Below are 57,671 nucleotides of genomic sequence, written 5' to 3'. Positions count from 1 at the left end.
AAGAATCCGCGGTACCACCGCTATCAACGGGTTGGTGAATACGATTGGCGCCAAGGGACTCGTCGGTGCGACGAACGCCCGTATCCACGCAATAAGTCCCCAAGTTCCACCAATAATTGCCCCGTCACGTGGTCCCAAGACCACGGCGGCCAAGATAACCGTCACGTGAATTGTCGTAATACTCAATCCTGGTAATGGAATGTACCCAAAAAACGGCACGATATTCTGAATGATCACGATTGCCATTAGTACCGCTAATACACTGATATGATAGGCGTTTGAACGTCTCTGCATCATCAGCCACCTCTACTCTCTTTACCTTATGAATTATGCGCTTAATTATAGCATATCCCCAAGCCTAGTAGCCGCAAAAAAGTGGCCCTCACCCGACCGGTAAGACCCACTTTTGATTACGATTTCGATTCTTTGACACGTAGCCCCGCTCGAATACGGGAGTGCCGATAACTATAGGCAAAGTAAATCACGATACCAATAACCAGCCAAATACCAAACATATGCCACGTAAATGCCTGTAGATTAAGCATCAGGTAGATACATGCCAGAAATGAGACAACTGGTAATACCGGATAAAATGGTACTTTAAATGAACTATTGATTTGTTGTAGCGTTTCGTGTCGACGCAGGAACACCACGCCAATTGAGACCATAGCGAATGCGAATAGCGTTCCAATATTGACTAACTCCGCGATTTTATCTAATGGAATCACAGCCGCAAATACACTGGCAATAATACCAAAAATCCAAGTACTCTTAACCGGCACTTTGGTATGGGGACTGACGGTCCGAAAGACTTTCGGTAACAACCCATCCCGGCTAATCGCAAACAGTAACCGGGTCCCACCATATAACATGACAATCAAGACGGTTGTCATACCGACAACGGCACCTAGTGACACGATTCCCGCCGCCCAGTTTTGATGAATGACGGCTAAGGCATACGCCACGGGATCACCCACGTTAAGCTTGCTGTAATGGACGACCCCGACCAGAACGGCGGCCATTGCCACGTATAAAATCGATGCTACGACTAACGAACCGACAATTCCGATTGGCATATTACGCTTAGGATTTTTCACTTCTTCTGAAGCAGTCGACACCGCATCAAACCCAATATACGCGTAGAATGCTAACGACGCGCCTTTGACCAGTCCGCTAACACCATGGGGCATGAACGGATGATAATTGGCAGGTTTCACAAAGAAAATTGCCACGCCAATGAAAAGAACAATCACTAGAATCTTAACGATTACCATAATTGAATTGACCCGGGTTGACTCTTGTAACCCACCGACCAATAACAGTGAGACAGCCAAAACCACGACAAAAGCAATTAAGTTGAATCCAGCACCACTGACACCGGCAGTACCAGCGGCGGCGGTCAGAAATGTTGGTAGTTTTAGGCCAAAGCCGCTCATTAAATTCTGAAAGTACGATGACCAACTTACCGCCACCGAGGATACCGCGAATAAATATTCTGAGATCAGAGACCAACCAAGAATCCAGGCTAAGAATTCCCCAAAAACGGTATAAACGTAAGTATAGGCACTCCCCGCCAAGGGAATGGTCGAAGAAAATTCAGCGTAACATAAAGCGGCCAGTGAACAGACCACCGCAGCAATCACAAATGAGAGCATGGCAGCTGGACCGGCATACTTAGCGGCAATGATTCCGGGGGTGATAAAGATCCCAGAACCGACGATTGCCCCGACACCCATCATCGTTAGACTAAATGCACTCAACGTCTTCTCGAGGCCGCCCTTATTAAAATTAGCTGGATTGACTGATTTCTTAACCAACAATCGTTGTGATGCTTTCATCTGGTACGCCTCCTAATCAAAATCTTAATAATGCAACGTTGTTAATTCTATTAATTTTTGTGCAATTAGTCAAGTAAATCTAACAATTTCAGTTAATTCATAATCAAATCCGGTCAAGACAGCGTTTTACGTCATTAGTCATTTTAAACAAATTTATTAATAATTCATAAGATTTGTTAATTTTAATCTAACCACCCTATTACTGGCCACTGGTTATCATTGTTTTATTCATCCAGTTGCTGCCGTGTCCGGCGACCATCTCAGACTGACGTTGCACGCTAACACATTAGGCGGTCAGTCGGTTGCTAAGGGTCCTGCTCGCCAAGAACTATTCATTGACCGACCTTGAGCTTGGTTTTTGACGGTTCAACCTGCAAGCACTCCGAGTCTCACTCACCTAACTGTGCCAGTCTCGGTGCGCCATTTCTCACCACCCTAATTGCAAACAAAAAAAGAAGCATTCCGTCTCTCTCAACCGGAATGCTTCTAAATAAGCTTTAGATATATTGAATCAAGGTCATCAAGACTGGCACAACTACGATGAACAACACGGTACTCGTTGTCACGATGTTAGTGGCGTATTCCACGTCACCATGTGCTTCGTTCGCCAAGATTGGTAGCACAGCTAGCATTGGCGTTGCTGATTGAACGATCAATGTTTGCGATGCTAAGGTTGGGAAGCTAGCACCGAGGTTACCAGCAACCATCAAGACAAGAATCATGATGACTGGTGACAAGATGAAGCGACCAATCAACGCAACGATCGTATCACGGTCGAAACGAATACTCTTCAGACCAGCGTCGGCCAACACGATCCCGATGTAGATCAAGGAAAGTGGCGTTACTAGGTTCCCAACGTAAGTCAACGTTGAACTAACGAATGATACCTTCATGATTGGGATATTTAGTAGTAAGAAGATTAACGCAACTAAGAAACCAACCAATGGCATTGGAATAACTTTCTTCCAGTCAATCTTGTTATGCGTCTTTTCCTTGGACTTCGTCGGGTCGTCGTTTGAAATCAAGAAGACCCCGAATGCCCACGTCGAAACGGTGTTCACAATATAGTAAACAAGGAAATACGTCATACTCTTGTCACCGAACAGCGCAATATTCAAAGGTAACCCAATGAAAATCGTGTTGGCGTTGACGATCGCATTGATGAAAATCCCCTTACGACCTGGACGAACCCGCATAATTTTAACTAGCGCAAAGGCAATCAAGTAGCCAATAATCACGGCTAGAAAGGCATATGCCAAGTAACCTGCAAATGATCCTAGCTGCCCACGAGTAAGTCGGCTCAGCACAGATACGAAGATCGATGCTGGCAAAGCGATGTTCTTAATAAATTTGGAAATCGTTCCAGCAAACTTATCATCAAACCAACCTGCTCGTCGTAGGACGAAACCTAATATCATAATCAAAACGACAACTAAGACGCTTTGAATTGAATTCCATAAAACTCCCATGTGCTCTTATACCCTCTTACAATTCTCTTATTTTACCGACACTATTTGCTGATGGCCCGGTATTCTGGGACCCACTTCATATCAGCAACCGCTTGTTTAGCATCCGCAATTGGTTCTTTGTTGAGCTTCTGATCGATAACACTTTGTGCCACGACTTCAGCTAATTTTTCTGAAAATTCAGTAATCTTCGCAACTGGTGGCAAGACTGCGGCACCTGGCTTCGATGTATCCACGATTCCACCTAATGCGTGGCAGGCTGCTGACAGGGTTTCAGCGTTCAGCACCTTGGCTGTTGAAGCAATCAAGCCAAATCCTAAACCAGGGTACATCAAGGCGTTGTTTCCTTGACCGATTTGGTAAGTAACACCCTTGTACTCAACGTCATCAGCTGGGATACCCGTGGCAACTAAGGCCCGGCCATCCGTCCATTTGATTAAATCTTCCGCTTTAGCTTCTGCTAACTTGGTTGGGTTAGAAAGTGGGAAGATGATTGGCCGTTCCGTGTGCGCCGCCATTTCCTTGATGATGCTTTCAGTAAAGGTACCAGGCTGAGTCGATGTCCCAATCATAACGGTTGGGTGAACGGCTTTAACAACGGCTTCCAAGTTGGTTAATTCGTCAGCGTTGCTAAATTCACTCCGTTTGCGCGTGAAGGCTTTTTGGGCTGGGGTTAAACCTTCCGTGTCGTCAAATAGTAAACCTTGCTTATCAACAGCGTAGAAGTGTTGCTTAGCTTCTTCTTCTGTTAAACCAGCTTGCATCAATTCATCCAAGATTTGGTTGGCAATTCCCATACCGGCCGTTCCGGCACCAAATGATAAGATCTTTTGGTCCTTGATGCTTTCCTTTGAAATGTTCAATGCACCTAAGATACCAGCTAAAACAACCATCCCGGTTCCTTGGATATCATCGTTAAAGGTTGCGATTTGATCCTTGTACTTGTCCAAGATTACTTGCGCATTGTCGCGACCGAAATCTTCAAAGTGTAACAATGAATCTGGGAATAATTGTTGTTCAGCAGCAACGAACTTGTCGATCACGTCATAGTATTGTTCGCCGGACACACGCTTGTGCCGGTTACCAAGATACAATGGATCATCTAATAATTTCTGGTTGTTCGTTCCAGCATCGATGCTAACTGGCAGTACTTGTGATGGGTCAATGCCGGCAGCGGCGGTGTAAACCATTAATTTACCAATGGCAATATCAACACCGTTAACGCCCCAGTCACCCATACCAAGAATACCTTCAGCATCCGTCACAACGACTAAGCGAATATCACGGCCGTCCGCGGCATTCTTCAAAGTTGCTTCAATATCTTCAGGTGCATCTACGGAAACAAAGGCCGCATTTTGTGGGTCCAAGAACAATTCATTATATTGTTCAATGGAATCGGCAACGACGGGATCATAAACGATTGGCATAAATTCAACCACGTGTTCATCCATCAAATGGAAGAATAGAGTCCGGTTTTCGTTAAAGAGATTCATTAAGAAAATCCGTTGTTCCAAACGACTAGGCTTGCTCTTGAATTGGGCATAAGCTTGCGTCGCCTGTTCATCAATTGTTTGAACCTTGCTTGGTAACGTCCCCGTCAAGCCAAGTGCTTGACGTTCCTCTTTGGTAAAGGCAGTGCCTTTATTTAAGAATGGGTTATTTAAAATTTCACTTGCAGTTTTTGTCATTACTGCGGCCTCCTAATTAATTTACATTTTCATCAATTTTCATTGCTAGGAAAAACGTCCTATCAATTTACAAGTAATACTGTAATGCCAGTAAAATGTTATAGTCAAAACTATGATATGATATAAATATATTAAATAAGGTCGCTACAAAAGCTGATTTAGAAAGGAATAAAGATGAACACAAAAGACTTGGCTTATTTCGATGAATTAATTTCTCAAAAAAATTTTTCAAAAGTTGCGAAAACATTCGGTGTGAGCCAACCAACTGTGACCACCGCAATCAAACGCCTGGAGTCTGAATTCGGGGCACCGCTCGTGATTCGTGACCGTGTTAAAAATACGTTACACGTCACTGCTAGTGGGGCGCAACTTGCTGAACACGCTAAAATCGTTTTACATGAGTTACGCCTCGCCCACCAAGAAATCGACAATCTATCCCAAAATCGACTGATTTTAGGATTACCGCCAATTATTGAAAACCATTATTTTCCAAAAATCGGTGCCCGATTGGCCGCGGAAGGGCTATTAGTCGGTCTCGAAACCATTGAGGGGGGCTCGATCTGGCTACGTAACGCTGTGCGGGACGGTCGCGTTGACATGACCCTGCTTGGTTCGGTGGAGCCGCTCGCTTACCAAACGTTGATTGCCGAAGAATTTGACCGTCAGCCCTTCTGTATCTACGTGTCCAAGCAACATCCGTTAGCACAACGTAAACGGGTCTACTTTAACGAACTACGACGTGAAAAATTTGTTTTCTTTAATAGTAATTTCATCCATAATACGGCCTTCAACAAACTCACGCGCCGGAATCACTTTCGCCCCAACATCGTCTTTCGTTCCAACGATACCCACGTTTTAATGAAATTGATTGGTGAAAATGTCGGCATCGGTTTCTTTACCAAAATCGTCGATCACTACCGTACTGACGTCGTACGACTGGAATTGATGGACATTGAACCCCCTGAATTTATCACAAGCATCGTCTACCGAACAACCCATATTCTGACCCCCGTGCAGCAACAGCTACTGACCATTTTGCACGAAACATTAGCGGTTGACGCTGATCAGACCGATTAAGCAAAACTGCACCACCCTTACAGAATAGTCTGTGAGGGTGGTGCAGTTTTCGTAATCATTACAAATTGCAATATATCCAAATGAAACAATCGTGAAGACACGTCAATCTCAAAGTAAAAGTTGAACCACTCAAGGAATCGTGCTGTTCACTTAGACAGATGGCTCAGTCGCGACGTTTAAATCTTCATTTTAAGTAATTGATCAATAAACCGTTGTTCATCAGTGGTTGGTAAGTACCCGGCCCGTGTGACCACCGAGATATTGAAGCTGACCGGCAATTGATCTTTGATCTCCAAACATACGACGCCATCATCCGCTTTAACCACATCACGAACCAGTAAGCTAATGCCCAAGTTGGCTTTAACTAAGGCTTTGACCCATGAGATATCGGGGGTCCGGTAGATAACTTCTGGATGTACCCCGGCAAAGTCACAATAGGCTCGGAAGGCTTGTGGGTGCACGTATTTGCCATCCAATCCAATGAACTGTGCCTGACCGAGATTCTTAAAACTAACGGCGGCTTGTTTCGCCAAACTATTTTGAGGACTCACGATAATACTGAATGGCCGTGCCCCTAAGTGAACCGCACGAACTGTCGGCAAATCAAATGGTAAGTAGGACCCTAATAACGCGATGTTGATCTCACCATGCACTAACTTACGCAATAGCTCATCTGAGCCCGTTTCCGTTATTTTTAACTGTTGCAGTAACCCGTTCTGAAGTAACTTTTCCGCAATTTGAGGGAAATATAAAGTGCCAATAATTGGTGGTAAGCCAAAACGAATATCAGTCTGTAACGTACTCTGAATTTCGCGATGAGCAAGTTGCAAACTGGCCTGGATCTGGCGTGCATTCTTGTAAAGCAGCTGACCGGCCCGGGTAATATTTGTCTGTTGATGGCGACGGTCTTGAATCACCAGTTTGACTGCAAACTCTTTTTCCAACCGATGAATTGCTTGAGTCACTGCCGGTTGTGAGACCGCAAACTGCTTGGCGACCATCGTATAATTTTGGCAATCAACTAACGCCCGAAAATAATCTAAATCACGTGTATTCATCCGCGCTCACCAAATTCCTTCATGTACATCGCCGCAATCTTTTGCTGTAGCTCAGCCACTGAATGCCGCCGTGAACGCGCGCAATCCTTGGCTTCACGGTGACATAATAAGCAACGGCGCTTCGGCAGCCCCAAATCCGTCCGCGACAGCGCGCGCTGTGAACCCGCTTGTAAGATGTCAATATCATATAAGCGACCTAACGGATCGTGTTCTTCAAAAGCGACCGCCAGCCGTTTGCTAGTCGCAAAGTCAGTCGTCAGAATCAAGAACCGCTCATTACCCGCCGGATGATTCCAATCAGCTGCCACCGTGTATGTCGACAACTCAGCTTCAAACCGCTGGACACCGGCCAAAAACAACCGTCGTAGTGCAGCGTTATTCTTAATCGGTCCCGGAATATTCAACTTGATTGCCGCAATCGTGGCCCGGGGGTTAGTCGCTGTCAACTGTTGCTGATACGCGACCCGTTGATCACGGGCTGCTAGCATTGCCGTGATTGTTTGCGGTTCACCGGTTGTAAAAATCGTCGCCATGCTTGTCACTTTCTTCCTATATATTTGTTATATTTCCAGCTTAACCGAAATTAGTCGATTTTTAAACTAATTTCTTTGGTCTCTAACTACAGCCCAAATCAAAAATAGCCCACGCACCGATTACTCAAGCGCATGGACTATTGATTTGGGTTAGTCAAAATAACTTATTGTAAATATTTGAACATTTGTTGTCCGGCTTGCCGGCCAAAGATTACCGTTTCAGCGATTGAATTACCACCAATCCGGTTATTGCCGTGGAGACCGCCGACCACTTCACCGGCTGCAAACAGGCCGGCAATCGGTCGTTCGTCCTGATTCAACACTTGGGTTGCTGGATTAATGGCAATCCCACCCATCGTGTAGTGAACAGCTGGCGCAATGTGAATTGAGTAGAACGGTCCCGCCGCAATATCGCGATCCATCCCAGTCGTCCGGTTAAAGGCCGCATCATTATGGTTAGCGACTGCCTGATTCCAGTCAGCCACCGTCTGTTTAAGCGTCGCAGCGTCTAAGCCGGTCTCAGTCGCGAGTGTTTCCAGATCAGCACCAGTCTTTACCAGGCCAATGTGATCGTAAAATTCAACCGCCTTGACCCGGTCACGAATGCCGCGGTCAAAGATCAAGTAAGCACCAGTACCACCCAGTTGATCGATGGCAGCCGTCACGTTCTTACGGGTGTCGAGTTCATTGACGAAACGAGCCCCTTGATTATTGACCAAAATCGCACCTTCGCCCCGAACCGCTTCACCGATTAAATAAGCGTGATCCGTATCCTGTTGGACCGTTGGATGAACTTGGACTTGATCCATATCGACCAACTTAGCCCCAACAGCTTGCGCTAACAGAATCCCGTCACCGGTCGCACCCGGCTGATTAGTCGTCTGATAATTTTTAAGGTCATCACGATACTGGCCTAATAGGGCCTTATTCGCACCGAAGCCACCGGTTGCTAACAAGACGGCTCCAGCCGTAATCGTGACAGCGCCATCCGGAGTCGTTGCCTTAACACCACTGATCTTGCCGGCTTCGACGATTAGCTCATCGACTTTGACATCCGTGAAGAGTGGTAACTGAGCAGCTGCGACCTGTTTCAACAACTCAGTGACTAAGAAACCACCAATTGGGGCCATTGAACTCGGCCGATGGGTCCGCATGACGCTCATCCCACCAGTAATCGTCAAATCGTCCAACTTAATACCGTGGTCTGCTAACCAGTCAATTGCGAGCGCACTGTGTTCCGTGAAGAATTTCAACAATGCTTGGTTATTCATGCCGCCGCCACCTTTAAGGGTCTCGCCGTAGAAATCACCAAAGCTATCAACAATATGATGATGCAATTGGACGTTGGTTTCCGCCGCATTCATACCAGATGAAGCCCGGGTGGTGTTACCACCGATTTTCGGCATTTTTTCTAAAATAACCGGGTTCAGCCCCAGTTCGTGGGCCTGGATGGCCGCCGTCAAACCAGCGCCCCCCGATCCAATGATCACTACGTCATAGTTCGGTTTTAAATCCGCTAATGCGGTTGGTGTAAATGTAAACTTTTCAGCCATTAATTGCCACTTCTCCTCTCAATTCGACCGGGGGTATTCCCCAGTACGGAACCAAAATCTAATTTATTATTGTCATTAACTGGACACGGGCCACCATTCCAAGTCTAGGAACAATGACCCGCGCCACGTTGATCCGCGTCAGTAGTTCAACACACGATCAATCCTTATTTTAGCTTAATCATCAATATTCGTCATATCCAGTGGAACCATCCATTCATCGAATTGTTCCGCCGTGACTTTGCCGGACTTGATGGCTGCTTCACGCAATGTCGTCCCCGCTTTTTCAGCTGCTTGAGCAATCATTGCACTGTCATGGTAGCCGATGTGTGGTGACAATGCCGTAACCGTCATCAAGGAACTGTCGACTAATTCTGCCATCCGGTCTTGGTTGACCGTCAAACCTGCAATCATCCGGTCAGTGAAGCCGGTAATCGTTCCAGCTAACAATTCAGCAGATTCAAGGAAGGCATCAATCAAAACGGTCTTGTAAACGTTCATTTCAAAATTACCTTGGCTAGAAGCTAAATCGACGACCACGTCATTCCCCATAACTCGTACCGCTGCCATCGTGATGGCTTCAGCTTGGGTTGGGTTAACTTTCCCAGGCATGATTGATGAGCCGGGTTCGTTAGCCGGAATGTTTAATTCGTCATAACCGGCCCGTGGACCGCTTGCCAAGAACCGCACATCATTGGCAATCTTCATCAGATCAGCCGCTAAGGTCTTGATGGCCCCGTGAACCACGTTCAAGCCAGAATGATGAGCCAGACCATAGAACTTATTGGAATCAGCCGTAAATTCAATTCCATACAATTTGCTCATCGCCGCAGCAATGTTTTCAGCAAAATGAGGGGCAGCGTTTAGACCAGTCCCAACGGCGGTCCCACCCATGGCAAGCTCGCCTAACGTTGGATTCAACTGTTTTAAGTAGGCAATATCATGTTCAATCGCACTGGCCCAACCACTCACTTCTTGGCCAAAAGTTAATGGCGTTGCATCTTGAAGATGGGTCCGGCCGATCTTTACTACCCGCCAGTACTTCTTTTGTTTGAGCTTCAATTCCGCTAATAAGTGTTCCGCTGCGGCAATCAGCTTATCCACGGCAACGGCGGCCGTAATGTTCATCGCCGTCGGGAAGATATCGTTGGAGCTTTGACCATGGTTGACATCGTCGTTCGGCAAGATTTCAATATCAGGATTGATCTTACCAGCCATGTGTGCGACCACTTCATTAACGTTCATATTCGTTTGCGTCCCCGAACCAGTTTGGTAAACAACTAGCGGAAAGTCCTTACGCAAATCTTCATCGTCGAGCGCTAATAACTTATCAATGGCAGCCACGATTAAATCAGCTTTTTCCGCAGTCATTGCTTCAACTTCTTTATTCGCAATCGCTGCGGCCCGCTTAATTTGAAGTAGTGCTCGAATCATTTCCAACGGCATCTTCGTACCAGTTGGGAAGTTATGGCGACTCCGTTCTGTCTGAGCACCCCATAAGGCGTTCGCAGGAATTTTAACTTCGCCTAAAGTATCTGATTCAATTCGATATTCTGTCATGTTGATAACCTCCAATTAATGTGTTGGTAAGCGCTTACTAAGTGTGTGAAAAAAATAACATTTAGTTTATAAACCTAGTTTAGCGCCCCCATATAGCTATAGTCAAACTCAGTTTTAGCTATAAGTATTAATTATGAGGTTGATATAACAGTCGTTTAGCGCTGAAAGTTTGCGGTAACTGTGTGTTTGATAAAAATGTTTATTTATTCACATGTTCCAATTTATTTCTGTTGACCAATTTTACTCGTAATCGTCATTTTTGATTACTTAATCGGCTCAAATATGCCAAATCACAAAATAGCGAGTCATGATTAAACGAGACCAAACCAGCTTAGACCCGCTGGAAAAAATTCGAATTAGGGTAAATATGCTTAGCCAGTTCGTCCTACACCGACTTCCAGGCATTTCTGCCAATTGCTGGAACGCGGTGGACACAGATTTAAGCCGCAACCCACGTCTTAAATACTGGTCTTCCACTAACCAAGCCAGAAACGCTTGCTAAGTGGAATTTCACCGCTGAGCATTGGCAGAAACGCCTTTCAGTCGGAACAGTGTTCGAATGGCGGACGAAGATGTACCCAACTTTTGATGAATTTGTCATTGTTTTTCATAAACAGTAATTTTGTCAGTCAACTGTTAGGTCGCAAAGATATTAGGGTAGCTCGCTAATTCGGAATTACTATAATAATAATAGAACTCCTCAACAAAGTGGTTAGGGTAACCCTAATGTCTCGCTCAAAGTTCCCGTATCAAAATGGCCAACGACCAATTGTACCCAGTTAGGTGGCCGTTCATCAGCCATTCGAGCGGGTTCCCGACTGTAGGGGCTGGGTGACAATGCTCAGTAGCCAAATTATTCTTAGTCGGAAGTGCCTTTCTTCCGGCTTAGAATAAGACTCGTATTTGAGATGACGCAGGTTGTGCGTTAGCTCAAATCGACGTCGGCTGCATTCCAGCAATTGTCACCCAGCCCCGGAAGTCGGAATAGGACACACACCGGCTGACAAATAGCATCGCTAATTAAGACTCACTTTCATTATAAAACCAAAATTTTGTCACACTTGCAATAGAACTGCCCTGCTTAACTCATTTCAATTCACCATAAATAAAAATGACCCAGTTAGTAATAAACCGGGTCATTTTTGTCATCAATATACTTTAGTCCTTCACCGCTTTAATCGTATCAATAATCGTGCCATCGCGATATTCAATCAAGGCAACGGTGCGATCTGTAAATTCAAGTGGTTGGGGTTGGCCGACTTTCTTTTCGGCTAATTGCTGTAATTCTTCAATCGTATAGACCGGCACACCTGGGACATGGCTGAGTGCTTTAACTAGGTCTTGACGCCGCGGGTTGATGGCAATCCCGTATTCCGTCACAACCACATCAATGGAATCCCCTGGCGTGACAACGGTTGTTACTTCTGGCACAATCGTCGCTAACCGACCACGGACAAGTGGTGCAGAGATAATGGTCAGTTTGGCCGTAGCCGCATCTTGATGTCCACCAATGGCGCCACGAATCACACCATCCGAACCAGACATGACGTTGACATTAAAGTGCGTATCAATTTCCAACGCACTCAGAATGGCAACATCCAATTGATCAACCATTGCGCCTTTATTATCAGGGTCAGCGTACCATGATGCGTCAATTTCTTGTTGATTAGGATTGGCGTGCATCGATGCTGCCGCCCCTTTGTCAAAGTCTTGAACATCCATGACTTTGTCAACTAACCCTTCTTCAAGCAAATCAGTGGTTGGTTTCGTAATACCACCAAGTGCAAACGAGGCTTTGATTTGATTATCAAGCATTGCTTGCCGCAAGTAACGAGTGACAGCTAACGCAGCACCGCCGGAACCAGTTTGGAATGAGAAGCCGTTTTTAAAGTATGGTGAGTTCACGATCACATCATTAACGGTCTGGGCAATCTTCAATTCCTTTGGGTCCTTGGTGAAGCGCGTCGCACCTGAACCAATCTTGTCTGGGTCACCAACTTGGTCGACCTGCACGACGTAATCGACTTGCGTCTGTTTAATTGAGGCCGGTGTATTTGGATAAGCCACAATATTATCGGTCAATAAGACAACTTGGTTGGCGTATTGCGCATCCATCAGGGCGTAACCTAAGGAACCAAAGACTGCTTTACCGGCCATCCCGTTCGCATTTCCTAGTCGGTCAGCATTCGGCACACCTAGAAAGGCCACATCAATTTTAATATCACCATGTTCAATGGCCCGGGCTCGGTTACCATGAGAACGGAAGATTACGGGATTCTTTAAACCACCGTGTGAAACGAAGTCCCCAAGAGAGCCCCGCATCCCCGAGCTAGTAATATTCGTAATCGTTCCAGCCTTGATTGCTTCGATCACCATATCATTCATCACGCCCGTTAAGGAGGATGGCGCCAAGGTCAAATCTTTAATACCGGCATCAATAATGGCCCGCATCACTTGATTGAAGACGAAATCCCCATTACGAAAATGATGGTGAAATGAAATCGTCATACCATCTTTGACAGTGGCTTTTACCACGTCAGCAACGGAATCAACGACTTTGTTGTCCCCTGTTGAAACATGAACTTTGGGGGCCACCCGTTGAATTTCAGGATGTCCGATTTCGGTCGATTCAAAGCCTTGGTAATTTAACTTCGTCATTAATTCTGCTGGTAATTCGCGGTCTACGCTATTTTTCAATGTAATTGCCCTCCTCATCGAGTAAGTTAGAAACTTTAGCTAAGCTCATCACACGTTGGGCCCGCAAAACGACGGGCCGGTCCACCATTTGACCATTCATGGAAATAACACCAGAACCCTTGATCCGGGCTTCCTCAATCGCGGCGATAACTTTTTGGGCCTTAATAACTTCATCCTTGGTTGGTTCATAGACTGAATTGACCATTGCGATCTGCCGCGGGTTGACCAATGATTTACCGTCAAATCCTAATTGATGAATATGCCGCGTCTCACGGTAGAAGCCATCGGGATCGGCCATGTTTGTAAAGACCGTATCGAACGCGGCAATGCCAGCAGCACGAGCGGCGTGAAGCACCATGTTACGGGCAAATTCCAGTTCCGCGCCATCAGGATAACGGTGGGTCTTCATGTCCGTCGTATAATCTTCTGCTGACAAGGCAATCCCAATCATTCGATCCGAGGCTGCCGCGATTGCCGGGGCATTAAGCACGCCCTTAGCGCTTTCAATTGCGGCCATCAAATGAGTCGTACCGACTGGAATATCAAATTCAGCTTCAGCTGCCGCGACATCCTTTTCCAACGTTTGAATCATGGCAGCCGATTCGACTTTTGGTAAACGGATAACGTCAATACCAGCCTTGACCATCGCTTTGACATCATCAGCGTAATACTTGGTGTCTAAGCCATTGATCCGGACGACCAATTCAGCCTTGCCATAGTTCTGCGTTTTTAACGCTTCGTAAACCAGCACCCGGGCCGCGTCCTTTTCAGCCATTGAGACGGCATCTTCCAAGTCAAACATGATCGAGTCCGCACCGTAAATCCCGGCATCCTTCACCATGGCTGGATTATTACCAGGTACAAACATCATTGTCCGCCGTAAGCGTTCTTCATTTTCAGCCATTATAATACCTCCCATGCTGGTGTCGTGGTTTCTAACGCCCGTTGTGCTGCCGTAATAGTCCGCGCTTTAATGACGCAGTCCAACGCCCCTTTATCGACAGCGCGCACCTTCACATTATCGATATTCAATTGTTGAAGCGTCGTCGTGATCACGTGCTTTATTTGTGCCCCGAACTGTTTGATAACATCTGATTCAAGGTCGATTTGAATGCCGTTGTGTCCCGCCATTAACATAATTTGAATATCAGATGATTCCAAGGTTCCGGCGACTGCCGTTGTCTTAATTTCCATCAATTTTCATTCCTTTCTGAATTCGCGCTTGTAATGTTGTTAGGTTATTTTTTATAAACTGGGCCGTTGTTGCCGGTACCAGTTGGTTTAACTCAGTTAAGTTGCCGCTTTGAATCCGTTGCCGAACAGTCCGCGCCGAAATTGGTTGATTAGCCACCGTCGTTCGCGATATCACTCGTACAGCAACTGCCGGTGGTAATTCACGCTGCAAAACTCGGTTATAAATCGCAGTCGTCCGCGACGTCGGTTCACTACCAACGAACCGGGTCGTAATGTGCAGTGCTGGTGCAAGTTGCTGCTTAAAGATCCGGGCGTCCAACGTCGTCTGCGCTTCAATTGCACTCGCCGCTGAATCCAAGAAGTAGGCTGGAAAGGTCGCTGCACTCACGAGATAGTCCTGCCCGCTGACGACCCGAACGTTGGCCAAATCGGCTGTTCCTTGTTGAACCAGCTTAACGCGCTCGGCCGTACGGAATAGACTCGCATCTGTCGCAACGACGAAGACGTAAACTAAATCACTGACCGCCGCGGCTTGTTCCACTAAATAGCGGTGTCCCCGCGTAAACGGGTTCGCATTCATGACAATCGCGCTGACACGCTGTTGTGCTTGGTTGGGAATCATCGGCAACTGTTTGACAAAATCCGTCATATCCGGTGCGCCGTTTTCTAATACGGCCGCTTCATCCGAATGAGCTAATTCTTTAAAGCCTACGTGTTGAAAACTCGCTGAATACTTGGCCTTGGTAAATACCATCATATGAAAGATCTGTGCTTGAAACAGCCGATTGACCAGTGCACTCACGATTTGATTAAACCGGGCCCCCGGCTGACTATTCTTATTACAGACACCCACATATTTAAGCACGTTGCCAGCTAACGATCCGGTCCCAACAAGTTGGCCATCCTCGATCAATCCTAAGGTCACATCAATATGTTCAACCTCTTGCGGGCTAAAATTAGTAATCCCTAATGACGTTAAGAATTGTTGCCACTGGGCATGCTCGTGCGGATTATTTAATTGCATTTCAACAACTTGCGCTGCCATCAGACAACCTCCTATGATTAATGCTGTGCTTGCGCGTACGCTGCAACGGCCGCCGTCACGTTCGGTACCACTTGTGAATCAAAGACGCTCGGCACAATCGTCGTCGCAGTTGGGTTCGACACGGTCTTAGCCAAAGCCTGAGCCACTTGGATCTGCAACGCATTATCAACTTGCTTGACCCCATTTGTGAGTAAGCCCTTGAAGAGCCCCGGGAAAGCCAGAATATTATTGACCTGGTTTGGATACTGGCTAGAACCTGTTGCAATGACTGTGGCCCCAGCCTTCTCAGCTACTGCTGGATTGATTTCTGGCACTGGATTAGCGAGTGCAAAGACGATTGGATCATGATTCATCAAGTGGACGGCCCCTGCTGATAAGACGTTGGCGTCTGACAAGCCAATGAAGATGTCCTGGTCGGCCATGACCTTCGCCAGTGGTTGCCCCTTTAGTTGTGCAGGTGTTCCCAACTGTTTGGCAAGATTTCGTTGATACCGGTTGTACCGCTGATCATCCGCTGTAACGACCCCGTAAACATCGACCAAGGTCAGTTGTTTGACACCGACCGCTGCTAATAACCGAGCTGTAGCTAACCCGGATGCGCCGACGCCGTTGACAACGATGCGCATCTGCCGTAAGGACTTACCGACTACGTGAGCGGCATTGATCAGTCCCGCCAACACGACAATTGCGGTGCCTTCCTGATCGTCATGATAAACCGGAATATCAAGCTCATCTTTCAAGGCCGCTTCTAGTTCAAAACACTTAGGCGCCGTAATATCTTCCAGATGAATGCCCGCAAATGAGAGCGACATGTTTTTGATTGTCGCCACCATTGCTGGCACGCTGACCTGATTTAACGCCAGCGGAATCGCATTAATCCCTGCGAGGTTCTTGTATAGGAGTGCCTTACCTTCTACGACCGGCAAACCACCCGCGGGACCAATATTGCCGAGGCCCAATACTGCTGACCCATCCGTGATCAACGCTACTAATTTACCACTCATCGTGTATTTTGCCTTTAATTCCGGATGCGCCGCAATCAGCTTGGAAATCACCGCAACACCAGGTGTATATGCTTTACCTAAATCAGCCTTATCGGTCACTGCAAGGTCTGAATGAATGTCCAAAACCCCCGTATGGGCGGCGTGCAACTTTAAAATCTCATCTTGTTCTACCATCAATATCTGCCTTCTCTTCTCAAAATAATACCGTTCACTTTGTTATCCCCAGTGTACGACCATTTTTTAAAAATATCAAATTTAGATTGAATTTTTACAATTTTTAAAAAGCCAGCTTTTCTGGTATAATAAACTTAAAATATTATAAACGAGTTTTAAAATTTTAAATCTTAGGTTGATAAAGAGGTCATCGATATGGACGATATGAATCATCGCCGCCTGTTGATTGGAATTGCACATGATTATTACTTATCCAAAATCAACATCGCTGAAATTTCAAAGAAATACCAAGTCAGTCGTTATCTAATTTCAAAATACTTAGACGAAGCCATGGCAACCGGCCTAGTCAAAATTAACATTAACACCCCCATCGAACGAAATAGTGAGCTGGAGGCTAAATTTAAGCATCGTTTTCCAATTGAACATATTTATATTATCAAAGACGCGGATACCACGAGTGACGATGAACGCCACGTAATCGAGTTTGCCGCCGAAACAATCCAGCGCCAGATTATTCAAAGTAACGTGATTGGCGTCGCGTGGGGCGGCACTGTCCTCAGCGTTATTGATAATTTTCAAACCAGTACTCGTGACGACCTGCTGTTCACCCAGTTCATGGGTGATAACTTGAAAACCAACGCCGCAAACGGCTCAACACCGTTGGTTCAAAAAGCCGCCGCTAAGTTCGGCGCACAGTACGTCACCATCCCGGCACCACTCTACTTGTTTAATGATCAAGCACACCAAGCATTGGCTCAAGAACCAGCCATTACACCGGCCATCAGTAACTTTGACCGCATGGACATGCTATTTGCCGGAATTGGCACCTTAGCATCCATTGACTCGATTCCCGTCTGGCATGAACATCGCCAAGCCATTCTGGGTGGCGCTGATCCGCAGGCGGTGGTCGGCCTGTTATACGGTCGGCCATACGACATCAATGGTCACATTCTGAACGCCGACCACGACAAACTCTTTGGCGCTAAAATGCCCGCCATTCTCAAAGTGCCGCGTCGTTTCGGCATCATCAAAAGTAAGTTCAAGAGCGAAGCCTTACTTGGCGCCCTCCGCGGACAATTACTCACTGACATCATCATTGATGAAGCCGTCGCGAATCGGGTTCTCCAAGAAGATCAAGCCACACCACTATCCAAATAATCCGCTTCTTCGAAAACAGGTACCAACGCTGACCGTTGCCGGCAGCTTGGTACCTGTTTTTATGCTTAAAATCAGACTACCAAATACCGATAACTTTCATCCAGAGGGCACCAACGCCACCCCAAACGACTAGGTAGAAGAGACCTAAAATAAAGTTTAACTGCCACCACTTACCCTGAGTAACATACCCAGAACCAAAGAGGACACTCGCTGGGCCGTTCGCATAATGCGTCGTCGAAGCGAAGATCGAACCAGTAAAGCCCAGCATCAGTGCAGCAAAGGTTGCTGGCGCTCCCGCAGAAACCGCGACCCCGAGTAAGGCACCGTACATTGCAGAAACATGGGCAGTCCCACTAGCAAACAAGTAGTGGCTATAGAAGTAGAACAGGACGAGTGCCGCTAAAACAATGCCCCAACTGAAGCCTTTCAAGGCACCACCAATTGCTCCCGACAACCATGGAATAAAGCCAAGTTTATTCAACTCATTAGCCATGAAGATCAAAATTGAGAACCATACCAAGGTGTTCCAAGCACCAGTTTCGTGTAGCACGTCATCTACCGATAGAACCCCAGCAACGAGTAGCAAGGAGACGGCCATAAAGGCAACTAATGAAGCTTCAAGACCGATAAAGCTGGATAACATCCATAAGACTAAGGCTAGCAAGAAGACACCGCCCATGATTTTTTCTGGAAGACTCATCTTACCCATCTTTGCCAGCTCATCATCCGCCCATTGCTTAGCATTGGGCGTATCTTTAATTTCTGGTGGATACATTTTATAAATTAAATATGGCACAACCAATAAGCAAATAAGTCCTGGGACGATCCCAGCTAAGAACCATTGCATCCACGATAACGTAATGTGTAAACTCTTGGCTAACGTGACAGCAACCAAGTTAGGTGCCATCGCCGTCATGAACATCGTACTGGTGATTAAATCACCGTGAAATTCTGCGAACACTAAGAATGAACCGATTTTACTTTGGGTGCCATCCTTAGGGTCCGAACCAAACGTTTCAGCTAGCGACTGGATGATTGGATAGACGATCCCACCAGCACGGGCCGTGTTACTTGGCGTTGCGGGCGCTGTGACTAAATCGACGCCGATCAACGCGTATGCCAAACCTAACGTTCGTTTCCCAAACAATCGCACAAACACCAGCGCGACGCGTCGACCTAAGCCAGTATTGATGAACCCACGTGACATGAAGTACGCCATCGCAATCATCCATACCGTACTACTCCCAAATCCGGCAACCGCCGTATCCATCGGCACGATGCCTAATAATACGGTCAGTGTCAATCCAATGATTGCAACCCCCGCGATTGGTAACGGCCGCGTAATACAACCAATAATAGTTGCGACAAAAATTGCAAAAATATGCCAGGCATTCATCGAAACACTGGCTGGTTTGATGGGACTACTTAGCCAAATAATCAAACCCACTAGTAACGGTGCAATAAAATCACGATACTTGACTTTATTTAGTGTCATCTCAATTCCTCCTACCTAATTTACGCTTCTTTTTTATGATGCCACATTCATCATGGTCAGCATCTTGGCTGCAAAGTGTTGCATCCGGGCACGCTCATCATCTGATAAATCGGCTTCAATCACCTTTTGGAGCCCGTTGCGGTTAATAACGGCGGGTGACCCCAAGTACAAATCGTTAATCCCATATTGACCAGACAAAGCGGCGGAGACGATCAATTCAGCATTTTCGTCGTTTAAGATTGCCCGGCAAATCTGCATCAAACTAACGGCGACGCCATAGAACGTGGCCCCCTTCTGACTAATGATCTGACCACCCTTGCCACGAACAGCTTGTTCGATTTCAGCTTTGAACTGATCATCGACCGTGGTGACCATCTTCAGAGGTTGATCATTGATCATAATTTCATCAAAGTTAACGATGGAACTATCGCCATGTTCACCAAGTACCGCAGCATCTACTGCCGTAGTGGGGACATTCAACTTCTGAGCTAAGGCCACCCGTAACCGTGCTGTATCCAAGGAAGTCCCGGTACCAATAACCCGATTCCGTGGAAATCCGGAGAGCCGTTGCGTCATCGAAGTCAAAATATCGACGGGATTACTTGAAATAACGAAGCAACCATTAAAACCACTCGCAACCACTGGTTTGACGATGGATTCCAGAATCTTCGTATTGCGGTTGATCAAATCTAAACGACTCTCACCAGGCTTACGAGGCACACCAGCCGTAATGACAACGATGTCAGCATCACGCGCATCCGCATATTCACCGGTATGAATGTTGGTCGCATTCGTAAAGGCGGCCACATCTTCCAAATCCTTAACGTCCCCCTCTGCGTGCGTTTTAACCAAGTCAACGATAACGAGTTCATCTAGGGCGCAATTTTGGACCAATGAAAAGGCAAATGATGAACCCACCGAGCCATCACCAACAATTACGACTTTGCGTTGCTTCTTATCCATGTCAATATCCTTCTTTCATCAAAAATGTGTGCTGCACATGTGGTTCCAACTACTTAGTTACTTAACTCACAAGTATTATAACGCAAATGCTTTCATTTTTGCTAATTTTTTAAAAATAAATTATTTTTTTGAAAAATTTAAATATAATTGTTGTTTAAAACGCCTGCGTAGCAGCATTTAAAATTATTTCGATTGTGAACTATTTCTAAAGTGTCGGCTTGTGAAATCATTTTCGTAAGCGGTTACAATCCTGCGTTTAAATTGCCTGATTGGCGTCAATTCGAAACATCTGCGCAAGTTACAAAACTTTTTACCCGCCAACCGATCTTGAAACAGTTAAAACCTGATTAGCGTGGTATATTAGAAGTACGACTCAAACTAGAGAGGACTAATACATTGGATAATGAAACTTTAAAAGACTATCTCGCAAACAACTCCCAAGTTATTACCATTTTTATGGAGAAAGCAACCGATTTTCTGAATCGAAAAAATGAGGACCGGGCGCCAGCACGCCGCTATAACGATGCTGAAATCGCCCGGCAAGCGGATAAGATGCTCGATGATGTGATTGCCAATATTCATGATAAAATCGTCCCCCATACCCGCGAACAAACACCGGCTGCCTGGGAACAATTTCTGAGTGAAAACGACGTACTTGATGATCTGGAACTATCAATGACGGAATTGTCATTCGAATCGGAAGACTAAACTAGCAGTTCAAAATAAAGAAAGGACCGTGGAAGATTTAACTTCCACGGTCCTTTTTAGAACAAACTTATATCACATGACATCAACACAACCGAATTATAGGCCCAAGTACTACGACCGAGTCAGCCCAGCATAAATCTTATCAAGATTCCACTTCAACATTGAGTAGTACGTATCACCCGGTTTGCCTTTAGCTGCCAGCGAATCGGTAAAAATCGTACTAGCAACGGGAATGCCCGTCTCCTGTGACAGCTTATTCATCGATTTCGGTGATACGGATGATTCGACAAACAAACTTCGAACCTGGGTTCCTTCAATTTTCTTCAATGCCGTCCGCATCTGAGCAGGCGTGCCTTGCGATTCCGTATTCACTTCCCAAATATAAGCAGCCGGTACATGGTAGGCCGCCGAGAAGTACTTAAAGGCGCCTTCAGATGTCACTAATAATCGTTGACTCGTCGGGATCTGCTTGAATTTGGTTTGAGCGCTCTCATGCAGTTTTGTTAGTTTCGCCACGTAGCGATCCGTATTCTTTTGATAAATAGCGGCGTGCTTAGGATCCTTGGCCTGCAACGTCCGGTTGATGTTCTTGACATATTGAATCCCGTTGGCGAGATCTAACCAAGCATGGGGGTCCGGCTCATTAACGTTCGTCGTTAAATATTTGACCTTAATTCCCTTACTGGCCGCAAAAACATCGTGGTCAAAGTCCTTTTTGGAAGCCGTCACTAACTTTTTAAACCAGCCATTACCGCCAGTTTCAAGGTTTAAGCCATTATAAAAAATCACGTCAGCTTCGGCAGTTGCCGCAATATCAGTGGGCCGTGGTTCATACTCATGCGGGTCAGTGCCGCGCTTCACAATACTGTAATTTTGGACGTACTGCCCACCCACATTTTTCACCATATCATCTAGAATCGAGTTCGTACTTACGACCCGGATTTTGGCACTAGTGGTCGTCGCTTTGGCACTTTGCTGGCGTTGATTCAGAAATACTGCCATCCCGGTAACCATCGCGATGACTCCAATCAGTGCAATTAATTTCGTTTTCATGCTGTCACCCGTCGCGCTGCTGCTTGCCCTTTCCAAAGCGTCGGCAACAAGGCCTGCTTAGGTGAGATGATGAAAGAAATACCGAAGAAAATAGCCGCTACTAGCACGATGGCCGGACCAGAAGCCCAGTTCAACGTGTAGCTGAGATATAAGCCCACCACTGAGGACAAGACCCCAATTAAGGCTGACAGTCCAAGCATGACTGCCAGTCGTTCTGTCCATAGAAAGGCCGTCGCAGCCGGTGTAATCAACATCGCGACCACTAAAATGATCCCGACGGTTTGTAGCGCTGAAACGGTCACTAGCGTTAAGACCAGCATTAACGCGTAATGTAACAGTTGGACCTTGAGACCATAAGTCTTCGCAAAGGTCGGATCAAATGACGTAATCAGTAATTCCTTGTAGAAGAAGACCACGAATAAAATCACTAGTCCTAACACGACCGTCGTCGTCATCATATCAGTATCACTCACAGCGAGAATGTTACCGAATAAGATGTGGTGCAAGTTCGTCGAACTTTCAGCTAATGAAATTAGGATAAAACCGAGTGCGTAAAACGCACTGAAGACAATCCCAATTGAGGTGTCAGTCTTAATCTTACTACGGCTCGCAACGAATCCGATCAAGCTAGCGGCTAGAATTCCAAAAACCGAAGCACCAATTAGGACGTTGATACCGAGCATATAAGCTACCGCAACACCAGGTAAAACGGCATGCGAGATGGCATCGCCCATCATCGACATGCCTCGTAAAATAATAAAGCTACCAATAATTCCTGACATGACCCCGACCATAATAGCCGTAATTAGCGCACTTTGTAAGAAATCATACTTCCCCAAAGCAGCCATAAAGGTCGTAATTGATTGCATCATCGCGTTTCCTCCTTCGTAAACAGGACGGCCGAAAGATCAGCACTAAACGTCCGTTCAATGTTTGCGGGTGTGTAGACCGCGTCCACGGGACCATAATCAACGATACCGTGATTTAAAATCACGAGATCATCAAAGTAGCGTGAAACTTTGTTCAAATCATGATGCACGACAATAATCATTTTGTCGGCATCACGCCACTGATGCAAGATCGTCATGATAGCCGTCTCACTCTGTAAATCAATGCCGACGAAAGGTTCATCAAGAATAATGATATCGGCTTCTTGGACTAAGGCTCGAGCCACAAAGACCCGTTGTAATTGTCCTCCAGAGAGCTGACTAATTTGGCGCTGTGCTAAATCGGCTAACTCAAGTTGCTCAAGTGCATCTTGGCAACGCTGACGATCCGCCTTGCTTGGTTCGCGGAAAAGTCCGAGTTTGCCATAGGTCCCAGTCAAAACGACGTCAAAAACATTGATTGGAAAGGTTAAGTCGAGATCTTTACGTTGCTCGACATATGCAATCTGTTTTTGAAATTGTTTTAGCGCACGACCTTCATATTCGACGGTTCCCGTTTGGGATTTGATCAGACCAAGCATTGCCTTGATCATCGTTGATTTTCCCGCACCGTTGGGACCAATGATTCCAGTAATTTTGCCGGCGTTAAAGTTAACGGCAACATCAGTAAAGACTGGTGTGTCACTGTATGCCACGGTGAGGTTTTGTACTTTTAACATCACATTTCCTCCGTTCATCGCGGTAGTCGGTTTTCTACATCGTCATAAGCATAACTGATAATTAACGCTAATGCAAATAATTGTTAGGTGCAGTTAACTTTTTTATAATTGGTATTAAATTTTCGTTCATTCTAATACTATTTCTGCTTAACCAAGGCGTTACAACCAACATACTAAAAGCTTAATCCAGAACCTACTGAAACGACTTTCGATGCCATCACCACTAAAAAGCACTGACCACTCATCAACTAAGCATTGCAATCGTCATTTAATTTCCATTAATATTTGGTATTAAAAAAGTGTCGTCACCTACAATCACGACACTCATTATTAAGCTAATATATCTGTCTGCAATCCAATAAAAATCGTCAAAATCAACAAATCGGCCGAGCCACCTAAACTATAGTTATGGTCGACAAAAATCTGATTCAATTCGCGTAAAAACGCCATTCCAGCTTCACTGCGGCTTCCCCCTAAATCGAAGTAGCGGTGTGCTTGGTCGTGGACCCAGTCAATGACGTGCGGGTCGTGTGCCCGTTTTACCAGATTGGTATCGACCGTCGCCTGGACAATCGCCATCAGTGTGTCTAATAACCGCTGATTAATCGTGCCACGACTACGTCTCAATGCGGGTAGTGCCACTTGCATCACGGTCGGATAACCCGCCTCGGCTTCACCACGAATTCCCTTGATGCCATATGTTAAGTATTGACGTTCTCCAGCAGTTAAGGTCGTTGGCTCCTTCGTGTTTAAATCATTAAAATCATTTGCCGTTAACCCCGCCAGCATCGTGCGCACAATCGTTGCTAAGTCGACGTCGGGGTGCTGCAACTGATACGCCGCCGCTGTCACTAGCACGCCCAGTGAGAACACCGCCCCTTTATGGGTATTCACGCCCTTGGTCGCCGCAAACATGGTTTGTTCCGCTTGAACACCAATGCCCCGAATTTGCTTGAACAAACCCGTCAAATCGACAGCCGTATACGCGACGCCCGCCGCTGCACAAGCATTAAAGTAGGGGGCTAGACTCAAAGCACTATCAATAAACATAAAAGCGTTCATGTCTGGATGGGGACCCGCCGACAACGGGTCGACCAGCCCGGGCTTAGGGTTGACCGTCACTTCGTATAAAAGCGCTCGTAGCGCATGATTGACAATTATCTTCGTATCCACTATTTCTCCACCATTTCATCCTTAGTCTAACAACGATGATGTGCCTGGGTCACTTTCAGTCTTGATTAAGCGTGACCACAACCAACATTCAGTTACCATTACTTATATTTCCATCATAACTGATACTAGTCAATTTTTGTCATTTTTCTTTGTATTCTTTTGTCGACTGCTGTTCAAGCATCTTCTGAACGTGTAAGCTAGAGCTAATCAAAGTTATTCCTAAGGAGGACCCTGTCATGATACCTAGTCAGCATTTTCAATCCACCCCAACCGTCCAATTTGACTTATTAACATACATGATTGGTAGTTACCACTACAACTGGCATCCGCAAATCGAACTCTTATGGTTATTGCAAGGTACGGTCGAAGTGAATGTTGACGGGACGCGCCATCAATTACACGCAAATGACCTCATCTTGATCAATGCCAATCGTGGCCATGCCACCTTTGCCTTGACCCCAGAATGTATCGCGCTCCGTTTACATATTCTGCCCGATTTCTACACTAGTCAGGGCATCGACCTCAGTTCAGGTGCTTTTCTACTCAACAGCGTGACGACGCCCCAACACCGTGACTACCAAACGATTCGCCAAATCCTGGCACAACTCTATCTAGGATTACATCAGCAGGACTGGCCAATTTTTGACTTGAACGCCCTGTACTTTCAATTGACGAACCTGCTACATCACGATTTCTTTGATACTGGAATCACGATGACTTATCCCCAACCCAAGACGCAGCGTTCACTAAACCGGGTCATTGATTACATTAACCAGGCTTACGATCGACCAATTACCTTAAACGAAGCGGCAAAAATCAGTCACTATTCACCAGCCTATCTCTCACGCATCTTCAAAGCGGAACTCGGCCTGAATTTTTACGAATATCTAACCCGCTGCCGACTACAACACGCCATCTACGATCTGGAAAACCCAACCACAAGGGTCGCCGATCTAGCCTTAGCCAATGGGTTTCAGGAGGTCAAGTCCTTTAATCTAATGTTTAAGAAGCATTTTGGTCAGACACCTTCCAGTTACCGTCAACACTTGTCACACGGGCAGCGTCCTGAATATGACCAGTTCAAGCAACCGCTCACTCCCACACAAACTACCATTGTCCAAAAGCAACTCAATCACTGGGCCCAACTCACAAGTACTGATCAACTCAGTGCTTGTGAAAGTTGCATGTATAAACGACATTTTCAAGAATATCAGGCACTCAAACAAAAGATCGCGCAATTAAAAACATTGCTTAATCAATAATTAATGGCATAACAATTTTTGTGATTACGAACAACTGAACTTACCGATATTTTGATCAAATATTGGGTCATACCAAGGTACGACGGCATCACTCGTCAGAAGGCCTTGGTATTTTTTTGTCATTTTTAACCGGCTACCTGTCCGCTTACCATCACTTTCACAATCCAATACCTGGCATAACTCGGCGAGTAGCGGTTAGTTTTGTATCACACAGTTACTTACAATGTAGCTGTAAATTGATAGGAGGAAACCAGCATGGATACAATGACATACGACTATACCGAACCAACATTATCAACTAAGGGCCAACGGATGCGCGACATCTTGGCCGATTATATTGCGCTCATCAGTCATCGACTACCAGATGATGTGACTGCCAAACTCGAAGAACTCAGTAAGATCGAAGTCGATCCACTCCAAAAGCTCGTCTACGACACAATGATGGAAAACCAATTACTTGCCAATAAACTTAAACGCCCAAGTTGCCAAGATACCGGTGCGTTACAATTCTTCATTAAGTGCGGCGCGCAATTCCCACTATTAGGCGAACTCAATCAAATTTTGAAAGACGCCGTTTATCGTGGGACAAAAAAAGCGCCACTCCGACATAATGCTGTTCAGACATTTGACGAATACAATACCGGTATGAATATTGGTGACGGCATCCCCTCGATTTTTCTGCAAGTTGATGGTAATGGCACTGACATCTCAATGTACGTGTACATGGCCGGCGGTGGCTGCACATTACCCGGGGCTGCCAAAGTCCTGATGCCTGGTGAAGGTTACGAAGGCGTCGTCCGTTTCGTGATGGATCGCATGACGAGCTACGGCATTAACGCTTGCCCACCTTTACTCGTCGGTGTCGGCGTCGCCACATCGGTTGAAACGGCTGCGCTTAATTCTAAATTAGCTTTAATGCGGCGCGTCGATAGTGAAAATCCAAACGCTAATGCTGCCAAACTTGAACACTTATTAGAAGACGGCATCAATCACATTGGCCTGGGACCACAGGGGTTTGGCGGTCAAAAGTCAGTAATGGGTGTCAATGTCGAGAATACCGCCCGACACCCATCAACAATTGGCGTCGCCGTTAGTACCGGCTGCTGGTCACACCGGCGCGGACTTATCAACTTTGACGCAGATCTAAACTATGACTTACCACTGAACAAAGGAGTCGAATTATCATGAAAACTTACCACTTAACCACCCCAATTTCTGATGACGATATTAAGGACATTCGTATCGGCGACATCGTCTACTTGAATGGCTCACTAACAACCTGTCGGGACGTTGCCCATCGGCGGCTCGTCGAAGAACATCGTCCCCTACCCGTTAACGTGACAGACCGAGCAATTCTCCACGCTGGCCCGATCATTAAAGATCTCGGCCATGACAAGTACGAAATGGTCGCAGTCGGGCCAACGACTAGTATGCGGATGGAAAAATTTGAAGAAGAATTCGTCAAACAAACCCGTGTCAAACTAATCGTTGGTAAAGGCGGCATGGGACCGGGAACCGAACGGGCCTGCAAGAAATATCACGCCTTACACCTCGTCTACCCCGCTGGCAATGCTGTTTATGCCGCCCTGCACGTCAATAAGATTGTTGATGCCCAGTGGAAAGACCTCGGAATGCCCGAAACACTCTGGGCGTGTGAGGTCAAAGACTTCGGTCCGTTAATTGTCTCCATCGATACGAATGGCGACAACTTGTTTGAAAAGAACAAGGTCATCTTCAACGAACGTAAAGAAGCTGAGATTAAAAAAATCAACGAACAAGTTAAATTCATTAAATAACCGACCATTAACAGCCTAAGCGGATCACCCTGCTTAGGCTGTTGGTCTAAAGGAGTCTTTCTCATGATTAGTATGGATACACAATCTACTTTAAAAACCCAAGCTTTAGCCGCTCTGAGTACCGTGATCGATCCTGAACTTGGTGTGAACATTGTTGACCTCGGTTTGATCTACGATGTTGCTTACGATGCTGACCTAAAGCTCTGCACCGTTACCATGACACTGACCATCATGGGCTGTCCACTGACAGGCTATTTGAATGACGATATCAAAAGCGCATTAATGACCGTCGCGGGTATCGATCAGGTACTCATCAACCTTGTCTGGGAACCGGCCTGGTCGCTTGATAAAATGTCACGGGCAGCAAAAATGACATTAGGGTTGCATTAATTCTAATTTAGAAATCGTGTCCGGATTAGCATCATTTGCTGACTAGTTTCAGAGGGGCTTAAACTGGCTACTTTTATGATTAGAATTGGCATATTTTAATGCATGCTTCATGAAAATTAATGCACACAATGTGAACTTACTCCTGACTAACGACTTGATCCTATAAACATCACGCCCTAACCAATAACAATCGGCTTTCCAACTATTACTTGGAAAGCCGATTGTTAATCTACCATGTAAGTCCATCAGAACCTGGACGTCAAAAGTTCTGATGCTCCCTCAAATTTCTAGATTCCACTCGGCAACGTTAGTGTGACCGTCATGGGGGCTGCACCATTATGTGTCGAACTGAAGCATATTGTAAACTTACGTCTAATCACGACACCGACCACAAGTCACCCATCCAAGTCGCCAAGTCCGTGACCGCTATGGGATACAGGTGGGGTTGCCCAACCGCCGATAAGTAGACCCAGGTCAGCGCTGTACCGTGCACTTTTTTGTCGTGTTGCATCACTGCGGCCACGGCTTGCGGCGCTATCGGCGGTAATTCCGTGGGCAACCCTACCGCCATTAAGCGTGCCTTGAGCGTCGACGTTAAACTAGTCGGCGCTAACCCATGTGCTGCAAACAACCGACAAACCTGTACTAGACCAATCGCTACCGCTTCCCCATGCATTAGTTGACCGTCAGCCAATAGTTCGACTGCGTGACCAATCGTATGACCAAAATTCAATAATTGCCGCTGACCCTGTTCATGCTCATCCGCCATAACGACGCGCGCTTTGAACGCCACACTAGCTGCAATTAAATCTGGTGCTGCTGGTAAAATCGCTGCCACACTGGTAATTTGGTGCAAGGATTGCCAAAAATCACCGCCAACTAATGCTGCGCACTTAACGATTTCGCCATAACCTTCTGCGAGCATCCGTGGCGGTAACGTCACCAGAATTGCCGGATCAATGACGACTAAATCTGGTTGGTAAAAACTGCCCACTAAGTTTTTGCCAGTTGATAAGTCAATCGCGGTCTTACCGCCCACCGAACTATCGACTTGCGCTAATAATGATGTCGGTACTTGAATCAGGGCAATACCGCGCATATAAATCGAAGCGACAAACCCTGCTAAGTCACCAACCACCCCGCCACCAAGAGCGAGGACACCGTCACTACGGCTAAAATGGGCGGCACTCAGCTGATCGATTAACGACTGGACTTGTGACCAACTTTTGCTCGCCTCACCGGCTGGAACCGTCATCACGCGCACCTTGAATCCAGCCGCCGTCAGTTCATCAGTTACCAGCTTCGCATAGTACGGGCCCACATTGGTATCCGTTACCACCGCTACTTGACGGGCACACCATACCTTAGTTACCAACGTTCCTAGATGATGTAAACTGTCAATCATGATCTTGATCTGATACTGTTTAACTCGCGTCTTGACTTCAATGTTTGTCATAGGCACATCCTACGCCCACGTTTGCATCAGATCATGTAACTGGAAAGCCTGTTGCGCCATTTTTAAGTACGTCGCGGGTTTTAACGCTTGCGGCCCATCGGATAAAGCTTGCGTTGGCTGGTCATGAATTTCAACGATCATGCCACTGGCGCCAGCTGCTACACCTGCCATCGCCATCGGGGTCACGAGTTCCCAGGTACCGACCGCGTGACTCGGATCAACGATGACTGGGTAATGTGTCAACGATTGCAAGACTGGCACTGCACCTAAGTCAAACGTGTTGCGTGTGTACTTATTATCAAACGTTCGAATTCCCCGCTCCAAAAGCATGATCTGATGATTACCACCAGCTGCAATGTATTCAGCTGCATTGAGCACATCGTCGATTGTTGCCGACATTCCTCGCTTTAATGCAACCGGAATTTGGGTCTGTCCAACGGCTTTAAGCAACGAGAAATTTTGCATATTGCGTGCACCAATTTGAAAAATATCCGTGTATTTCGCCACCATCGCCACGTGTTCATCATCCATCACTTCGGTAATCATATCAAGGCCATGTTTATCAGCCGCCGTCCGTAAGTATTGGAGTCCCGTCTCCCCGAGGCCTTGGAAGCTGTAAGGTGACGTCCGTGGCTTGAATGCTCCGCCACGAACAATCGTCGCACCACCCTGCTTGGCAACCGCGGCCATCTGGTCCACGTGTTCAGCGCTTTCGACTGAACACGGGCCAGCCATCATGACGAATTGATTACCGCCAATCACACTGTGTGGCGTCTTAATAATCGTATCTTCTGGGTGAAAGAGACGGCTGCTTTGGACCGCTGCGGGAACTGCCGTCAAGATTGATTCACTGGCTGCTTGCACATCCGCGGGAAGTGCTTCTGGACGCAATCCTTGAATTGCAATTCGATTATTGTGCGTGAAGATCTCGTGATCCGCACCAAATTGACTCACTAACTTTGCCTGCATAGCCGTAGCGGTTGCTGGTTTTAATTTAATAATCATAATAATTTCCTCCTACTAATCAATTCTCAAAAGTTAAGGCCTAAGCCTGCGCCGTAATCGGCGGAGTCGCTTGAATACTGGCTAACATATCTTGGCGGACCTGTTGAACTGGCATCTGCTTACCAGTCCAAAACTCAAAAGCCAAGGCACCTTGCCAAATCAACATCCCCAAACCATTATATGTGGCGCACCCCTGCTGACGCGCTAAGCGCAAAAAGGTCGTTTCTAGCGGTTGGTAAATCACATCATAGACCGTCTGTTGTGGGACTAATTGCTGGATAATTGAGATTGGTAATGGCGTTCCAGCAGTCGTCATGCCGATATTGGTCGCGTTAATGATCAAATCGCTGGTACGAGCAACTTGCTGCATCCGTACTTGGTCTTCATAGGCACAGAGCCGGAGTGGCACCGAAGTCGTGGTACTGAGTTGCTCCAACCAGTGCTGAACACCGGCGTAGCGTTCGTTGTTGCGTTTAAAGACCGTTACACTCGCGACACCATAATCTAAAGCCGCCGCAATGATTGCCTTACCTGCGCCTCCCGCGCCTAAAACCATGACGTGCTTATCAACCAAGTTCAGACCTTGATGTAAGAGATCCTGAAAAACTCCAGCGCCGTCCGTGCTGTCACCAATCAGCTTGCCAGCTTCATTCTTAATCGTATTGACCGCTTGAATCCGTTGCGCTCGCACTGTCAAACCATCTAGTAGCGGTACAACGGCTTGTTTGAATGGCATTGAAAGGTTCACCCCCGCGATACCCATGCTACGAATTCCAGCAAGCGTACCAGCCAATCCATCCGGTGCCACATCAAACGCCAAGTAGCGCGCATTTAGCCCCCAGTAGTCAAAACTCAAATTATGCATTCGCGGTGAGCGACTGTGCCGCGCGGGGTGCGCGATAAATCCAAAGAGTGCCGTTTGTCCATCAATCATGCTTTAACTAACTTCCTTTCTAAATGACTCGCAATTGTTGACCAAGATCCACGTGCGTTTGTTGATACGTCCGCACTAGGTCTGCTACCGTGAACTGGTTAGCGGCTAATACTTGGTCGGCCGCTCCACTGGCGCCAAAGTGGTCCAAGCCTAGTACCGCCCCATCTAACCCAACGTAACGTTCCCAGCCAGATGTTGCGCCCATTTCGACTGCAACTCGCCGCCGAATTTGAGGTGGCAAGACCTGAGCTTGGTAATTCGTTGATTGGCGCGCAAAGTTTTCCATCGACGGCATTGAAACGACACTGACATCTTCACCTAACGTAGCTAGTTTCGCCTGGGCCTGAAGAGCTAAAGCAACTTCTGACCCGCTTGCAATCAGGATTCCCATTGGCTGGCGGCCACGCTGCGGTGAGAGAATATAACCGCCACGAGCCACACCAGTCATGGCCTTAGTCTTAGATCCGGATAGCACTGCCAAATTCTGACGGGTCAAGACGAGCACGGTTGGATGATCCGTCGCGTTGATGGCTTGCCACCAAGCTGCGACCGTTTCATTCGGGTCAGCGGGCCGGATCACCGTTAGATTCGGAATCAATCGTAAACTCATTAGCTGTTCAATTGGCTGATGAGTCGGACCGTCCTCGCCGACTGCAATCGAGTCATGCGTGAAAACGTAAGTGACTGATAACTTCATCATCGCCGCCAATCGAATAGCCGCACGCGTGTAATCGGAAAAGACAAGGAAGGTGCCACCAAAGACCCGCAAGCCACCGTGTAAAGTCATCCCATTCAAAATGGTGCCCATACCAAACTCCCGGACACCAAAGGCAACGTTGCGCTGATCCGGGGTCACCGGAGTCGACAATTGATCCTGCTCAATGGTCGTCTTATTCGAACTGGCTAAATCAGCCGCGCCCCCGACTAATCCTGGTAACTGAGCAGCTAGCTTCTGAATGACGGTATGACTCGTGATCCGCGAAGCTTGGGCGCCTTCATCAAAGGTCGGTAAACTGGTGGCTAAGTCAACTGGCAGACGCATACTGAGCTGTTGTTCGAAACGGTGTTGTACGGCTTGTGGTAAAGCCTCCCGTTGTGACTGCCACCGGCGATGTGCACGCTGACCACGTTGCAAGATTAGTTGCTGTGCGCGTTTAGCAACGGCCGGCATTACCGTAAATGGCGCGGCTTGCCACCCTAATTGTTGCCGCAAGCTAGTTAAACCGGCCGCTCCCAACGGGTTGCCATGTACCGCATTCGTACCCGCTTGTGGTGCGCCAAATCCAATCGTCGTTTTAACAGCGATCAGGCTTGGATGTGAACTGTGTTTGGCACGCTCAATGGCGGCATTAATCGCCGTTAAATCATTGCCATCACCTACCGTTTGTGTATCCCAACCATAACTAGCGAAGCGCTGGTTCACATCGGTACGAAACGACCGGCTGGTGGGGCCATCAAGCGAAACAGCGTTATCGTCGTACAATACAATTAATTTTTGCAATTGTTGATTACCGGCAAAGCTGGCAGCTTCGTGGGAGACGCCTTCCATCAAATCACCATCACCGACTAACGCGTAAGTATAGTGATCCACCAACTGCGGTGACTCGGAGAACTGAGCCGCTAGTTGCCGTTCAGCCAGGGCCATGCCCACCGCCATCCCTAACCCCTGTCCCAGTGGACCGGTCGTGGCTTCCACACCATCAACGATTCCCAGTTCAGGGTGGCCTGGCGTGTGACTGCCGAATTGACGAAAACGTTGTAACTCGCCCATTGTCACGTTGAAGCCACTCACATGTAGCAGACTGTACAACAACGCCGACCCGTGTCCGGCTGATAAGACAAAGCGATCGCGATTAGCCCATTGAGACTGCTGTGGATCGACCCGTAATTGTCGGCTCCACAGTGCCCACATCATTGGAGCCGCGCCGAGTGGCAATCCTGGATGACCAGAACCGGCCCGTTCAATCATTTCCGCACTCAGTACTCGTAGATTATTCACCGCTAATTCATCAATTTCATCAAATGCTTGCATTAACTTCGCTCCCTCTCATTTTGGCTAATAAAAAAGACTCACAGTTACACCAACTGTGAGTCCACTAATTCTTCGCAGGGTGCCCGAAAAACACCGCTACTCAGAAGCAGAAAAGTCACACAGTGGTTGTTCACAACACTGATATGACTTTTCCATAAATTTTAATCATTCCAAAATTTACTGGTCACATCCGTTGCGAGGGCGTGCCTCGCAGTGGATGCCAAGGCACTAAGTAAACCAGTAATAATAATACGAATTCAATTGTAAATTGGTATTAATCGTCATGATTAAAATCTCCTTAATTTATAATGTGTATTTGATGACTTAAAATATACGGCTAATCAATAGAATTGTCAAATGGTTTTTGCAAACTTTTTCTATTAATCAACAAAAACATGTTGGTCCACCCTCGATTTGCTAGTCGTCATCATCCTCGCTAACTGCTAATAAATACTGGTAAATCAGCAAGTTTGCGTGTCAAATCATTTTACAGATATTAAAATGGTTCCCTGCCACTTTCTGAAAATATTTTTAGCCAGTAGCTTGCACTGACTTAACTTATAATCCACCGCCAGGCAAATCATTAAAGTCTAAAAGCCGCACTCCAACGCTAAATTTCTCACAACGAACGACTGACAAACGGTCATTTTCGATTACAATTTCAACAATGTTCCGTATGCTTTAGCAACTAACCTTAGCCGCTCGTCAGTTGTCTGAACTGCCATCTATTCCCAACCAGCTAGCTGGTCTTCATCACCGCACATAATCGTGATAACCAAAAATAGTGTCGCCAGCATCCAGAGCAGATTCCAGCCACACTATCATCAGTTTATGTGATCCCCATTTTAGTCACAATAATTGCCGCAACTACACCAAACTACGCTTTCAAGGCTGCGGGGACTGCCACTCCAAATTCAGCACCAACTTGCTGCATTTCCGTCAACGTCTGTGGATCAATACTGACGCCCTGCACCAAATTTTCATCATAGTGCCGGTATTCCCGGTCACCTGGTATCATGATCTTAGTACCTGGTAGATGCTTCAAATGCCGAATACGGTCAAACATAGTCGTCACGTTGGCCTTCAACACCTCGGGATCGCCAAATAAGGCGGGATTAATCGTCATGAAGAACTGACTAAAGTCATGCTTACCGGTGTTCGTATCAGCCGACAGCGACCCTTGCGCTAAAATTCCCGTGAGTAACTCAATAATTAGTGAGTTGCCAAAGCCTTTGTAATTTGAATTGACTTCCTGCTGGCCGCCTAGGGTCAGGACCCCACCACCAGGACGATTCTCAGAAAACGCAATTTTAGCCAAGTTATCCTCCACCGTCTGCGCATCATGCAAGACTTGACGATGCTCATCAACCGCCCAATCACCCGGAATCTGTGCACCTTTTTTGGCCAGCACTTGAATCTTCCCGCTCGAAACCACCGCAGTCGCGCCGTCAAAAACGAAAGGATGCGGGTCGGCTGGAAAAGTAAACGCTAATGCGTTGGAACCCAAAAAAGCTTCTGTCGCATTCGTCGGCACCACCAACGGCCGCGTATTAGTCGTTGAAATACCGATCAAACCCGCTTTGCAAGCCATGCGCGAATAATAGCCCGCCGTTCCAAAGTGATTCGAATTGCGGAGAACCGCTAATGAAACACCGAGTTGCTTAGTCTTTTCAATCAGTTTATTCATCGTAAACGCCGACGCAATCTGGCCCATGCTCTGGTTCGCATCGATCAATAGACTGGTAGGTGTTTCATTCAAAATCTTCGGTTGATGCGCCGGTTCCAAGGTATGATCCTTGATCATCCGCGTATACCAAGCCAGCCGCTGGATACCATGTGATGAGATTCCACGTAAATCTGCATCGACCAGGGTGTCTGCCAGCAGTGCTCCATCCTTGGCACTAAACCGTTCGGCCTTAAAAACTGCTTCTAAAAATTGTCGTTCCGTTTCCGCACTAATTCGCATCTTGATAATATCCTCCATTATTAATACCCACAAATGACCATCAATTAACAATCATCACTAATATTTATGTCATTATTATCTAAATTATAAAAGCTTTAACAACGCCTATTATCCAATTAAAAATTATAAATTTCAAGTAATGATTATATTTAAGTGAAAATAAAATGTGAAAATATTTCAATTACATTTACACCTATCATCAATCTATCTTCTTTCACATACTCTGCCGATTATCAGACACACTATACACCATCACTTTAGTCCCAAAAACCGATTGTTATTTGTCTGTGCCAAAGATAATCAATGGTTAATTCAACCTTGTCATAAGCAGCTAACAATTCTCACTGTAAGCTGTAACCTTTTAGAAAATTGCCTTTTACTACCATCACTGCTTGGACAGCCACTGTTCCAAGCACTCATGTCAAAATCTACAATAAAACCCAACGTCTTATTACTAGCGACAAAACGATACGTCTATTTATTTGCTCTAATCAGTTTGAAACATCAAAGTATTAATTTTCCATGGCCGCCCAAATAAGCGTACAATGTAACAGTAAGTACAATTAAGGGAGAAAGCTATGTATCAGCTATTAACAGATTCAACCGTTGATTTACCTTATCAACTACTTAAGGACAAGCATGTCGATTTTGTTTCAATGAACGTCACGATTGACGACCGGGAATACGCGGACGATTTGGGTCACCACTTTGACTTGACTGACTTTTATCATCGGATTGGTAACGGTGTGATGCCTTCTACCGCTCAGATTAATATCGGCCAGTTTATTGAATTTTTCAAGCCGTACGTTCAGGCACATACGCCAATCCTATACCTCGGCTTTTCATCAGGCTTAAGTGGGACCTTCAATAATGCGCAACAGGCCAAGACCATGCTTTTACAAGACCAGCCAGATGCCGAGATCTACCTCGTGGATTCCCGAGCAGCCTGCTGCGGTGAAGGCCTGATGCTACTAGATGCCATTGACAAGCGCGATGCTGGTATGCCGATCGCCCAATTGGCGGATTGGCTGACTGAAAACCGCCTCTATTATCACCAATGGTTCACCGTTGATGACTTAAATTACCTTTATCACGGCGGCCGGGTCTCACGGACCTCCGCGACAGTTGGATCACTCTTACAGATCAAGCCAGTCATGGACGTCGATCCACTCGGCCACTTGCGTCCAGTACAAAAGGTGCGCTCACGGCGCCGGTCACTGACCACACTAGTTAACAACACACTAGCCGATTTACGTGATCAGACCAAGCCGCGCATTATCATTGCCACTAGCGACGCTCAGGAAGCCGCCCAAACCGTTCGTGAAAAGATTTTAGCCAAGGTTCCTGATGCTGAAATTTTGCTCGAACACATTGGGCCGACTATCACTAGCCATACCGGCCTCGGTTGCGTTGCCGTCTTCTCTTTTGGTAAAACTAAACGTCAGTAATTAAAATGGATTGAGCCGGCAATGGCCCAATCCATTTTTAAGTAACCGAGCGTTACTTGCTTAGTTTGTTTCAAGGCGGGCTATATTCGAACCAATTAGTATCAAATAAAACCTGCCCAAATGGGTTATTTATCTCGTTGAGCCACGTCATATGGTTTTTTTGTGGTTTTTTTCTCACTCAACCAAAAAAAAGCACCCGTCCATAGACAGGTGCTTTCTCATATAGCCAGAAAATGTTGATAAAACAACGTTTTTGGATAATATTAACGTTTTGAGAATTGTGAAGCTTTCCGGGCTTTCTTCAAACCTGGCTTCTTACGTTCCTTCATACGAGCATCACGAGTTAAGAGACCCGCGCGCTTCAAAGGAGTACGGAAATCTGGGTCAACTTCGAGCAATGCCCGAGCGATCCCATGACGAGTTGCGCCGGCTTGACCATGGAAGCCACCACCATTAACGTTAACTAAAACATCATATTGATCAGTTGTTTCAGTTACTTCGAATGGTTGTAACAATTCCTTGCGAATATCTGCAAATGGAATGTAATCTTCAACAGATTTGTCATTCATAACAATTTTACCAGTACCTGGTACTAAGCGTACGCGGGCTACTGAATCTTTACGACGGCCTGTGCCGCGATATTGTACTTGAGCCAATGTAGTTTCCTCCTTAGATTAAGTTAGTGATGTCCAAAACTTCAGGCTTTTGTGCTTGTTGCGTATGTTCTGCACCAGCATAAACATGCAACTTCAAGCCCATCTTGTGGCCTAAAGAGTTGTGAGGAAGCATACCCTTAACTGAAGTTTCAATCAATTTAGTAGGTTCCTTTGCCAAGAAGTCACCGGCAGTCCGTTCCTTTAAACCACCAGCATAAGCAGTATGATGATAATAAATCTTCCGTTCTGCTTTCTTCCCAGTTAAAGCGACCTTGCTTGCATTAATAACGATAACGTTATCACCAGTATCCACGTTAGGGGTAAAGGTAGGTTTGTTCTTACCACGCAAGATTGATGCGACGACAGTTGAAAGACGACCCAAAGGTACATCGGTTGCATCAACTACATACCATTTACGATCAATTTCACCTGGTTTAGCCATATATGTTGTACGCACGTTGTGTTCCTCCATTTTCTGTGTTTGTTTGACACTCAATAAGATTTCCGGGGCTTATCGTGGGGCAAACAATACCAACGACTAGTCTACCCAATTTCGCCTCAGAAGTCAATACTTTATCAAATCAGCTTGTAATTCATTTTGTTCATAATACACTTTTTTCATATAAAGTCCAGCCGCAGGAGCCGTTCCCCGCGCTTGCTCACGGTCTTTAGCCGCTAGTAATGCTGGAATACAGTCAACTGCGCGCCGGCCCTGACCAATTTCCATCAAAACAGCCACCATGATTCGAACCTGGTTATATAAAAAACCACTACCGCAAAATTCAAACTGAATTTCGCGTTCATCCGGCAAGGCCCACGCTTTGGCTGAATAGATCTCACGAATATGGTCATGTGCTTGCGAACCGGACGCAACGAAGGTCGAGAAATCGTGCCGTCCTTCTAAGTCACCGATGGCTTGCTGAATTCGGTCGATATCCGCAGCGAACTTAAAATGCCCCGTATAGTGCCGTTTAAATGGATCTACAAATTCATTTTGATAGGCCCGATACCAGTACCGCTTACCGACCGTATCATAACGCGCGTGAAAATCATTCGGCACAATGGAAACGGCCTTTACGATTGTATCCATCGGTAACATGCTGTTCAGGCCGCGCCGAACCCCTTCTGGATTAATTTCGTACGGCAAGTCAAAATGCAACGTTTGTCCAAACGCATGTACACCAGCATCCGTTCGGCCCGCGCCGTAGATCACAATCGGTTCAACGGGATCTTTCGCCATCTTATTGACCGCCTTAGTGACGACCTGCTCGACAGTTCGCTGGTGTGGCTGGCGTTGAAAGCCCGCAAAATTGGTGCCGTCATATGCTAAAACTACTTTATACCGCGTGGTCACAATATCCCTCCAGTTAAAAACGTGGGTCGCCATCAGTGCGACGCCCACGTTAATCAGTCTTCATTTATGCACGCAAGAAAATCAATGCAACGGTCAAGATCGCAAAGCATCCGGTAGCCCACGTATCACGTTGGTGCCACTTAAGAATTCGGTACTTACTGCGACCCTCGCCGCCTTGATAGCCACGTGCTTCCATTGCCGTTGCTAAATCCTCAGCCCGGTTGAATGAGCTGACAAACAGCGGAATCAGTAACGGGACTACGGCACGCATTTGTTGAAAGATATTGCCTTCACCAAAGTCGACCCCCCGGGCCCGTTGTGCATTCATAATTTTTTCCGTTTCGTCCATCAACGTTGGCACAAAGCGTAAGGCAATCGACAACATCAGTGCCACTTCATAGACTGGAAAACGGACCGCTTTGAGCGGCATCAAGATATATTCAATGGCATCCGACAATTCTAGTGGCGGCGTTGTTAAAGTTAACAGCGTTGACATAAAAATAATCAACACGAACCGGCAAAAAATATAGACTCCGTTGATCAATCCAAGTTGGCTGATTGTAATGATGCCCCATTGAAAGTAAACGTGCCCGCCACTTGCACTAAACAACACTTGCAGGATGACGGTGAATAAGATCAACCAAATCAGCGGTTTGACGCCGTTGATGAAGAACGACCATTTCACACCGGATAGGTAAATAGCGGCCAATGTAAAGGCAAATAGCAAGGCATAGGTCGCCCAGTTATTGGCAATAAAAATAATCCCAATAAAATAAAAACTCAATAACAGTTTCGCCCGGGGGTCCATATGGTGAACCACGGAGTCTCCTGGAATGTAGCGACCAAAGATCAATTTATTCATCATGAGCGGCCACCTCCCCCATCGCGTTCGGTGGCAACTGTTGGACGATGGCTGCTGCTAATTCGTCCTCGGTCAACGGCCACTCATCAAATTGCCAGCCTTGCTTTTGGAGTGTATGTGCAAAGGCCGTTGTTTTCGGTAAGCCCAGTTGATGGGCAGTCAGCCACGCAGGATCTTTGAAGATCTCACGAGGCGTCCCCGTTTTGACGATTTGTCCACGATCCATCACGATTACATTATCCGCGTAATTGGCGACATCATCCATCTGATGGGTCACTAGTACCACGGTCAAATCACGTTCATGACGCAAACGGGCAAACATCTCCATCATATCTAAACGGCCCTGAGGGTCCAATCCGGCAGTCGGTTCATCCAAGACTAGGACTTGCGGCTGCATCGCAAGGACCCCCGCAATGGCCACTCGCCGCATCTGTCCACCAGAGAGGTCAAACGGTGACCGCGTCAGTAACGACTCGTCTAACCCAACTAAAGCCAACATTTCAGCCGCAGTTTTCAAAGCATCCGCTTCGCTAGCCCCAAAGTTCTGGGGCCCGAACGCAATGTCTTTGGCCACCGTTTCTTCAAACAACTGACTTTCTGGAAACTGAAAGACGATGCCCACGTGTTGCCGCAATCGCTTCAAGTCCTTATTACTCGTCGTTGGCGTAATGACCCGTTCACCAATCGTGACCGTTCCACTAGTCGGTTTGAGTAAGGCGTTCAAATGCTGTAAAAGTGTAGACTTACCACTCCCCGTATGACCAATCAAAGCCGTATAAGAGCCGGTGGGAATGGTGACGTTAATATCAGTTAACGCCTTAGTTTCGAACGGCGTACCCGGTTGGTAAGTAAAATCTACTTGTTTGAACGTAATTGCCATAACCAGTCCGCCATTCCTTTCTCTGTTAAATATTGTGTGGGCACTTGAACACCCTGCCGCTTTAGCGCTGCTTTTAAGCGCTCAGCATATGGCATGTCCAATCCCATCTTAATTAAGGCTTCTCCATGCTGAAAAATTTCCGCTGGGGTCCCCTCTTCCTTAACCTCACCGTCATTGATCACTAAGACCCGATTAGCGCTGGCCGCTTCGTCAATATCATGCGTAATTGACAAGACCGTTAACGCTGAATTAGCCTTCATGTCGCGAATCGTCGTCAATACTTCCTGACGACCACGGGGATCCAACATCGACGTCGCTTCGTCCAGAATCAAAATCTGAGGCCGCGCCGCTATCATACCAGCCAGCGCCACCCGTTGTTTTTGACCACCTGACAAACGTGCCGGTTCACGTGTCGCAAAATCCTGCATGTTGACTTGTTCTAGGGCCGCTTGTACCCGCGTTAGCATCTCGGAACGCGGCACGCCCTGGTTTTCAAGGCTAAACGCAACATCATCAGCAACGGTTGCCCCAACGAATTGGTTATCTGGGTTTTGGAAAACCATCCCAATTTTGCGCCGAATGTCCCAAACGGTTTCTTCAGATAATACTTGACCATCAACCGTAATCGTTCCGGCCGCTGGTGCTAACAGTCCGTTTAAATTCTTGGCCAAAGTCGACTTACCAGAACCGTTATGGCCGACAATGGCGACCCATTCACCCGGCATGACCGTAAATGAAATATCGTGTAACGTTAACTGATCCGTAGCTTGTTGCGGGTAACGATAATCTAAATGTTTAACGTCAATAATCGGACTCACCATTGTCCCTCATTTCCTTAAAATTCATGGTTATTATCATAACATATCTGACGGAACTTGTAGTAACTGAACTTCACGTCCAATCTTACTTTAAATCAGTGGCTGGCCCGTATTTGTAACCAGCATCGCCAAACAGCGTGAACTGCTTCTTCAAGTTATTGGAGACGTATACTTTTTTATCCTTGGTAATAAAAATGGCCCCAATACCTTGATCCGCTTTACCATTAATGTACTTCATCCCGCCTTTGAGGCCTTTGTCAAAGGTGGCCGTCGATAGTGCATCGCCATCCACCGACTTCTTCGAGATGATGGAAACGCCCATCAAATTGTTTTGATAAGGGGCCCCTGTTTGTGGGTCCATCAAATGACTGTAAACTTTACCATTCTTCTTCAAATAGCGTTCATAGATCCCAGAAGTAACGATTGACTTATTCTTAGCAGGTAGTGAGCCAATGGCCGTACCCCGTGACGCTTTTGGATCTTGGATACCGACTGTCCAGTTACCTGACTTCGTTCCTTTAGGGCTGTCACCCAGAACATAAATATTACCACCGAGGTCAATAATGGCCGTTGAAACCCCATGATTTAATAAGTACGTCTTCACTTGATCGGTCATGTAACCCTTGGCAATCCCACCGAGATCTAATTGCATGCCCTTTTCTTCCAGATAAACGGTGCGTTTCTTGTCATTTAACTTAACTTTCTTGTAGTCTACCAGCTTAACGTTCTTGTCAATTTCTTGCTGAGTGGGCACCTTCGCATCGGAAAATCCAATATGCCAGAGTGATGTGATCGGACCAATGGCTAAATCAAAGGATTCGTCTGAATTCTTACTATAATAGTAAGCTGCTTTGATCATTGGGTAGATATCCTTGCTGACAGCCACTGGCTTTTTACCGGCAGCGGCGTTGATCTTATCAATTTCAGATCCTTTTTGATTGACCGTAATTTCCTCAGCTTCCGCTTTCAACAGCTTAAACGCCCCAGCTAACACGTTATCCTTACCCTTATTATAAATCCGCAATGTGACAACTGTGCCCATCATGAACTGGGTATCCTCGATTGGCGTCTTGACGACCTTAGTTGGTTTGGGTCGGCTACTAGCAGCATTTTTGCGACTCGTACTCGTCCCACACGCCGTCAATGGCACGATCATTGCAACAATTAATCCAATTCGAACCCATTTTTTTAGCTTCATTCCAATACTTCCCCTATTTTTAATTTCAATTGTCATTATACCAAAGTCTTGATTCATCCGGTGAGCCTGTTTGCATGCCAGCCAGCTTTTCATTGCCAGCCACCACCTGTACTTGCCAAAAACCGTCCCACACGGTGACCAAGTGACCAACTATGGCAATTTCACACTTAGCATTCACTGCCATTATGCCTTTCTTTAACTCACCTATCCTTGTGAGAAATGAGCTTGCTCAAGATCACACCGGCTGAGACTATCTAAACTAAATTTCAAACTGTCTGGTTGTTCAGTTAAAAACAAAAGGCCCTCAGCATGCGCCTCAGGCCTCAAAAGAATCTAATGATTAAATTGCTTATTCAGAGAAAATCATGTTGTCAACAGTAATCGTGTTGGTGTCACCCTTTTGTGCCGCGTTTTGTAATTGTTCCGCGTACATAATAAAGGTGTTAGAAGATTCAGTGGCACCCGTGACAACGTCAACCTTAGTTGGATCACTACTCTTAACTAATGACTTGTTCAAAGCTGGTTGATAAGTCTTAGGGTTAGTCTTAGCAACCTTCTTCATTTGCTTGTTGTAAGCTGCATCGTCAACTTTGGACTTGCCATTCTTGTTCACTTGGTTATATTCAGACTTCGTAATCTTATTATCCTTGACCGTGATTGCGAAAGTAACTTTGTAACCGTGTGAGTAGTTCTTTTCGTTCAACTTGTAGGTACCATCTTTCATCTTGGCACCATTGTCAATCTTAATGGTCGACTTGTTACCCGCTTGGGCAGCTTGAACTAATTGTTGTGTGTAGTTTTGGAAGGTCTTTGATGATTCAGTCGCACCAGTCACAACGTCAATGGAGCCTACGTTACCAGTAGCAGCAGAACCGGTCAAAGTCTTGTTTAACTTAGGCATGTAAGTCTTCGGATTAGTCCCGGCGATCTTCTTCATTTGCTTGTTATATGAAGTATCATCGGTCTTTGACTTGCCATTCTTGTTCACTTGGTCATAACTGGACTTCGTGATTTTACCGTTATTATTAACTGTGATACTCATCTTAGTCCGATAACCATGTGAATAATTTTGTTCTTCAAGGTTATAAGTACCCGCTTTCATTTTGCTGCCAGCGGTTAATTTAGCAACCTTAGTTGTCTTAGCTGATGAGCTTGAAGATGAACTCTTCTTGGATGAACTCGAGCTAGAACTTGAAGAACTACTGCCACAACCTGCTAAAGCTAAAGCTGAAATTGCAACAACTGAAGCACCCGTAATAACTGATTTGAATTTCATGATATCCCACTCCTAACCTTTTTGTATGAAAATTCACATTAATCTTAACGTTTAAACTGGTAATAGTCAATCCCATTCCATTAAAAAAATGATATTTTAGCCTAATAATAGCGGTATTGACAACGTTTTCCGTTCAAACTCCGATGCCACTATTTTCGCGGCTTAGATAATGTGATAGTTTATGCATTCTTTCCCATAATCCATAGACAACCGCTTACATTATCGTTATAATTATTAGTGGAATTATCTTTTTACACTATTATTCAAGGGAGTTGTTACGCAATGGCAAAGAAAAATATTGTCGTTGTCGGTGCGGGGTTTGCTGGTGTTTACGCAACTAAGAAACTGTCTAAGCATTTCAAAAAAAATGCAGACGTCGAGATTACGTTGATTGACCGGCATTCATACTTCACGTATATGACTGAATTACATGAAGTTGCTACCGAACGGGTGGAACCTGAGCATATCCAATATGATTTGCAACGGTTGTTCGCACGGCGAAAAAACGTTCGTCTCGTGACCGATACCGTGACGGGCATCGACAAAAAGGCACAAACAGTTACTACCGAACACGGAAGTTATCAATATGATCAACTTTTAATTAGTTTGGGTGGGGAATCCAATGACTTTGGGACTCCCGGTGTTAAGGAACACGGCTTCGAATTGTGGTCCTTCGAACAAGCGATGGCATTGCGCGCTCACTTATCTGCAATTATTCGGCGGGGGGCGGCGGAGCTCGACCCTGCTAAGCGCAAAGCCATGTTGACCTTTACAGTCTGTGGTTCTGGTTTTACTGGTTCTGAACTGATTGGTGAATTAATCGAATATCGTGATGTTTTGGCTCGAGACAACAAGCTCGATCCAAGTGAAATCACGCTCCAATTGGTCGAAGCAGCGCCGACTATTATTAACATGCTCAACCGGACGCAAGCCGGTAAGGCCGCTAAGTACATGGAAAAACATGGTGTCAAAATCATGACGAACTCCATGATTACCGAAGTCTGTGAAGACCATGTTAACTTAAAAGGCAAGGATCCAATTCCAACCTACACGTTAATCTGGACAGCCGGTGTTCGTGCTAATAGTATCGTTAAAAAGTTTGGCATTGAAACTAACCCCCGCGGTGGTCGCTTGATGGCCAATGAATTCATGCAAGCTAAGGATTGTAACAATATCTTCTTAGCCGGTGATTCAACCAGCTACCAAGAACCTGACCAACCACGGCCAGTCCCACAAATCGTTCAAGGGGCTGAAGAAACTGCAGCTAAGGCCGTCGAAGGTATTATTAAGAACGTTGACCAGACTGACGTTACGATCAAACCATTTAAGGGCGCTTATCAAGCATCCGTCGACTCAATTGGTTCCAAATATGCCGTTGCACAAGTTTTAGAGAAGTGGAACGTCTCTGGTTTTATTGCCGTGCTTTTAAAACACGCCATCAACTGGATGTACTACGTTCAGATTTTCTCAGGTTACTACCTATTCCAGTACTTCATGCACGAATTCTTCCGGACTCGTAATAACCGTAACGTCTTCCGCGGTTGGGTCTCACGGGCTGGTAACGTACTCTGGAGTGTGCCACTGCGGTTCTTCTATGGTGCTATGTGGTTATGGGACTGCTGGACTAAAGTTCAGGGATCTGAATCCTGGTTCACCGACAAGTTACGGTTACCATTCGAATGGATCACCGTGGCCGCAACTAGTGGTGCGTCTCAAGCAACTAAAGCCGCTGCAACCAGTGGTGCTTCTGAAGCTGCCACGTCAACCGCTAAAGCCGCTAAGGGTGTCTTCAGTCTTTCATACATGTACGGTAAAGAACCCCTGATGGTCTTTGACAAAATGCCACATTGGTTCGAATCAATTACCAAGGTATTCATTCCTAACATGCAAATGGCCCTCTTCTTCCAGAAATTCATGACTTGTGTTGAAATCGTCATTGCATTATGTATTTTCTTCGGACTCTTTACTTGGTTTGCTAACGCAGTCACCATTGGCTTAGTTGTCGTCTTCTGCTTATCTGGCATGTTCTACTGGGTCAATATTTGGATGATCTTTGTTGCCCTTGCCTTAATGAACGGTTCCGGACGGACATTTGGGTTAGACTACTGGGTCGTTCCGTGGATGCAAAAACACCTTGGACACTGGTGGTACGGCAACGTTCGTTCTCATTACGACGGTGTTAAAACCCGCTAGATGCGTTATAATTAATTAAATCCTTTCCCGATGGTTCAAGGGTTGTTTTTCCCCCTTGAACCATTTTTTATTTCATTGAATTGGAGGGTTAACGATGCGTAAATTACGGACAATGATCCGGACATTCAAACGTTATGGGGATATGATCAAGCCGTTTGATATTATTATTATTGTTGCGCTAATTATTTTATCGTTCACCCCACTAGCGATTTTTTCATACCAACAAAAACAACAAGCTGAACATGCGGCACTAGTGGCTAAGCGAAAGGCCACGAGCAGTGAAACCACGTATAACGCCGTGGTCTCACATAATGGGACCGTCTTGAAGCGTGTCAATATTACGAATCTGAAAACGACTAAGCACTTCACCTATCGCGATAGCCATGGGCACTACAACACGATCACATTTAAACCTAAGCGCGTTGCGATTACGAAAGCCAACTGTTCTGACCAAGTATGTGTCCGCCGAGGCTGGATTCATAAACCTGGTCAAACGATTGTTTGTTTGCCCCACAAACTCTTGGTTGAAATTAAGGCCAGCAACGGTCAAGTCAAATCTGGCGGTAATGGTTTAGTTACGGAGTAGAATATGAATAATTCATTTGAACGATCAAACAAAACTCATCGTAATATTTATATCGCGTTACTGGTTGCACAAGGCGTGATCATCGGCATCCTTGAACGGATGATTCCATTCCCGTTTGCCTTTGCCCCAGGTGCCAAGCTTGGTTTAGCCAATCTGATTACCATTGTTGCAATCTATACATTATCATTAACTGACGTGATAACCCTAACCTGGCTCCGTTTGATTTTAACGGCCCTCCTAGGTGGCACTTTATCAACCTTTCTGTATAGTTTTGGGGGCGCCTTTCTCAGCCTGTTTGCCATGCTGTTGGTCAAACAATTAGGGCCTAAACGCGTTAGTATTATTGGGATTTCAGCAACTGGCGGCGTCATGCATAATGTTGGTCAGCTATTGGTCGCGAGTCTTATTGCACAGACGTGGACGGTCATGCTCTACTTGCCAGTGCTTTCGATTATTGGACTAGCAGCGGGAAGTGCTCTCGGAATCGCCGCCAACTACTTGTTCACCCACGTCACGATCTTACGCTATCTCAAATTCAATCGAGAACACCATCCAGATCAAACAAAGGAGTAACCCTTATGCAATCGGCAACACAATTACACCCAATTTGGCGTGATTACCCGGCACTACAACCGGAGCTGCAACAAGTGATGCAGCTGATGACGGCAAACATCAATATTCAAGATGCCGACATCAATGACGCGATTTTAGAAATGATTCATGGTGGTGGTAAGCTCTTACGCCCGGCATACTGCCTCCTATTCTCACAATTTACAACAACTGATCGGCAACGGATGGTGGCCTTAGCGGCGTCATTAGAAACGCTCCATACCGCTACGCTGATCCATGATGACATTGTTGACGATGCTGCACTACGTCGGCACCATGTCACGATTCAAGAACGTTTTGGTAAAGATACTGCTGTGTATGCGGGCGACTACCTATTCGTTGTGGTATTCAAGATTCTAGCGCACTATTCAAGCAGTTTCAAAAGCATCCAGATGAACTCTGAGAACATGGAAAAGATTCTAGTGGGCGAGGTCCAACAAAAGGACCGCCACTACCACCTTGACATTACCATGGCAGAATACTTGCAACAAATTCAAGGTAAGACCGCCGAGTTATTCGCACTGAGTTGTTTTCTAGGTGCTTATGAATCTGGTCAAAGTAGTCATTTCGCCCAGCGCGCTCGTAAAGCAGGTCTCGCAATTGGGATGGCCTTCCAAATTCTTGACGATATTTTAGACTATCAAGAAGTCAGTCAGGAAACGGGCAAACCCATCCTCGAAGACGTTGCTGAAGGTGTCTACACCTCGCCGTTGATTTTTGCCTTACAGACAGAAGCTAAGCACGATTTATTGCCGCTGATGCGACTACAGGGGGCAATTTCGGACACTCAGCGCCAGGAAGTACAACGACTTGTCATCAATGCCGGCGGTGTGGTGCAAGCCCAAGAACTCGCTACCAAGTACACTCAAGACGCGCTGGCAATCATGCGTAAACTTCCAGACCAGCCTGCGAAGACGGATCTGATTAGTCTAACCAAACGGCTGTTGGACCGGCATAATTAGCTAGTAATCAATCGACTAAGGTATCAAACATCCTGTTTGATACCTTTTTTGTCGCCCAGACACAGCTAAACGCCTATGTGCTTCATCTTCACAGTCAGTACCTGAGACCACTATGTCCACTTTCCAGATTCAACAGGTCATAATCTGCAAATAACAAACCGTTGTCATCACGAGTATTAAAAACACCTATCCATTCCAACAAAAAACCGCTGATTTAGGGAATCAATCCCTAAATCAGCGGTCGCTCGTAACTAGCACCAAAAAAAATCACTTAGAACTGCGATATGCCATCTATGTCTAACCATAAATAACTTCCGAACTAGACTTAGCTACTATTTTGCTAGTAGCCACCATCATAACGCCCGTCAATCATCAGTCCCAGTGATCCGTAAAACAATCTTAACTAGTCAACGAGTTCCAAGACAACCATTTGTGCACCGTCGCCACGACGAGGCATAGTCTTGTAAATTCGTGTGTAACCACCATTGCGGTCAGCATATTGAGGACCTAAGTCACTAAATAGCTTTTGCAATGCAGTTTGTACAGCCACGTTGTCGCCATCTTCTTTAACATCGGCAACGACGTCACGCATGAATGTGGCAGCCTTCCGACGGGCGCTTAAATCACCCTTCTTGGCCAAAGAGATCATTTTGTCAGCAGTTGAACGAACTTCCTTAGCACGGGCTTCGGTCGTTTCGATCTTGCCGTTAACGATCAATGACGTTGTCAAATCGCGTAATAAGGCACGACGTTGTGAACTTGTACGTTGTAATTTACGGTAACTCATGAACGGATATCCTCCCTTGTATTAGTCTTCTTTGCGTAATGATAACCCAAGGTCAGCTAATTTAGCCTTAACTTCCTCGAGTGACTTGCGTCCAAGGTTGCGAACCTTCATCATATCAGCTTCAGTTTTGTTAGTTAATTCTTGGACCGTGTTGATACCAGCACGCTTCAAGCAATTGTATGAACGGACGGAGAGATCTAACTCTTCAATCGTCATTTCTAACATCTTTTCCTTATGCGTTTCTTCCTTCTCGACCATCACATCAGTGTTTTTAGCTTCATCAGTGAGATTTACGAAGATTGAAAGGTGATCAGTCAGGATTTTGGCTGATAGACTAATGGCTTCACTTGGAGTGATTGAACCATTTGTCCAAACGTCTAAGGTTAACTTATCGAAATCATCACGTTGACCAACCCGCGTGTTTTCAACTTGGTAGTTGACACGTTCGATTGGAGAATACAATGAATCAACAGCTAAAACGCCAATTGGCATGTCATCTTCACGATGTTTGTTATCCTCAGCGGAAACATAACCACGACCAGTATTTGCGGTCATACGCATATGGAAGTGTGCCCCGTCTGCTACGGTACAAATTGGTAAGTCTGGATTCAAGACTTCTACGTCCGCATCGCCAATAATGTCACCGGCAGTAACGTTAGCAGGACCCTTAACGTCGATTTCCAACGTCTTGGTTTCGTCTGATTCCAACTTAAGTGCAATCTTCTTAACGTTCAAGATGATTGCCGTAACGTCTTCCGTTACGCCCTCGATCGTTGAAAATTCATGAAGAACACCATCAATTTGAATACTAGTAACAGCAGCGCCAGGTAAAGAAGAAAGAAGAATCCGACGAAGTGAATTCCCTAAAGTTGTACCATAACCGCGTTCAAGCGGTTCTACAACAAACTTACCATAGTTGTCGTTTTCATCAATTTTATGAATGTTAGGTTTTTCAAATTCAATCATTCTTATCTTTTACCCCTTTCAAAACGCGTGGTGTTTAGTAGTTGTGCGTACAAAATGAAGTTTGCCCTCAAAATGAACGTCACAGATTAAACACGACGACGCTTTGGAGGACGAGAACCATTGTGAGGCACTGGCGTAACATCGCGAATTGCGCTAACTTCCAAACCAGTAGCTTGTAAAGCACGGATAGCGGCTTCACGACCTGAACCAGGACCCTTAACAGCGACTTCAACAGTCTTCATGCCATGTTCCATTGAAGCCTTAGCAGCAGCTTCTGCAGCCATTTGAGCAGCAAAAGGTGTTGACTTACGACTACCTTTGAAACCTAATGAACCAGCTGATGACCATGCAATGGCGTTCCCTTGCATATCAGTGATCATAACAAGTGTGTTGTTGAACGTTGAATGGATGTGAGCCACACCAGATTCAATGTTCTTCTTTACCCGACGACGACGGGTTGTCTTTCTAGTTGCCATAAAATTCGAAAACCTCCTTTATTATTATTTTTTACGTCCAGCGATGCTGACCTTTTTACCCTTACGAGTACGAGCATTGTTCTTCGTGTGTTGACCACGAACTGGTAAACCACGACGATGACGCATGCCACGGTATGAACCGATTTCTTGCAATAACTTGATGTTTAAGCTGACTTCACGACGTAAGTCACCTTCAGTTTTGTAACCATCGACAACGGCACGGATTTTGTCTTCCTGGTCAGGAGTTAAATCACGTACACGAACGTCTTCTGAAACACCGGCTTCAGCAAGGATCTTCTGTGCAGAAGTGTTACCGATACCGTAGATATAAGTCAAACCAATGACAATACGCTTGTCACGTGGTAAGTCAATCCCTTCAATACGAGCCATTAATATTTCACCTCCAACTTAATTAAATTATTTACCTTGGCGTTGCTTATGCTTTGGATTAGCAGAGCAGATAATCATCACGCGGCCTTTACGACGAATAACTTTGCAGTGTTCGCACATTGGCTTTACAGATGGTCTTACTTTCATGAGTTTTTTACCTCCTATAAGGTACGTAGACCGAGCCTACTTGAAACGGTAGGTAATCCGGCCCTTAGTTAAATCATAAGGTGACATTTCAACTGTAACCTTGTCACCAGGCAGAATTCGAATGTAGTGCATCCGGATCTTACCTGATACGTGTGCCAAGATTTCAGCGCCGTTTTCAAGTTCAACCTTAAACATTGCGTTCGGCAACGTTTCTTTAATGGTCCCTTGAATTTCGATGACGTCTTCCTTTGCCAAGTATTGTCCCTCCTTATTATCAGATTCCGTGCTACCACGTATTTGGTCCATTACTGAACCAGTCATTGTCTAATCATAACATTAAGAAAATATTAAATCAGTCAACGGCTAAACCTGAATAATTTTATCACAACGACCCTTGAAAAGCAAACGTCGATGCTGAAGGAACCTGGTTTACAGGTTATCAAGAATATTCTTGATATCTTTGTAGACATCATCAATGTCGCGATCACCGTCGACATTGTAGAGTAACTTTTCTTGACCGTAATAATCAATTAACGGCGTGTTCAACTTAACGTTCACGTCTAACCGATTCTTAACGGTTGCAGGCTTGTCATCATCACGTTGATAGAAATCATGACCGCCACACACATCACAGGTTCCTTCTACCTTAGGCTTGTTGTACAACTTATGATAAGTTGCGCCACAAGTCCGGCAGATAAACCGACCGGAAAGTCGTTCAACAAGTACTGCGGGTTCAACATGAATGTTGATGACCCCATCAAGTGGCTTATTGAGTTCTTCACCGATTTGTTTCAAAGCATGAGCTTGATCGATGTTACGTGGGTAACCATCTAATAGGAAACCATTTTTAGTATCCGCTTCAGCTAACCGATCACGGACGATGCCGTTAGTGACTTCGTCTGGTACTAAGTTACCTGCATCAATATACTTCTTGGCTTCCAAGCCCATCTTCGTTTCGTTCTTAATGGCTGCACGGAAGATATCTCCGGTCGAGATATGTGGAATATCAAAATCTTCAAGAATCTTCTGTGCTTGAGTACCCTTACCGGCACCCGGTAATCCCATTAAAATCAGGTTCATTGTTGACATGTTTTTTCCTCCTGAATGCACAAATGTGTTGAGTCTCCCCAACACATTCGCTGATTAACGAATGAAACCGACATAGTCACGTTTCATCATCAATCCTTTAATTTGACGAATTGTTTCAAGGGCAACCCCAACAACGATTAGTAAACTCGTCCCACCTAAACCGATTGATTCATCGAGACCCCAAATATCAGAAGCTAATAATGGAATCAAGGAAATCAACCCAAGGTAGAGGGCACCGACCGTACTTAGTCGCATTAACAATTTTGAAACCCAATCTTGAGTATCCTTACCTGGCCAAACACCAGGAATATAGCTGCCTTGCTTTTGTAAGTTCTTAGAGAGCTTTTCAGGATTGACCTGAACAAACGCATAGAAGAACGTGAAGAGCACGATCAGAATGGTGTAAAGAATAGCACCAGTCGTCGACTGCATATTGAAGATATTACTCAAAACGGTATACCAGGTTTCGTCACCATGACTGGATTGGAATCCTAGCAAAATCGTTTGGGGCGTTGCAATGAAGGAACTCGCGAAAATAACAGGAATAACCCCGGCAACGTTCACCTTTAATGGTAGGTAACTACTGTCAGGTGCACCAGCTGCACGACGAGTGTATTGAATTGGAATTCGGTCATTAGCTTGTTCGACCCACGTTACAAACATAACGATGATCAGCACAAGCAAGGCTAACCCAACAACAAACAAGCCACTCTTCCACCAGTCGCTCTGTGAAACATTAACGAACTGTTCTTGATAAATTTGATAAATCGATGTTGGCATACGGGCAATGATCCCGGCGAAGATAATAATGGAAACCCCATTACCGATTCCTCGATCCGTAATCATATCACCCATCCAAGTCGTCAACATTGCCCCACCAGTGAGGATCACCCCAATGGTCAGGTAAGTCGAAATACTTGGATTGTTAACGAGCTTGAGTTGACTCAAAGAGTTAAAACCAGCCGTAATCCCAATCGACTGAACAAAGGCCAAGACGATCGTTAACCAACGGGTCGCTTGATTAAGCTTGCGTCGACCAACTTCACCTTGTTTGCCCCATTCAACAAACTTAGGAACAATGTCCATTTGTAACAATTGAACGATGATTTGTGCAGTAATGTAAGGGGATACCCCCATAGCAAGGATGGAATAATTTGTTAAACCGCCACCACTGAATGTATTCAACATACTTATCAGCCCTGAAGATGCCACCGACTGAAGTGCCTGTGCATTAACTCCAGGAACTGTGATATAAGAGCCAAGACGAAATACAATCAAAACGCCCAACGTGAACAGAAGTTTATTCCGAATATCCTTAACTCTGAGAGCGTTCTTCATGGTAGTCAGCAAATTAGATCACCTCAGTTTTACCGCCAGCAGCTTCAATGGCTGCAACCGCCGTTGCAGAGAACTTGCTTGCCTTAACTGTTAACTTTTTGTTGAGTTTACCATTACCAAGAACTTTAACAGCAGAACTCTTCTTAACTAAGCCAGCTTCCTTTAATGATTCTGGTGTAACTTCGGCACCATCATCAAAACGGTTTAAGCCGTCAAGGTTAACAACCGCATATTCTTTACGGTTAATGTTAGTAAATCCACGCTTAGGAATCCGACGGTACAATGGCATTTGGCCACCTTCGAAACCGACACGAACTTTACCACGCGCCTTTTGACCTTTTTGGCCACGACCAGAAGTCTTACCTTGGCCACTTGAGTCACCACGACCAATTCGACGACGTGAAAAACGTGAACCTTCACTAGGTGTTAATTCATGTAACTTCATTTAGTAGGCACCTCCTCTTTGAAAATTTGAATTACTTGATGATTTCGACATCGACTAAGTGTGCGATGTGGAAAATTTGACCGCGAGTTGCTGCGTCATCAGGTTTAACAACGGAACTATTAATCCGACCCAAACCTAATTCCTTAACGATTTTACGTTGCTTAGGAAGACGGTGAGCAGCACTGCGTACTAAAGTGATCTTTAATTGAGCCATGTTGTTTGTCCTCCCTATTCAGCTAAATGTTCGGCTGAAACGCCACGTAAAGCAGCGACTTGTTCAGCAGTCTTTAAGCTCTTTAAGCCTTCGAACGTTGCACGAACAACGTTAACGGGGGTGTTTGAGCCTAATCGTTTACTAGTAACATCATCCACACCGGCTAATTCCATGACGGCACGAACGGCGCCACCAGCGGCAACACCAGAACCTTCAACGGCTGGCTTAAGCATGATGCGGCCACCACCGTAAACACCAAGTGCTTCATGAGGAATGGTGGTACCAACCATTGGTACAGTGATCAAGTTCTTTTTAGCAGCTTCGGAAGCTTTCCGAATTGCTTCTGGAACTTCTTGAGCCTTACCAGTACCGAAACCAACGTGTCCCTTGTGGTCCCCAACGATTACTAATGCAGCAAAACGTAGGCGACGACCACCTTTAACAACTTTGGTAATCCGGTTAATGGCAACAACATTATCGTCAAGATCTAATTTTGATGGATCAATGAAAGTCATATGGTATTATTCCTCCTTTGTTAGAATTTAAGTCCGTTTTCACGAGCGGCTTCAGCCAAAGCTTGAACCCGACCATGATATAAGTAACCGCCACGATCGAAAACGACGTCAACGATTTTCTTTTCAGCAGCGCGCTTAGCAACAACTTCACCGACAGATGCAGCCTTTTCAGTCTTGTTGTTACCTTTAACTTCGCTATCTAAAGTTGAGGCACTTGCGAGCGTTACACCCTCTACATCATCAATAACTTGAGCGTAGATGTTTTTGTTTGAACGATAAACATTTAAGCGTGGGCGCTCAGCAGTCCCAGAAATCTTACCGCGAACACGTGCGTGACGACGTTGACGTGTTTTGTTTTTATCTGGTTTGGAAATCACAATAGTCACCTCTATATATTAGTATGGACAGCTTTACGCTGCATTATTTACCAGTCTTACCTTCCTTACGACGAACATATTCATCGACGTAACGAATCCCTTTACCTTTGTAAGGTTCAGGTGAACGAACGGCCCGAACTTCGGCAGCAAAGTCACCAACAGCTTGCTTACCAATACCAGAAATATTGATATGCGTGTTATCAGGAACTTCAACAGTCAAGTTTTCAGGCGTTGCGAATTCAACAGGGTGTGAGTAACCAACGCTTAATACTAACTTCTTGCCTTGCAATTGGGCACGGTAACCAACACCGACCAATTGAAGGTTCTTAGTAAAGCCTTTAGTAACCCCTTCAACCATGTTGTTAACATTTGCACGGGTAGTACCGTGTAATGCCTTCATCTTGTAGTCATCAGATGGACGAGTGAATTTAACTTCGTTGCCTTCAACCGTCATCGTAATATCACTGGCGATGTTCCGCGTTAAAGTACCCTTAGGACCCTTAACCGTAACGACTTCACCAGCTTGTGATACTTCTACCCCAGCAGGTAGTTCAATTACTTTATAACCAATACGACTCACTTACTTGCACCTCCCGTCTTAATTAATGATTACCAAACGTAAGCTAATACTTCGCCGCCAAGCTTCTTGGCGCGAGCTTCTTTATCAGTAATGACACCTTCTGAAGTTGAGATGATAGCAATCCCTAAACCGTTTAAAACCTTAGGAACAGCATCAGCCTTGACGTATGAACGTAAACCTGGCTTTGAAATACGCTTCAAGCCACTGATTACACGTTCGTTGTCCTTACCATACTTCAAGAAGACGCGGATGATGCCCTGTTTGTCATCATCGATGTATTCAACGTCGCGAACAAAACCTTCATTCTTTAAAATTTCAGCAATGTTGCGTTTGATTTTTGATGCAGGAACTTCTAGTGAATCGTGGCGTACCATATTAGCGTTACGGATACGAGTCAAGAAATCTGCGATTGGATCAGTCATCATGAAAGTTTAACCTCCTTTAACTTGGGTTTGTTTTTACCAGCTGGCCTTTTTCATACCAGGGATTTGACCTTTGTGGGCCAGGTCGCGTAAGCAGATACGGCACAAGTGGAATTTACGGTAAACTGAATGTGGACGACCACAACGTTCACAACGGGTGTAGTTTTGTACGTTAAACTTAGCACCGCGCTTTTGTTTAGCAATTTGTGATTTTTTAGCCAACTTCGATTAACCCCCTTCGGTTATTTAGCAAATGGCATGCCAAATTGAGTTAACAACTCACGTGATTCTTCATCACTATCAGCTGTCGTAACGATTACAATGTCTAAACCGCGAACACGGTTAACATTATCATAGTTGATTTCTGGGAAGATCAATTGTTCACGGACACCCAATGTGTAGTTACCGCGACCATCAAATGAACGAGTACTTACACCATGGAAGTCACGAACACGTGGTAATGAAACATTGATCAACTTGTCCAAGAAGTCATACATACGTTCGCCACGTAAGTCAACCTTGGCACCAATTGCCATACCTTCACGAAGACGGAAACCAGCGATAGATTTCTTTGCCCGGGTAACCAATGGTTTTTGACCGGCGATCAAAGTTAATTCTTCAACTGCTTCGTCTAAGTTTTTAGCGTTGGTAACTGCATCACCAACACCCATGTTCAAAACGATCTTAGCCAGCTTAGGCACTTGCATTACTGAAGTGTAATTGAACTTGTCAACTAATGCTGGAACGATTTCTTTTTCATATTGAGCTTTTAAACGGTTTTCCATGAAACTTGCTTCCTCCTTTCAGTCAGTCTTAGTTTTCTAAGTCTTTACCAGACTTTTTAGCGTAACGGACACGCTTGCCATCTTCACGACGAACACCTAAACGTGTAGGTTCGTTGGTTGATGGGTCAAGGTACATAACGTTAGAAGCATCGATTGGTGCTTCGATGTCCACGATACCGCCTTGTGGGTTAACGTTCGTTGGTTTTTGGTGTTTCTTGATCTTGTTAACACCTTCAACAACGATCCGGTTCTTGGCAGAGATAACCTTTTTAACAGTACCTTCTTGACCACGATCCTTACCGCTGATTACTCGAACTTTATCACCAGTTTTAATCAACATTAGGTTGCGCACCTCCTTATTTACGGTGTGTGACTAGAGTACTTCTGGCGCTAATGAAACAATACGCATGAAGTCCT

At 45.7% G+C, this 57,671-nt stretch carries 62 protein-coding genes (2 of these 62 cut by a window edge); 12 read left to right on the top strand and 50 right to left on the bottom strand.

Going from position 1 to position 57,671, the window contains the following annotated elements; translation table 11 throughout:
• The 4 genes from V7R88_RS04295 to V7R88_RS04280 form a co-directional block, all read right to left on the bottom strand.
• Positions 1–294 carry the 5' portion of an ECF transporter S component gene (locus V7R88_RS04295; RefSeq protein ID WP_054396295.1) on the bottom strand. It extends 288 nt beyond the left edge of the window, so the window shows 294 of its 582 coding nt (coding positions 1–294); the start codon lies at positions 292–294; its stop codon lies beyond the left edge, outside the window.
• Between the two features lie 116 nt (positions 295–410).
• Entirely contained in the window at positions 411–1,838 is a 1,428-nt protein-coding gene (locus tag V7R88_RS04290) for an amino acid permease (RefSeq protein WP_060599234.1), read from the bottom strand.
• 497 nt (positions 1,839–2,335) lie between these two features.
• Positions 2,336–3,307, bottom strand: a complete 972-nt coding sequence (locus V7R88_RS04285) for an AEC family transporter (RefSeq protein WP_054396299.1) — start codon at positions 3,305–3,307, stop codon at positions 2,336–2,338.
• Between the two features lie 41 nt (positions 3,308–3,348).
• Entirely contained in the window at positions 3,349–4,992 is a 1,644-nt protein-coding gene (locus V7R88_RS04280; RefSeq protein ID WP_152707159.1) for a malolactic enzyme, read from the bottom strand.
• 174 nt (positions 4,993–5,166) lie between these two features.
• Between V7R88_RS04280 and V7R88_RS04275 the strand changes: the two genes are divergently transcribed.
• Positions 5,167–6,069: a LysR family transcriptional regulator gene (locus V7R88_RS04275; RefSeq protein ID WP_152707158.1), complete on the top strand. Its 903-nt coding sequence runs from the start codon at positions 5,167–5,169 to the stop codon at positions 6,067–6,069.
• Positions 6,070–6,245: 176 nt separating this feature from the next.
• On the opposite strand, the gene V7R88_RS04270 is transcribed toward V7R88_RS04275, so the two are convergent.
• From V7R88_RS04270 to V7R88_RS04225, 9 genes are all read right to left on the bottom strand, one after another.
• Positions 6,246–7,127: a LysR family transcriptional regulator gene (locus V7R88_RS04270; RefSeq protein ID WP_003641316.1), complete on the bottom strand. Its 882-nt coding sequence runs from the start codon at positions 7,125–7,127 to the stop codon at positions 6,246–6,248.
• Positions 7,124–7,660 (bottom strand): citrate lyase holo-[acyl-carrier protein] synthase, encoded by a 537-nt coding sequence (citX, locus tag V7R88_RS04265; protein ID WP_003644113.1) that lies wholly within the window; start codon positions 7,658–7,660, stop codon positions 7,124–7,126. The genes V7R88_RS04270 and citX overlap by 4 nt, the downstream gene beginning before the upstream one ends.
• Positions 7,661–7,824: 164 nt before the next feature.
• Positions 7,825–9,213 carry a flavocytochrome c gene (locus V7R88_RS04260; RefSeq protein ID WP_152707157.1) on the bottom strand — a complete coding sequence of 463 codons (1,389 nt, stop codon included), beginning with the start codon at positions 9,211–9,213 and terminating at the stop codon, positions 7,825–7,827.
• A 174-nt stretch (positions 9,214–9,387) separates the two neighbouring features.
• Positions 9,388–10,770 (bottom strand): class II fumarate hydratase, encoded by a 1,383-nt coding sequence (locus V7R88_RS04255; protein ID WP_054396306.1) that lies wholly within the window; start codon positions 10,768–10,770, stop codon positions 9,388–9,390.
• A 1,158-nt stretch (positions 10,771–11,928) separates the two neighbouring features.
• Positions 11,929–13,467: a citrate lyase subunit alpha gene (gene citF / locus V7R88_RS04245; RefSeq protein WP_003641305.1), complete on the bottom strand. Its 1,539-nt coding sequence runs from the start codon at positions 13,465–13,467 to the stop codon at positions 11,929–11,931.
• Positions 13,457–14,371, bottom strand: a complete 915-nt coding sequence (citE, locus tag V7R88_RS04240) for a citrate (pro-3S)-lyase subunit beta (protein ID WP_054396308.1) — start codon at positions 14,369–14,371, stop codon at positions 13,457–13,459. The genes citF and citE overlap by 11 nt, the downstream gene beginning before the upstream one ends.
• A complete protein-coding gene (citD, locus tag V7R88_RS04235) occupies positions 14,371–14,661 on the bottom strand; it encodes a citrate lyase acyl carrier protein (RefSeq protein ID WP_057717902.1) in 291 nt (96 codons plus the stop codon). The genes citE and citD overlap by 1 nt, the downstream gene beginning before the upstream one ends.
• Positions 14,651–15,706: a [citrate (pro-3S)-lyase] ligase gene (gene citC / locus V7R88_RS04230; RefSeq protein ID WP_003645518.1), complete on the bottom strand. Its 1,056-nt coding sequence runs from the start codon at positions 15,704–15,706 to the stop codon at positions 14,651–14,653. The genes citD and citC overlap by 11 nt, the downstream gene beginning before the upstream one ends.
• Positions 15,707–15,723: 17 nt before the next feature.
• Complete coding sequence (locus tag V7R88_RS04225; protein ID WP_057717900.1) at positions 15,724–16,884, bottom strand: NAD(P)-dependent malic enzyme; 1,161 nt, start codon at positions 16,882–16,884, stop codon at positions 15,724–15,726.
• 195 nt (positions 16,885–17,079) lie between these two features.
• Here V7R88_RS04225 and V7R88_RS04220 point away from each other — a divergent pair, with 195 nt between their 5' ends.
• Positions 17,080–18,042, top strand: coding sequence for a sugar-binding transcriptional regulator (locus tag V7R88_RS04220; RefSeq protein ID WP_057717899.1), 963 nt, complete (start codon positions 17,080–17,082; stop codon positions 18,040–18,042).
• 76 nt (positions 18,043–18,118) lie between these two features.
• Here V7R88_RS04220 and V7R88_RS04215 read toward each other — a convergent pair whose 3' ends face one another.
• Positions 18,119–19,537 (bottom strand): anion permease, encoded by a 1,419-nt coding sequence (locus V7R88_RS04215; protein ID WP_054396314.1) that lies wholly within the window; start codon positions 19,535–19,537, stop codon positions 18,119–18,121.
• A gap of 33 nt (positions 19,538–19,570) precedes the next feature.
• Complete coding sequence (locus V7R88_RS04210) at positions 19,571–20,500, bottom strand: L-lactate dehydrogenase (protein WP_057717898.1); 930 nt, start codon at positions 20,498–20,500, stop codon at positions 19,571–19,573.
• Positions 20,501–20,896: 396 nt separating this feature from the next.
• Between V7R88_RS04210 and V7R88_RS04205 the strand changes: the two genes are divergently transcribed.
• Positions 20,897–21,208 carry a hypothetical protein gene (locus V7R88_RS04205; RefSeq protein ID WP_003641297.1) on the top strand — a complete coding sequence of 104 codons (312 nt, stop codon included), beginning with the start codon at positions 20,897–20,899 and terminating at the stop codon, positions 21,206–21,208.
• A 111-nt stretch (positions 21,209–21,319) separates the two neighbouring features.
• On the opposite strand, the gene V7R88_RS04200 is transcribed toward V7R88_RS04205, so the two are convergent.
• From V7R88_RS04200 to V7R88_RS04185, 4 genes are all read right to left on the bottom strand, one after another.
• Positions 21,320–22,261, bottom strand: coding sequence for a metal ABC transporter solute-binding protein, Zn/Mn family (locus V7R88_RS04200; protein WP_057717897.1), 942 nt, complete (start codon positions 22,259–22,261; stop codon positions 21,320–21,322).
• Positions 22,258–23,130, bottom strand: a complete 873-nt coding sequence (locus V7R88_RS04195; protein ID WP_016511596.1) for a metal ABC transporter permease — start codon at positions 23,128–23,130, stop codon at positions 22,258–22,260. Before V7R88_RS04195 ends, V7R88_RS04200 begins: the two co-directional genes overlap by 4 nt.
• The gene (locus V7R88_RS04190) at positions 23,130–23,867 is read right to left on the bottom strand and encodes a metal ABC transporter ATP-binding protein (protein WP_057717896.1); all 738 of its coding nucleotides are present in this window, start codon (positions 23,865–23,867) and stop codon (positions 23,130–23,132) included. The genes V7R88_RS04195 and V7R88_RS04190 overlap by 1 nt, the downstream gene beginning before the upstream one ends.
• A 330-nt stretch (positions 23,868–24,197) precedes the next feature.
• Positions 24,198–25,040, bottom strand: a complete 843-nt coding sequence (locus V7R88_RS04185) for a triphosphoribosyl-dephospho-CoA synthase (protein ID WP_003645513.1) — start codon at positions 25,038–25,040, stop codon at positions 24,198–24,200.
• Between the two features lie 236 nt (positions 25,041–25,276).
• On the opposite strand from V7R88_RS04185, the gene V7R88_RS04180 reads away from it, so the two are divergent.
• The 4 genes from V7R88_RS04180 to V7R88_RS04165 all read left to right on the top strand — a co-directional run bounded on the left by V7R88_RS04180 (position 25,277) and on the right by V7R88_RS04165 (position 28,488).
• Positions 25,277–26,302: a helix-turn-helix transcriptional regulator gene (locus tag V7R88_RS04180; RefSeq protein ID WP_057717894.1), complete on the top strand. Its 1,026-nt coding sequence runs from the start codon at positions 25,277–25,279 to the stop codon at positions 26,300–26,302.
• A gap of 255 nt (positions 26,303–26,557) precedes the next feature.
• On the top strand, positions 26,558–27,490 hold the full coding sequence (ttdA, locus tag V7R88_RS04175; protein WP_003641291.1) for a L(+)-tartrate dehydratase subunit alpha: 933 nt from the start codon (positions 26,558–26,560) through the stop codon (positions 27,488–27,490).
• A complete protein-coding gene (gene ttdB / locus V7R88_RS04170; RefSeq protein ID WP_003596657.1) occupies positions 27,487–28,098 on the top strand; it encodes a L(+)-tartrate dehydratase subunit beta in 612 nt (203 codons plus the stop codon). Before ttdA ends, ttdB begins: the two co-directional genes overlap by 4 nt.
• 63 nt (positions 28,099–28,161) lie before the next feature.
• Entirely contained in the window at positions 28,162–28,488 is a 327-nt protein-coding gene (locus V7R88_RS04165) for a metal-sulfur cluster assembly factor (RefSeq protein WP_057717893.1), read from the top strand.
• A gap of 376 nt (positions 28,489–28,864) precedes the next feature.
• On the opposite strand, the gene aroB is transcribed toward V7R88_RS04165, so the two are convergent.
• The 5 genes from aroB to V7R88_RS04140 all read right to left on the bottom strand — a co-directional run bounded on the left by aroB (position 28,865) and on the right by V7R88_RS04140 (position 35,881).
• A complete protein-coding gene (aroB, locus tag V7R88_RS04160) occupies positions 28,865–29,944 on the bottom strand; it encodes a 3-dehydroquinate synthase (protein ID WP_057717892.1) in 1,080 nt (359 codons plus the stop codon).
• Between the two features lie 9 nt (positions 29,945–29,953).
• The gene (gene aroF, locus V7R88_RS04155) at positions 29,954–30,949 is read right to left on the bottom strand and encodes a 3-deoxy-7-phosphoheptulonate synthase (protein WP_057717891.1); all 996 of its coding nucleotides are present in this window, start codon (positions 30,947–30,949) and stop codon (positions 29,954–29,956) included.
• Between the two features lie 40 nt (positions 30,950–30,989).
• A complete protein-coding gene (aroE, locus tag V7R88_RS04150) occupies positions 30,990–31,883 on the bottom strand; it encodes a shikimate dehydrogenase (protein WP_015825295.1) in 894 nt (297 codons plus the stop codon).
• 19 nt (positions 31,884–31,902) lie between these two features.
• Complete coding sequence (gene tkt / locus V7R88_RS04145) at positions 31,903–33,915, bottom strand: transketolase (protein ID WP_060599041.1); 2,013 nt, start codon at positions 33,913–33,915, stop codon at positions 31,903–31,905.
• A gap of 877 nt (positions 33,916–34,792) precedes the next feature.
• Complete coding sequence (locus tag V7R88_RS04140) at positions 34,793–35,881, bottom strand: Ldh family oxidoreductase (RefSeq protein WP_057717889.1); 1,089 nt, start codon at positions 35,879–35,881, stop codon at positions 34,793–34,795.
• Positions 35,882–36,459: 578 nt separating this feature from the next.
• Between V7R88_RS04140 and V7R88_RS04135 the strand changes: the two genes are divergently transcribed.
• Complete coding sequence (locus V7R88_RS04135; RefSeq protein WP_054399355.1) at positions 36,460–37,329, top strand: DegV family protein; 870 nt, start codon at positions 36,460–36,462, stop codon at positions 37,327–37,329.
• A 263-nt stretch (positions 37,330–37,592) separates the two neighbouring features.
• Here V7R88_RS04135 and rpsI read toward each other — a convergent pair whose 3' ends face one another.
• From rpsI to pplA, 8 genes are all read right to left on the bottom strand, one after another.
• Positions 37,593–37,985: a 30S ribosomal protein S9 gene (rpsI, locus tag V7R88_RS04130; protein WP_003638099.1), complete on the bottom strand. Its 393-nt coding sequence runs from the start codon at positions 37,983–37,985 to the stop codon at positions 37,593–37,595.
• Between the two features lie 13 nt (positions 37,986–37,998).
• Entirely contained in the window at positions 37,999–38,442 is a 444-nt protein-coding gene (rplM, locus tag V7R88_RS04125) for a 50S ribosomal protein L13 (RefSeq protein ID WP_003638098.1), read from the bottom strand.
• 108 nt (positions 38,443–38,550) lie between these two features.
• The gene (truA, locus tag V7R88_RS04120; protein WP_057717888.1) at positions 38,551–39,339 is read right to left on the bottom strand and encodes a tRNA pseudouridine(38-40) synthase TruA; all 789 of its coding nucleotides are present in this window, start codon (positions 39,337–39,339) and stop codon (positions 38,551–38,553) included.
• 64 nt (positions 39,340–39,403) lie between these two features.
• On the bottom strand, positions 39,404–40,204 hold the full coding sequence (locus V7R88_RS04115; RefSeq protein WP_044430043.1) for an energy-coupling factor transporter transmembrane component T family protein: 801 nt from the start codon (positions 40,202–40,204) through the stop codon (positions 39,404–39,406).
• Positions 40,194–41,081, bottom strand: coding sequence for an energy-coupling factor ABC transporter ATP-binding protein (locus V7R88_RS04110; protein ID WP_015379998.1), 888 nt, complete (start codon positions 41,079–41,081; stop codon positions 40,194–40,196). Before V7R88_RS04110 ends, V7R88_RS04115 begins: the two co-directional genes overlap by 11 nt.
• Complete coding sequence (locus V7R88_RS04105; RefSeq protein WP_027822229.1) at positions 41,057–41,899, bottom strand: energy-coupling factor ABC transporter ATP-binding protein; 843 nt, start codon at positions 41,897–41,899, stop codon at positions 41,057–41,059. The genes V7R88_RS04110 and V7R88_RS04105 overlap by 25 nt, the downstream gene beginning before the upstream one ends.
• Positions 41,900–41,984: 85 nt before the next feature.
• Positions 41,985–43,097 carry an FAD:protein FMN transferase gene (locus V7R88_RS04100; protein ID WP_057717886.1) on the bottom strand — a complete coding sequence of 371 codons (1,113 nt, stop codon included), beginning with the start codon at positions 43,095–43,097 and terminating at the stop codon, positions 41,985–41,987.
• Positions 43,098–43,446: 349 nt separating this feature from the next.
• Positions 43,447–44,373 (bottom strand): extracellular electron transfer flavoprotein PplA, encoded by a 927-nt coding sequence (gene pplA, locus V7R88_RS04095; protein WP_057717885.1) that lies wholly within the window; start codon positions 44,371–44,373, stop codon positions 43,447–43,449.
• A 282-nt stretch (positions 44,374–44,655) separates the two neighbouring features.
• On the opposite strand from pplA, the gene V7R88_RS04090 reads away from it, so the two are divergent.
• From V7R88_RS04090 to V7R88_RS04075, 4 genes are all read left to right on the top strand, one after another.
• The gene (locus V7R88_RS04090; RefSeq protein ID WP_003641272.1) at positions 44,656–46,566 is read left to right on the top strand and encodes an NAD(P)/FAD-dependent oxidoreductase; all 1,911 of its coding nucleotides are present in this window, start codon (positions 44,656–44,658) and stop codon (positions 46,564–46,566) included.
• 94 nt (positions 46,567–46,660) lie between these two features.
• The gene (locus V7R88_RS04085) at positions 46,661–47,152 is read left to right on the top strand and encodes a NusG domain II-containing protein (protein ID WP_060599151.1); all 492 of its coding nucleotides are present in this window, start codon (positions 46,661–46,663) and stop codon (positions 47,150–47,152) included.
• A gap of 3 nt (positions 47,153–47,155) precedes the next feature.
• Positions 47,156–47,725, top strand: a complete 570-nt coding sequence (locus V7R88_RS04080; protein ID WP_003641270.1) for a Gx transporter family protein — start codon at positions 47,156–47,158, stop codon at positions 47,723–47,725.
• Between the two features lie 5 nt (positions 47,726–47,730).
• Positions 47,731–48,723 carry a polyprenyl synthetase family protein gene (locus V7R88_RS04075; RefSeq protein ID WP_003641269.1) on the top strand — a complete coding sequence of 331 codons (993 nt, stop codon included), beginning with the start codon at positions 47,731–47,733 and terminating at the stop codon, positions 48,721–48,723.
• 403 nt (positions 48,724–49,126) lie between these two features.
• On the opposite strand, the gene rplQ is transcribed toward V7R88_RS04075, so the two are convergent.
• The 18 genes from rplQ to rplN form a co-directional block, all read right to left on the bottom strand.
• Positions 49,127–49,510, bottom strand: a complete 384-nt coding sequence (gene rplQ, locus V7R88_RS04070; RefSeq protein ID WP_003638087.1) for a 50S ribosomal protein L17 — start codon at positions 49,508–49,510, stop codon at positions 49,127–49,129.
• A gap of 21 nt (positions 49,511–49,531) precedes the next feature.
• The gene (locus V7R88_RS04065) at positions 49,532–50,476 is read right to left on the bottom strand and encodes a DNA-directed RNA polymerase subunit alpha (protein ID WP_003641267.1); all 945 of its coding nucleotides are present in this window, start codon (positions 50,474–50,476) and stop codon (positions 49,532–49,534) included.
• An 86-nt stretch (positions 50,477–50,562) separates the two neighbouring features.
• Complete coding sequence (rpsK, locus tag V7R88_RS04060) at positions 50,563–50,952, bottom strand: 30S ribosomal protein S11 (protein WP_003641266.1); 390 nt, start codon at positions 50,950–50,952, stop codon at positions 50,563–50,565.
• A 24-nt stretch (positions 50,953–50,976) separates the two neighbouring features.
• Entirely contained in the window at positions 50,977–51,342 is a 366-nt protein-coding gene (rpsM, locus tag V7R88_RS04055) for a 30S ribosomal protein S13 (RefSeq protein ID WP_003641265.1), read from the bottom strand.
• Between the two features lie 27 nt (positions 51,343–51,369).
• Positions 51,370–51,489, bottom strand: coding sequence for a 50S ribosomal protein L36 (gene rpmJ, locus V7R88_RS04050; protein ID WP_003638083.1), 120 nt, complete (start codon positions 51,487–51,489; stop codon positions 51,370–51,372).
• A 36-nt stretch (positions 51,490–51,525) separates the two neighbouring features.
• Positions 51,526–51,744: a translation initiation factor IF-1 gene (infA, locus tag V7R88_RS04045; RefSeq protein WP_003638082.1), complete on the bottom strand. Its 219-nt coding sequence runs from the start codon at positions 51,742–51,744 to the stop codon at positions 51,526–51,528.
• A gap of 174 nt (positions 51,745–51,918) precedes the next feature.
• Positions 51,919–52,569, bottom strand: coding sequence for an adenylate kinase (locus V7R88_RS04040; protein ID WP_285209304.1), 651 nt, complete (start codon positions 52,567–52,569; stop codon positions 51,919–51,921).
• A gap of 63 nt (positions 52,570–52,632) precedes the next feature.
• Complete coding sequence (secY, locus tag V7R88_RS04035; RefSeq protein ID WP_060599154.1) at positions 52,633–53,928, bottom strand: preprotein translocase subunit SecY; 1,296 nt, start codon at positions 53,926–53,928, stop codon at positions 52,633–52,635.
• Position 53,929: 1 nt separating this feature from the next.
• The gene (rplO, locus tag V7R88_RS04030; protein WP_003638079.1) at positions 53,930–54,361 is read right to left on the bottom strand and encodes a 50S ribosomal protein L15; all 432 of its coding nucleotides are present in this window, start codon (positions 54,359–54,361) and stop codon (positions 53,930–53,932) included.
• A 31-nt stretch (positions 54,362–54,392) separates the two neighbouring features.
• Positions 54,393–54,575: a 50S ribosomal protein L30 gene (gene rpmD / locus V7R88_RS04025; RefSeq protein WP_003641261.1), complete on the bottom strand. Its 183-nt coding sequence runs from the start codon at positions 54,573–54,575 to the stop codon at positions 54,393–54,395.
• 14 nt (positions 54,576–54,589) lie between these two features.
• A complete protein-coding gene (gene rpsE / locus V7R88_RS04020) occupies positions 54,590–55,090 on the bottom strand; it encodes a 30S ribosomal protein S5 (RefSeq protein ID WP_003638077.1) in 501 nt (166 codons plus the stop codon).
• A 20-nt stretch (positions 55,091–55,110) separates the two neighbouring features.
• Complete coding sequence (gene rplR / locus V7R88_RS04015) at positions 55,111–55,476, bottom strand: 50S ribosomal protein L18 (RefSeq protein WP_003641260.1); 366 nt, start codon at positions 55,474–55,476, stop codon at positions 55,111–55,113.
• Positions 55,477–55,510: 34 nt separating this feature from the next.
• On the bottom strand, positions 55,511–56,047 hold the full coding sequence (rplF, locus tag V7R88_RS04010; RefSeq protein ID WP_003641259.1) for a 50S ribosomal protein L6: 537 nt from the start codon (positions 56,045–56,047) through the stop codon (positions 55,511–55,513).
• A 29-nt stretch (positions 56,048–56,076) separates the two neighbouring features.
• Positions 56,077–56,472, bottom strand: a complete 396-nt coding sequence (rpsH, locus tag V7R88_RS04005) for a 30S ribosomal protein S8 (protein ID WP_003638074.1) — start codon at positions 56,470–56,472, stop codon at positions 56,077–56,079.
• A gap of 33 nt (positions 56,473–56,505) precedes the next feature.
• The gene (locus V7R88_RS04000; protein WP_003638073.1) at positions 56,506–56,691 is read right to left on the bottom strand and encodes a type Z 30S ribosomal protein S14; all 186 of its coding nucleotides are present in this window, start codon (positions 56,689–56,691) and stop codon (positions 56,506–56,508) included.
• Positions 56,692–56,711: 20 nt separating this feature from the next.
• A complete protein-coding gene (rplE, locus tag V7R88_RS03995) occupies positions 56,712–57,254 on the bottom strand; it encodes a 50S ribosomal protein L5 (RefSeq protein WP_054399403.1) in 543 nt (180 codons plus the stop codon).
• Positions 57,255–57,282: 28 nt separating this feature from the next.
• Positions 57,283–57,594: a 50S ribosomal protein L24 gene (gene rplX, locus V7R88_RS03990; RefSeq protein ID WP_003641258.1), complete on the bottom strand. Its 312-nt coding sequence runs from the start codon at positions 57,592–57,594 to the stop codon at positions 57,283–57,285.
• Positions 57,595–57,627: 33 nt separating this feature from the next.
• Positions 57,628–57,671, bottom strand: the final stretch of a protein-coding gene (gene rplN, locus V7R88_RS03985; RefSeq protein WP_003641257.1) for a 50S ribosomal protein L14. 325 nt of this gene lie beyond the right edge of the window; the window shows 44 of its 369 coding nt (coding positions 326–369); its start codon lies off the right edge, out of view — the gene reads right to left on this strand; its stop codon occupies positions 57,628–57,630.

It is taken from the genome of Lactiplantibacillus argentoratensis, from assembly GCF_037290055.1.
Classification (GTDB): domain Bacteria; phylum Bacillota; class Bacilli; order Lactobacillales; family Lactobacillaceae; genus Lactiplantibacillus; species Lactiplantibacillus plantarum.
The sequence above is the reverse complement of the archived record's forward strand: the minus strand, read 5'-3'. Positions and strand labels throughout refer to the sequence as shown.

Coding starts and splice junctions, on each gene's coding strand:
- V7R88_RS04290 (WP_060599234.1), bottom strand. CDS start 1,838: ATGAAAGCATCACAACGATTGTTGGTTAAGAAATCAGTCAATCCAGCT.
- V7R88_RS04285 (WP_054396299.1), bottom strand. CDS start 3,307: ATGGGAGTTTTATGGAATTCAATTCAAAGCGTCTTAGTTGTCGTTTTG.
- V7R88_RS04280 (WP_152707159.1), bottom strand. CDS start 4,992: ATGACAAAAACTGCAAGTGAAATTTTAAATAACCCATTCTTAAATAAA.
- V7R88_RS04275 (WP_152707158.1), top strand. CDS start 5,167: ATGAACACAAAAGACTTGGCTTATTTCGATGAATTAATTTCTCAAAAA.
- V7R88_RS04270 (WP_003641316.1), bottom strand. CDS start 7,127: ATGAATACACGTGATTTAGATTATTTTCGGGCGTTAGTTGATTGCCAA.
- citX (WP_003644113.1), bottom strand. CDS start 7,660: ATGGCGACGATTTTTACAACCGGTGAACCGCAAACAATCACGGCAATG.
- V7R88_RS04260 (WP_152707157.1), bottom strand. CDS start 9,213: ATGGCTGAAAAGTTTACATTTACACCAACCGCATTAGCGGATTTAAAA.
- V7R88_RS04255 (WP_054396306.1), bottom strand. CDS start 10,770: ATGACAGAATATCGAATTGAATCAGATACTTTAGGCGAAGTTAAAATT.
- citE (WP_054396308.1), bottom strand. CDS start 14,371: ATGGCTGAAAATGAAGAACGCTTACGGCGGACAATGATGTTTGTACCT.
- citD (WP_057717902.1), bottom strand. CDS start 14,661: ATGGAAATTAAGACAACGGCAGTCGCCGGAACCTTGGAATCATCTGAT.
- citC (WP_003645518.1), bottom strand. CDS start 15,706: ATGGCAGCGCAAGTTGTTGAAATGCAATTAAATAATCCGCACGAGCAT.
- V7R88_RS04225 (WP_057717900.1), bottom strand. CDS start 16,884: ATGGTAGAACAAGATGAGATTTTAAAGTTGCACGCCGCCCATACGGGG.
- V7R88_RS04220 (WP_057717899.1), top strand. CDS start 17,080: ATGGACGATATGAATCATCGCCGCCTGTTGATTGGAATTGCACATGAT.
- V7R88_RS04215 (WP_054396314.1), bottom strand. CDS start 19,537: ATGACACTAAATAAAGTCAAGTATCGTGATTTTATTGCACCGTTACTA.
- V7R88_RS04210 (WP_057717898.1), bottom strand. CDS start 20,500: ATGGATAAGAAGCAACGCAAAGTCGTAATTGTTGGTGATGGCTCGGTG.
- V7R88_RS04200 (WP_057717897.1), bottom strand. CDS start 22,261: ATGAAAACGAAATTAATTGCACTGATTGGAGTCATCGCGATGGTTACC.
- V7R88_RS04195 (WP_016511596.1), bottom strand. CDS start 23,130: ATGCAATCAATTACGACCTTTATGGCTGCTTTGGGGAAGTATGATTTC.
- V7R88_RS04190 (WP_057717896.1), bottom strand. CDS start 23,867: ATGTTAAAAGTACAAAACCTCACCGTGGCATACAGTGACACACCAGTC.
- V7R88_RS04180 (WP_057717894.1), top strand. CDS start 25,277: ATGATACCTAGTCAGCATTTTCAATCCACCCCAACCGTCCAATTTGAC.
- ttdA (WP_003641291.1), top strand. CDS start 26,558: ATGGATACAATGACATACGACTATACCGAACCAACATTATCAACTAAG.
- ttdB (WP_003596657.1), top strand. CDS start 27,487: ATGAAAACTTACCACTTAACCACCCCAATTTCTGATGACGATATTAAG.
- V7R88_RS04165 (WP_057717893.1), top strand. CDS start 28,162: ATGATTAGTATGGATACACAATCTACTTTAAAAACCCAAGCTTTAGCC.
- aroB (WP_057717892.1), bottom strand. CDS start 29,944: ATGACAAACATTGAAGTCAAGACGCGAGTTAAACAGTATCAGATCAAG.
- aroF (WP_057717891.1), bottom strand. CDS start 30,949: ATGATTATTAAATTAAAACCAGCAACCGCTACGGCTATGCAGGCAAAG.
- aroE (WP_015825295.1), bottom strand. CDS start 31,883: ATGATTGATGGACAAACGGCACTCTTTGGATTTATCGCGCACCCCGCG.
- tkt (WP_060599041.1), bottom strand. CDS start 33,915: ATGCAAGCATTTGATGAAATTGATGAATTAGCGGTGAATAATCTACGA.
- V7R88_RS04140 (WP_057717889.1), bottom strand. CDS start 35,881: ATGCGAATTAGTGCGGAAACGGAACGACAATTTTTAGAAGCAGTTTTT.
- V7R88_RS04135 (WP_054399355.1), top strand. CDS start 36,460: ATGTATCAGCTATTAACAGATTCAACCGTTGATTTACCTTATCAACTA.
- V7R88_RS04115 (WP_044430043.1), bottom strand. CDS start 40,204: ATGATGAATAAATTGATCTTTGGTCGCTACATTCCAGGAGACTCCGTG.
- V7R88_RS04110 (WP_015379998.1), bottom strand. CDS start 41,081: ATGGCAATTACGTTCAAACAAGTAGATTTTACTTACCAACCGGGTACG.
- V7R88_RS04100 (WP_057717886.1), bottom strand. CDS start 43,097: ATGAAGCTAAAAAAATGGGTTCGAATTGGATTAATTGTTGCAATGATC.
- pplA (WP_057717885.1), bottom strand. CDS start 44,373: ATGAAATTCAAATCAGTTATTACGGGTGCTTCAGTTGTTGCAATTTCA.
- V7R88_RS04090 (WP_003641272.1), top strand. CDS start 44,656: ATGGCAAAGAAAAATATTGTCGTTGTCGGTGCGGGGTTTGCTGGTGTT.
- V7R88_RS04085 (WP_060599151.1), top strand. CDS start 46,661: ATGCGTAAATTACGGACAATGATCCGGACATTCAAACGTTATGGGGAT.
- V7R88_RS04080 (WP_003641270.1), top strand. CDS start 47,156: ATGAATAATTCATTTGAACGATCAAACAAAACTCATCGTAATATTTAT.
- V7R88_RS04075 (WP_003641269.1), top strand. CDS start 47,731: ATGCAATCGGCAACACAATTACACCCAATTTGGCGTGATTACCCGGCA.
- rplQ (WP_003638087.1), bottom strand. CDS start 49,510: ATGAGTTACCGTAAATTACAACGTACAAGTTCACAACGTCGTGCCTTA.
- V7R88_RS04065 (WP_003641267.1), bottom strand. CDS start 50,476: ATGATTGAATTTGAAAAACCTAACATTCATAAAATTGATGAAAACGAC.
- rpsK (WP_003641266.1), bottom strand. CDS start 50,952: ATGGCAACTAGAAAGACAACCCGTCGTCGTCGGGTAAAGAAGAACATT.
- rpsM (WP_003641265.1), bottom strand. CDS start 51,342: ATGGCTCGTATTGAAGGGATTGACTTACCACGTGACAAGCGTATTGTC.
- rpmJ (WP_003638083.1), bottom strand. CDS start 51,489: ATGAAAGTAAGACCATCTGTAAAGCCAATGTGCGAACACTGCAAAGTT.
- V7R88_RS04040 (WP_285209304.1), bottom strand. CDS start 52,569: ATGAACCTGATTTTAATGGGATTACCGGGTGCCGGTAAGGGTACTCAA.
- rplO (WP_003638079.1), bottom strand. CDS start 54,361: ATGAAGTTACATGAATTAACACCTAGTGAAGGTTCACGTTTTTCACGT.
- rpmD (WP_003641261.1), bottom strand. CDS start 54,575: ATGGCTCAATTAAAGATCACTTTAGTACGCAGTGCTGCTCACCGTCTT.
- rpsE (WP_003638077.1), bottom strand. CDS start 55,090: ATGACTTTCATTGATCCATCAAAATTAGATCTTGACGATAATGTTGTT.
- rpsH (WP_003638074.1), bottom strand. CDS start 56,472: ATGATGACTGATCCAATCGCAGATTTCTTGACTCGTATCCGTAACGCT.
- rplE (WP_054399403.1), bottom strand. CDS start 57,254: ATGGAAAACCGTTTAAAAGCTCAATATGAAAAAGAAATCGTTCCAGCA.
- rplX (WP_003641258.1), bottom strand. CDS start 57,594: ATGTTGATTAAAACTGGTGATAAAGTTCGAGTAATCAGCGGTAAGGAT.